General features: G+C 52.3%; 54 protein-coding genes (1 of these 54 only partly in view). 38 read left to right on the top strand and 16 right to left on the bottom strand.

Annotated elements, in window-relative coordinates; all coding sequences use genetic code 11:
* Positions 1-77 precede the first annotated feature (77 nt).
* A complete protein-coding gene (locus ACT3RQ_RS08215; protein WP_444621866.1) occupies positions 78-1199 on the bottom strand; it encodes a L,D-transpeptidase family protein in 1122 nt (373 codons plus the stop codon).
* An 82-nt stretch (positions 1200-1281) separates the two neighbouring features.
* Positions 1282-4731 carry a transcription-repair coupling factor gene (mfd, locus tag ACT3RQ_RS08210; RefSeq protein ID WP_444621867.1) on the bottom strand — a complete coding sequence of 1150 codons (3450 nt, stop codon included), beginning with the start codon at positions 4729-4731 and terminating at the stop codon, positions 1282-1284.
* A gap of 239 nt (positions 4732-4970) precedes the next feature.
* Here mfd and ACT3RQ_RS08205 point away from each other — a divergent pair, with 239 nt between their 5' ends.
* From ACT3RQ_RS08205 to sthA, 9 genes are all read left to right on the top strand, one after another.
* On the top strand, positions 4971-6431 hold the full coding sequence (locus ACT3RQ_RS08205) for a glyceraldehyde-3-phosphate dehydrogenase (protein ID WP_444621868.1): 1461 nt from the start codon (positions 4971-4973) through the stop codon (positions 6429-6431).
* Positions 6432-6742: 311 nt separating this feature from the next.
* Positions 6743-8092, top strand: coding sequence for a Na(+)-translocating NADH-quinone reductase subunit A (locus tag ACT3RQ_RS08200; RefSeq protein WP_444621869.1), 1350 nt, complete (start codon positions 6743-6745; stop codon positions 8090-8092).
* Positions 8093-8094: 2 nt separating this feature from the next.
* The gene (locus ACT3RQ_RS08195; protein ID WP_193053120.1) at positions 8095-9318 is read left to right on the top strand and encodes an NADH:ubiquinone reductase (Na(+)-transporting) subunit B; all 1224 of its coding nucleotides are present in this window, start codon (positions 8095-8097) and stop codon (positions 9316-9318) included.
* The gene (locus tag ACT3RQ_RS08190; protein ID WP_441679454.1) at positions 9318-10139 is read left to right on the top strand and encodes a Na(+)-translocating NADH-quinone reductase subunit C; all 822 of its coding nucleotides are present in this window, start codon (positions 9318-9320) and stop codon (positions 10137-10139) included. The genes ACT3RQ_RS08195 and ACT3RQ_RS08190 overlap by 1 nt, the downstream gene beginning before the upstream one ends.
* 2 nt (positions 10140-10141) lie before the next feature.
* Positions 10142-10810 (top strand): NADH:ubiquinone reductase (Na(+)-transporting) subunit D, encoded by a 669-nt coding sequence (locus tag ACT3RQ_RS08185; RefSeq protein WP_087107502.1) that lies wholly within the window; start codon positions 10142-10144, stop codon positions 10808-10810.
* A 1-nt stretch (position 10811) separates the two neighbouring features.
* Positions 10812-11429 carry an NADH:ubiquinone reductase (Na(+)-transporting) subunit E gene (gene nqrE / locus ACT3RQ_RS08180; protein ID WP_087107500.1) on the top strand — a complete coding sequence of 206 codons (618 nt, stop codon included), beginning with the start codon at positions 10812-10814 and terminating at the stop codon, positions 11427-11429.
* 71 nt (positions 11430-11500) lie between these two features.
* Entirely contained in the window at positions 11501-12733 is a 1233-nt protein-coding gene (nqrF, locus tag ACT3RQ_RS08175; RefSeq protein ID WP_193053118.1) for an NADH:ubiquinone reductase (Na(+)-transporting) subunit F, read from the top strand.
* A 267-nt stretch (positions 12734-13000) separates the two neighbouring features.
* Entirely contained in the window at positions 13001-13255 is a 255-nt protein-coding gene (gene nqrM / locus ACT3RQ_RS08170) for a (Na+)-NQR maturation NqrM (RefSeq protein ID WP_087107496.1), read from the top strand.
* A gap of 96 nt (positions 13256-13351) precedes the next feature.
* Positions 13352-14743: a Si-specific NAD(P)(+) transhydrogenase gene (gene sthA, locus ACT3RQ_RS08165; RefSeq protein WP_172118387.1), complete on the top strand. Its 1392-nt coding sequence runs from the start codon at positions 13352-13354 to the stop codon at positions 14741-14743.
* 90 nt (positions 14744-14833) lie between these two features.
* On the opposite strand, the gene ACT3RQ_RS08160 is transcribed toward sthA, so the two are convergent.
* The 5 genes from ACT3RQ_RS08160 to leuS all read right to left on the bottom strand — a co-directional run bounded on the left by ACT3RQ_RS08160 (position 14834) and on the right by leuS (position 20422).
* Positions 14834-15763 (bottom strand): PA2778 family cysteine peptidase, encoded by a 930-nt coding sequence (locus ACT3RQ_RS08160; RefSeq protein ID WP_444621870.1) that lies wholly within the window; start codon positions 15761-15763, stop codon positions 14834-14836.
* 10 nt (positions 15764-15773) lie between these two features.
* Positions 15774-16178: a PA2779 family protein gene (locus ACT3RQ_RS08155; RefSeq protein ID WP_087107490.1), complete on the bottom strand. Its 405-nt coding sequence runs from the start codon at positions 16176-16178 to the stop codon at positions 15774-15776.
* Positions 16179-16281: 103 nt separating this feature from the next.
* A complete protein-coding gene (gene holA / locus ACT3RQ_RS08150) occupies positions 16282-17349 on the bottom strand; it encodes a DNA polymerase III subunit delta (RefSeq protein ID WP_172118388.1) in 1068 nt (355 codons plus the stop codon).
* Positions 17346-17840 (bottom strand): LPS-assembly lipoprotein LptE, encoded by a 495-nt coding sequence (locus ACT3RQ_RS08145; protein ID WP_444621871.1) that lies wholly within the window; start codon positions 17838-17840, stop codon positions 17346-17348. The genes holA and ACT3RQ_RS08145 overlap by 4 nt, the downstream gene beginning before the upstream one ends.
* Positions 17837-20422, bottom strand: coding sequence for a leucine--tRNA ligase (leuS, locus tag ACT3RQ_RS08140; protein WP_172118390.1), 2586 nt, complete (start codon positions 20420-20422; stop codon positions 17837-17839). Before leuS ends, ACT3RQ_RS08145 begins: the two co-directional genes overlap by 4 nt.
* 160 nt (positions 20423-20582) lie before the next feature.
* Here leuS and ACT3RQ_RS08135 point away from each other — a divergent pair, with 160 nt between their 5' ends.
* Complete coding sequence (locus ACT3RQ_RS08135) at positions 20583-21104, top strand: zinc ribbon-containing protein (RefSeq protein ID WP_172118391.1); 522 nt, start codon at positions 20583-20585, stop codon at positions 21102-21104.
* 118 nt (positions 21105-21222) lie between these two features.
* Here ACT3RQ_RS08135 and ACT3RQ_RS08130 read toward each other — a convergent pair whose 3' ends face one another.
* Complete coding sequence (locus ACT3RQ_RS08130) at positions 21223-22539, bottom strand: hypothetical protein (RefSeq protein ID WP_444680276.1); 1317 nt, start codon at positions 22537-22539, stop codon at positions 21223-21225.
* A 93-nt stretch (positions 22540-22632) separates the two neighbouring features.
* Here ACT3RQ_RS08130 and ACT3RQ_RS08125 point away from each other — a divergent pair, with 93 nt between their 5' ends.
* The 3 genes from ACT3RQ_RS08125 to ACT3RQ_RS08115 all read left to right on the top strand — a co-directional run bounded on the left by ACT3RQ_RS08125 (position 22633) and on the right by ACT3RQ_RS08115 (position 24279).
* Positions 22633-23106, top strand: coding sequence for a GNAT family N-acetyltransferase (locus ACT3RQ_RS08125; protein WP_444621873.1), 474 nt, complete (start codon positions 22633-22635; stop codon positions 23104-23106).
* A gap of 13 nt (positions 23107-23119) precedes the next feature.
* Positions 23120-23626 (top strand): GNAT family N-acetyltransferase, encoded by a 507-nt coding sequence (locus ACT3RQ_RS08120; protein ID WP_172118394.1) that lies wholly within the window; start codon positions 23120-23122, stop codon positions 23624-23626.
* Positions 23627-23787: 161 nt separating this feature from the next.
* Positions 23788-24279 (top strand): nucleotidyltransferase family protein, encoded by a 492-nt coding sequence (locus tag ACT3RQ_RS08115; RefSeq protein ID WP_253927053.1) that lies wholly within the window; start codon positions 23788-23790, stop codon positions 24277-24279.
* Positions 24280-24330: 51 nt separating this feature from the next.
* Here ACT3RQ_RS08115 and ACT3RQ_RS08110 read toward each other — a convergent pair whose 3' ends face one another.
* The gene (locus ACT3RQ_RS08110; protein WP_172118396.1) at positions 24331-25233 is read right to left on the bottom strand and encodes a LysR family transcriptional regulator; all 903 of its coding nucleotides are present in this window, start codon (positions 25231-25233) and stop codon (positions 24331-24333) included.
* A 174-nt stretch (positions 25234-25407) separates the two neighbouring features.
* On the opposite strand from ACT3RQ_RS08110, the gene leuC reads away from it, so the two are divergent.
* The 15 genes from leuC to ACT3RQ_RS08035 all read left to right on the top strand — a co-directional run bounded on the left by leuC (position 25408) and on the right by ACT3RQ_RS08035 (position 42092).
* Positions 25408-26859 carry a 3-isopropylmalate dehydratase large subunit gene (gene leuC / locus ACT3RQ_RS08105; protein WP_444621874.1) on the top strand — a complete coding sequence of 484 codons (1452 nt, stop codon included), beginning with the start codon at positions 25408-25410 and terminating at the stop codon, positions 26857-26859.
* 3 nt (positions 26860-26862) lie between these two features.
* Positions 26863-27510: a 3-isopropylmalate dehydratase small subunit gene (gene leuD, locus ACT3RQ_RS08100; RefSeq protein WP_172118398.1), complete on the top strand. Its 648-nt coding sequence runs from the start codon at positions 26863-26865 to the stop codon at positions 27508-27510.
* Between the two features lie 116 nt (positions 27511-27626).
* Positions 27627-28706, top strand: coding sequence for a 3-isopropylmalate dehydrogenase (leuB, locus tag ACT3RQ_RS08095; protein ID WP_172118399.1), 1080 nt, complete (start codon positions 27627-27629; stop codon positions 28704-28706).
* A 127-nt stretch (positions 28707-28833) separates the two neighbouring features.
* The gene (gene asd / locus ACT3RQ_RS08090) at positions 28834-29946 is read left to right on the top strand and encodes an aspartate-semialdehyde dehydrogenase (protein ID WP_193054628.1); all 1113 of its coding nucleotides are present in this window, start codon (positions 28834-28836) and stop codon (positions 29944-29946) included.
* A 224-nt stretch (positions 29947-30170) separates the two neighbouring features.
* Positions 30171-31670 (top strand): type IV pilus assembly protein FimV, encoded by a 1500-nt coding sequence (locus ACT3RQ_RS08085; RefSeq protein ID WP_444621875.1) that lies wholly within the window; start codon positions 30171-30173, stop codon positions 31668-31670.
* 26 nt (positions 31671-31696) lie between these two features.
* Positions 31697-32644, top strand: coding sequence for a tRNA pseudouridine(38-40) synthase TruA (gene truA / locus ACT3RQ_RS08080; RefSeq protein WP_441679943.1), 948 nt, complete (start codon positions 31697-31699; stop codon positions 32642-32644).
* Positions 32631-33269 (top strand): phosphoribosylanthranilate isomerase, encoded by a 639-nt coding sequence (locus tag ACT3RQ_RS08075; protein ID WP_441679944.1) that lies wholly within the window; start codon positions 32631-32633, stop codon positions 33267-33269. The genes truA and ACT3RQ_RS08075 overlap by 14 nt, the downstream gene beginning before the upstream one ends.
* 180 nt (positions 33270-33449) lie before the next feature.
* Complete coding sequence (trpB, locus tag ACT3RQ_RS08070) at positions 33450-34637, top strand: tryptophan synthase subunit beta (protein WP_444621906.1); 1188 nt, start codon at positions 33450-33452, stop codon at positions 34635-34637.
* A 34-nt stretch (positions 34638-34671) separates the two neighbouring features.
* Positions 34672-35475 carry a tryptophan synthase subunit alpha gene (gene trpA, locus ACT3RQ_RS08065; protein WP_444621876.1) on the top strand — a complete coding sequence of 268 codons (804 nt, stop codon included), beginning with the start codon at positions 34672-34674 and terminating at the stop codon, positions 35473-35475.
* Between the two features lie 93 nt (positions 35476-35568).
* Positions 35569-36573 carry an acetyl-CoA carboxylase, carboxyltransferase subunit beta gene (accD, locus tag ACT3RQ_RS08060; RefSeq protein WP_193054633.1) on the top strand — a complete coding sequence of 335 codons (1005 nt, stop codon included), beginning with the start codon at positions 35569-35571 and terminating at the stop codon, positions 36571-36573.
* Positions 36566-37852, top strand: coding sequence for a bifunctional tetrahydrofolate synthase/dihydrofolate synthase (folC, locus tag ACT3RQ_RS08055; protein ID WP_444680275.1), 1287 nt, complete (start codon positions 36566-36568; stop codon positions 37850-37852). Before accD ends, folC begins: the two co-directional genes overlap by 8 nt.
* 27 nt (positions 37853-37879) lie before the next feature.
* Complete coding sequence (locus tag ACT3RQ_RS08050) at positions 37880-38617, top strand: SPOR domain-containing protein (RefSeq protein WP_444621878.1); 738 nt, start codon at positions 37880-37882, stop codon at positions 38615-38617.
* 3 nt (positions 38618-38620) lie between these two features.
* On the top strand, positions 38621-39193 hold the full coding sequence (locus tag ACT3RQ_RS08045) for a CvpA family protein (RefSeq protein WP_172118408.1): 573 nt from the start codon (positions 38621-38623) through the stop codon (positions 39191-39193).
* Positions 39194-39324: 131 nt separating this feature from the next.
* Positions 39325-40845, top strand: coding sequence for an amidophosphoribosyltransferase (gene purF / locus ACT3RQ_RS08040; RefSeq protein ID WP_444621879.1), 1521 nt, complete (start codon positions 39325-39327; stop codon positions 40843-40845).
* A gap of 41 nt (positions 40846-40886) precedes the next feature.
* Entirely contained in the window at positions 40887-42092 is a 1206-nt protein-coding gene (locus tag ACT3RQ_RS08035; protein WP_444621880.1) for an O-succinylhomoserine sulfhydrylase, read from the top strand.
* Between the two features lie 112 nt (positions 42093-42204).
* Here the strand turns inward: ACT3RQ_RS08035 and ACT3RQ_RS08030 are convergent, their stop codons facing one another.
* Positions 42205-42492: a hypothetical protein gene (locus ACT3RQ_RS08030; protein ID WP_172118411.1), complete on the bottom strand. Its 288-nt coding sequence runs from the start codon at positions 42490-42492 to the stop codon at positions 42205-42207.
* 619 nt (positions 42493-43111) lie between these two features.
* Between ACT3RQ_RS08030 and ACT3RQ_RS08025 the strand changes: the two genes are divergently transcribed.
* The 3 genes from ACT3RQ_RS08025 to ACT3RQ_RS08015 all read left to right on the top strand — a co-directional run bounded on the left by ACT3RQ_RS08025 (position 43112) and on the right by ACT3RQ_RS08015 (position 45846).
* Positions 43112-43669, top strand: coding sequence for a cytochrome b (locus tag ACT3RQ_RS08025; protein WP_444621881.1), 558 nt, complete (start codon positions 43112-43114; stop codon positions 43667-43669).
* A 162-nt stretch (positions 43670-43831) separates the two neighbouring features.
* The gene (locus ACT3RQ_RS08020) at positions 43832-44416 is read left to right on the top strand and encodes a YceI family protein (RefSeq protein ID WP_172118475.1); all 585 of its coding nucleotides are present in this window, start codon (positions 43832-43834) and stop codon (positions 44414-44416) included.
* A gap of 143 nt (positions 44417-44559) precedes the next feature.
* Positions 44560-45846 carry an MATE family efflux transporter gene (locus ACT3RQ_RS08015; protein ID WP_406565433.1) on the top strand — a complete coding sequence of 429 codons (1287 nt, stop codon included), beginning with the start codon at positions 44560-44562 and terminating at the stop codon, positions 45844-45846.
* 36 nt (positions 45847-45882) lie between these two features.
* Here ACT3RQ_RS08015 and ACT3RQ_RS08010 read toward each other — a convergent pair whose 3' ends face one another.
* The 3 genes from ACT3RQ_RS08010 to ACT3RQ_RS08000 form a co-directional block, all read right to left on the bottom strand.
* Complete coding sequence (locus tag ACT3RQ_RS08010) at positions 45883-47367, bottom strand: NCS2 family permease (RefSeq protein WP_444621882.1); 1485 nt, start codon at positions 47365-47367, stop codon at positions 45883-45885.
* A gap of 221 nt (positions 47368-47588) precedes the next feature.
* Positions 47589-48779: an amino acid aminotransferase gene (locus ACT3RQ_RS08005; RefSeq protein ID WP_172118415.1), complete on the bottom strand. Its 1191-nt coding sequence runs from the start codon at positions 48777-48779 to the stop codon at positions 47589-47591.
* Positions 48780-49118, bottom strand: coding sequence for a 4a-hydroxytetrahydrobiopterin dehydratase (locus ACT3RQ_RS08000; RefSeq protein WP_444621883.1), 339 nt, complete (start codon positions 49116-49118; stop codon positions 48780-48782).
* Between the two features lie 126 nt (positions 49119-49244).
* Here ACT3RQ_RS08000 and cobA point away from each other — a divergent pair, with 126 nt between their 5' ends.
* The 4 genes from cobA to dcd all read left to right on the top strand — a co-directional run bounded on the left by cobA (position 49245) and on the right by dcd (position 52806).
* Positions 49245-50024, top strand: a complete 780-nt coding sequence (gene cobA / locus ACT3RQ_RS07995; RefSeq protein WP_444621884.1) for a uroporphyrinogen-III C-methyltransferase — start codon at positions 49245-49247, stop codon at positions 50022-50024.
* Positions 50025-50166: 142 nt separating this feature from the next.
* On the top strand, positions 50167-51276 hold the full coding sequence (locus ACT3RQ_RS07990) for a kinesin (RefSeq protein WP_444621885.1): 1110 nt from the start codon (positions 50167-50169) through the stop codon (positions 51274-51276).
* 151 nt (positions 51277-51427) lie between these two features.
* Positions 51428-52228: an iron-sulfur cluster carrier protein ApbC gene (gene apbC, locus ACT3RQ_RS07985; RefSeq protein ID WP_172118419.1), complete on the top strand. Its 801-nt coding sequence runs from the start codon at positions 51428-51430 to the stop codon at positions 52226-52228.
* A gap of 11 nt (positions 52229-52239) precedes the next feature.
* Positions 52240-52806: a dCTP deaminase gene (dcd, locus tag ACT3RQ_RS07980; RefSeq protein WP_172118420.1), complete on the top strand. Its 567-nt coding sequence runs from the start codon at positions 52240-52242 to the stop codon at positions 52804-52806.
* A gap of 111 nt (positions 52807-52917) precedes the next feature.
* Here dcd and purN read toward each other — a convergent pair whose 3' ends face one another.
* Positions 52918-53670, bottom strand: coding sequence for a phosphoribosylglycinamide formyltransferase (gene purN, locus ACT3RQ_RS07975; protein ID WP_441679129.1), 753 nt, complete (start codon positions 53668-53670; stop codon positions 52918-52920).
* The gene (gene purM, locus ACT3RQ_RS07970; RefSeq protein ID WP_087107413.1) at positions 53667-54734 is read right to left on the bottom strand and encodes a phosphoribosylformylglycinamidine cyclo-ligase; all 1068 of its coding nucleotides are present in this window, start codon (positions 54732-54734) and stop codon (positions 53667-53669) included. The genes purN and purM overlap by 4 nt, the downstream gene beginning before the upstream one ends.
* Positions 54735-54933: 199 nt before the next feature.
* On the opposite strand from purM, the gene ACT3RQ_RS07965 reads away from it, so the two are divergent.
* The gene (locus tag ACT3RQ_RS07965; protein ID WP_441679131.1) at positions 54934-56046 is read left to right on the top strand and encodes an AI-2E family transporter; all 1113 of its coding nucleotides are present in this window, start codon (positions 54934-54936) and stop codon (positions 56044-56046) included.
* Positions 56043-56747: a DnaA regulatory inactivator Hda gene (hda, locus tag ACT3RQ_RS07960; RefSeq protein ID WP_172118424.1), complete on the top strand. Its 705-nt coding sequence runs from the start codon at positions 56043-56045 to the stop codon at positions 56745-56747. Before ACT3RQ_RS07965 ends, hda begins: the two co-directional genes overlap by 4 nt.
* 60 nt (positions 56748-56807) lie before the next feature.
* Here the strand turns inward: hda and ACT3RQ_RS07955 are convergent, their stop codons facing one another.
* A complete protein-coding gene (locus ACT3RQ_RS07955) occupies positions 56808-57182 on the bottom strand; it encodes a phasin family protein (RefSeq protein WP_444621907.1) in 375 nt (124 codons plus the stop codon).
* A gap of 239 nt (positions 57183-57421) precedes the next feature.
* Between ACT3RQ_RS07955 and ACT3RQ_RS07950 the strand changes: the two genes are divergently transcribed.
* Positions 57422-57671, top strand: partial view of a class II fumarate hydratase gene (locus tag ACT3RQ_RS07950; RefSeq protein WP_441679132.1) — the beginning only. The gene runs 1127 nt beyond the window's last position; 250 of the gene's 1377 nt are visible here — the first part of the coding sequence; it begins with the start codon at positions 57422-57424; its stop codon lies off the right edge, out of view.

Raw genomic sequence — 57671 nt, 5'->3', positions numbered from 1 at the left:
TGTTTGACTCAGCGGTTGCTGAAGATGTAAAAAAACCCCGCCTCGGCGGGGTTTTTTTATTGCTTGTCTATTTTAGGTTAAGCATCTCCTTCAGCCGCTCGTAGGTGGCTAAGTTCTATCTCCTCCAGCAGGCTGTTACGGCTGGCAGGCTCCTCTTCTACGGTTGGCTGTGCCTGAGGACCATAAAGAGCTACAAAACGGCCGTCAGGTGATTCTACGGCGCTTTTTACTTTGGCATAGTCGACAGCTACCTGGTCCTCCGTTAGCGCATCAACGCGATCAATGGCATCCAGGAGCGGTTCAAAGTCACCCACGTTCTCTTCAAGCTGCGGGTAGGACTGCACGAATAGCGTGCCATCCGCTGCCCAGCCAGCTTTAAAAGGCGCATCCATCAGGTTTACTTGGGTGCCGCTTGGCAGGCGCTCGTAGAGTGACTTAATGTCTTCAGGGTACATGCGAATGCAACCGCGGCTGGCGCGCATGCCAACGCCATCAGGGCGGTTGGTGCCATGAATCAAGTAGCTCGGCATGGCAAGCAGGATGGCATGCTCGCCCAAAGGGTTGTTCGGCCCTGCAGGCACTACGGAGGGTGCTGGCTCGCCGCGAGCGGCCGCTTCACGACGCATGGAGGCAGGAGGGGCCCACGCCGGGTCTTTTACTTTAATGGTCGTGCGTGTAATGCCAACGGGGGTTGCAAACTCTTCACGGCCCACACTCACCGGATACGTTTCAACGATGCCCGGGTTGTCGGCAGGGTAGTAATACAGGCGTAGCTCGGAAAGGTTAACAACAACCCCTTCACGTGGTGCAGGCGGTAAAATATATTGGGCGGGAATAACGATTTCCGTTCCTTCGCCAGGCACCCACATGCTGACGCCGGGGTTGGCCATGCGAATTTCTTCGTAGCCGATATTATGACGACGAGCGATATCAATGAGAGTCTCAGCGGGGTCGTCAACCGTGATGGTATACGACTCACCGATAATGTCGCCTTGGTCTGGGAGTCGGAAATGCCCGCGGGGGAGTTCACGCGTGTCGGCAACCTGCTCAGCGCTTGCCACGGATTCATCGGCGATCGCAGGTGTGTTTTCCGCTTGTTCAGATGCGGTTTGCGCATAAGCAGGGCCAGTAAGGGAGGCTGCCAACAACACTGCCAGGCTAGTAGGACCCCAAAGGTTGAATTTGTGACGAATGTTCATGATCTTTCCTAATAAGTTAGTGCACTGCTAGTACGCGTAAACGGGCAAACAATGGTTGCTTGCCGTCAGTTTGCCCCAAGGTTCACGCCGCCGCTACTTTTTGATTAAGGGTCGTTATAAGTGCTTCAACTTGCTCGAAACGCTGATCACTGTTTTCCATGGTAAATTCAAACCGCAAGGTGTCTGAACCATCCAGGCGATAGTGCTTGGGCGATGTTTGGATCAACGTAACCAGGGTGAGTGGGTCGACCTTCGTTGTGCCATCAAACAGCACCCGGCCACGGCTTTCGCCTGCTTCAATACGGCTAATACCCAGCTGCTCTGCGCGTTGGCGTAGCTTTGTTTGACGTATCAGGTTCTTCAACGGCTGTGGCAGGAGGCCGAAGCGGTCAATGAGCTCGACCTGTAGTTCTTTAAGCTCACTATCGCTTTGTGTATTGGCAATGCGCTTATACATAACAAGCCGCTGCTGTACATCATGAATATAGTCATCTGGAATCAGTGCTGGCAGGTTCAGGCTAATTTCTACGCCAGTATTGAAGGGCGCCTCAATATTAGGTGTTTTGCCAGCACGGATTGCTTTAACTGCTCGATCCAGCATTTCCATATAAAGAGTATAGCCAATAGTTTCCATTTGGCCGCTTTGTTCATCTCCTAGTAGTTCACCTGCGCCACGAATTTCCATGTCGTGGCTTGCCAGAGTAAACCCAGCGCCAAGGTCATCAGAGGCGCTTATAGCCTCAAGGCGTTTAACCGCATCGCGCGTGATGGCCTTGGGGGGAGGCGTAAGCAGGTAAGCATAGGCCTGGTGGTGGCTGCGGCCTACGCGCCCTCGTAGTTGGTGCAGCTGCGCCAGGCCAAACTTATCGGCTCGTTCTATGAGAATGGTATTGGCGCTGGGTACGTCAATGCCGGTTTCAATGATCGTTGAACATACCAAGACATTAAAACGGCGATGGTAAAAGTCCGACATTACGCGTTCAAGGCTGCGTTCAGGGAGCTGGCCATGCGCCACGGCTACGCGAGCTTCTGGCACCAGCTCGCGGATCTGTTGAGCCGCGTTTTCAATCGTCTTTACTTCGTTGTGAAGGAAGTAGACCTGGCCGCCGCGAAGTATTTCACGTAGTAGGGCTTCTTTGATAATGCTGTTATCACGCTGCTGTACAAATGTTTTAACTGACAGGCGGCGAGCGGGCGGTGTCGCAATAATAGAAAGATCCCGAATGCCGCTCATCGCCATATTGAGTGTACGCGGGATGGGGGTGGCAGTGAGGGTTAGGATATCAATCTCTGCACGCAGGGTTTTGAGCTTTTCTTTCTGCGCGACGCCAAAGCGGTGCTCTTCGTCGATAATTAGCAGACCCATTTGAGGTAGCTCAACACTTTTGGAGAGCAGCTTATGGGTGCCAATCACGATATCGGTTTGACCGTTTTTGATACTTTCGAGCGTCTGGGTCATCTCTTTGCCCGCCGTAAAGCGCGAGATCAAACGGATGTTGACGGCCGTATCGGCAAAGCGGTCACGGAAGTTTTCAAAGTGCTGGCGGGCGAGCAGTGTGGTCGGCACGAGAACGACGACCTGGCGACCTGACTGCACGGCCAGAAACGCGGCACGCATGGCCACTTCGGTTTTGCCAAACCCAACATCACCACATACCACGCGGTCCATGGGCTGCGGAGAAACCATGTCCTCAATGACGGCTTCAATGGCCGCTTGTTGATCAGGTGTTTCTTCAAACGGAAAGCTGGCGGAAAAGCGCACGTACTCATCGTTTGGCGCTTCATAGACAACCCCTTGCTGGGCTTCTCGTCTTGCGTAAACATCCAGCAATTCAGCGGCAGTATCGCGAATCTTTTCGGCCGCTTTACGGCGCGCCTTTTCCCACTGATCAGAACCCAGCTTATGCAGCGGTGCCAGCTCATCATCAGCGCCGCTGTAGCGTGAAATAAGGTGAAGGCTGTCAACGGGTACATAAAGCTTGGCGCCATCGGCGTAAGAGAGGGCTAAAAATTCGTTGGCTTGCCCGCCGGCCGCGAGGGTTTCTAGCCCCAGGTAACGTCCTACCCCATGCGCCTGATGAACAACGGGTGCCCCTTCGCGTAGTTCCGAAAGGTGGCGAACCGCCAATTCATTATCATCTGTGACTTTTTCACGCCGTCGACTTTGGCGAACGACTTCGCCGAACAGTTCCGTTTCGCTAATAATGGCAAGGCTAGGGTCAGTAAGCCATAAGCCGCTATCTACCAGGCTTTCCGTGATCGCGAAGGGGTGTTGGCTTTTAAGAAATGACTGAAAGCTATCAACATAAGGCAGTGACAGGGTGAGCGGTGCAAGCACTTCCTCTAATGCTTCGCGACGCCCGCGTGACTCAGCGACAAACAGGACCCGCGTATCAGGTTCGTTATTTAAAAAACCTTCCAATTCGCTCAGCGGCTGTTTGGCGCGTGCATTGATGGCCAGCGGCGGAAGCGCTTTTGCTTCCGGCATTAAGGCATGGCGATGCGCTTCGTCTTCAGTGAGTTCAATGCGAGGGCGTGATTTGATCGCTGAAAAGACATCGTTAACCGGGAAAAATGCCCGGCCAGGCGGCAGTAGTGGGCGGGTAGGGTCAACGCCCAGGTTGATGTAGCGTGCCTCAATGGATTGCCAGTGTTGTTCGGCGGCCTGAAAAACGCCGGGTAGCAGTGCCACCCGCGTATCATCGGTTACGTGATCAAATAAAGACGCCGTTTCGTCAAAAAATAGCGGCAAATAGTGCTCGAGCCCAGGCGAGGGGATGGCTTTAAGAGCGTCGTTATAGAGCGGGCACTGGCGAGGGTCGACATCGAACAGGGTTTCAAATTGCTCGCGAAAGCAGGCGATTGCGCTGCGGCTAAGCGAGTACTCATGGGCAGGAAGTAGTTCCAACGTGTCTATCTTGCCCGTGGAGCGTTGACTGCCAGGGTCGAAATGACGAAGTGTGTCGATCTCATCATCAAATAAGTCGATACGAATTGGCTCATCCATTCCCATCGCAAAAAGATCGATTAGTGCGCCGCGTATGGCGTATTCGCCAGGCTCGTACACGGTTTCAACGGCGCGATATCCTGCCCGGGTAAGCGACTCCCTAAAGGTATCCCGATTAAGCTTGGCGCCCGCGTTCAGCGTCATCACGCGTCCCGCGATATACGAGACGGGGGGAAGGCGCTGCATTAATGTATTAATAGGCACCAATACAATGCCGCGTACACCGTCTTGTAGCTGGCGTAATGTGCGCAAGCGTGCTGAGACGATATCCTGATGCGGAGAAAAACTGTCGTAGGGGAGGGTTTCCCAATCAGGGAATGGCAGTACAGGGACATCGCTGTAGAACGCAAGGTCTTGTTCCAAGCGTTGAGCGCTGGCCGTGTTGGGGGTAATTACCAGCAGCGGAGCGCTAGAAGCTACCTGGGCTAACGCCAGTGCAGACGCACTACCCGGGGGCGCGGTCCAGAAAAGCGTGTCGCGGGCCCCGTGTGGCTGAGGCGGTTCGAGCAGAGAGAATGAGGGCATAGTCAGGTCATTTTGCGCTGAAACGGATATTGGATCATACACGATCGCCTCTTTCAGTTAGAGGGCCAAAACATTACTGTTACTGTGAGAGCCTATTTTGTGTTTGTAGTCAAACCTCTATTTCTGTAATACCCCTACAACGTGTGCGACCATCCTTCCATTGCGAGTAGCTAATAAGGCCGGGATAATGCGCCTGAAACCTTTTATCACTACCTTATCATTACCCAATGAGGCCGCATGTGAGTCAGCAAGCTCTCGAAAACGTTTTTGAGGAATGGCAGAACAACCAGGCTCTGGCCGAACAGATGATCCCGCTTGTTGGGCGCCTTTATCGGCATAACAATGTTGTGGCTACCATGTTTGGGCGCTCACTGATCAATCAGTCCGTTATTCGTATCCTGAAAGATCATCGGTTTGTGCGCAAAATTGAAGGGACAGAATTGTCGGTTGAGGACACCTTCCCCATCGTTGAAGCGATGAGCGCGCTTAATCTGGGGCCTGCTCATGTTGATGTGGGTAAGCTGGCGGTCATGCTTAAAAAGCAGGGCGGTGGTGATGTAAACGCATTCTTGCATAACGAACTGCAGGATATTATTGGCGGTTATCAGCCGGGAGCCAGTAAAGGCGAGCCGCAGGATGTTGTGCTTTACGGTTTTGGGCGCATTGGTCGTCTGTTGGCGCGCGTACTGGTTGAAAAAGCCGGTGGCGGAAACCTGTTGCGTTTGCGCGCGATTGTGGTGCGTGGGCGTGGCGATGTGGGTAAAGACCTTGAGAAGCGTGCCAGCTTACTGCGTCGTGACTCGGTGCATGGCCCGTTTGAAGGCACTATTTCTGTTGATGCCGAAGCGCGTACGCTTACTGTAAATGGCAATGTGGTTCAGGTTATTTACGCTGACTCACCCAGCGAAATCGATTACACCACTTATGGCATCAAAAACGCGGTCATTGTTGATAATACCGGTATTTGGCGCGATGAGGCTGGCTTGGGTCAGCACTTGGAGTGTAAAGGCGTGGCCAAGGCGCTACTAACGGCGCCAGGTAAGGGCGATATTAAAAATATCGTTTACGGTGTTAACCACGCGACCATTGGTGAGAATGACCGTATTGTATCGGCGGCTTCCTGTACCACCAATGCCATTGTGCCCGTTCTAAAGGTGCTCAATGATCAGTACGGGGTCGCCACCGGTCATGTGGAAACTGTTCATGCTTACACTAACGACCAGAACCTGATTGATAACTATCATAAGGGTGATCGTCGTGGCCGCAGTGCGGCGCTTAACATGGTGTTAACCGAAACGGGTGCAGCCAAAGCCGCAGCAAAAGCGCTACCTGAATTGGAAGGCAAGCTAACGGGCAATGCGATTCGCGTGCCGACGCCGAACGTTTCGATGGCCATTTTGAATCTGACGTTAGATAAGCCAACCGATGCTGCCGCGCTGAATGACTATTTGCGCCGTATGTCCATTGATTCGTCTTATCAGAAGCAGATTGATTACGTGGACTCTGCTGAAGTGGTTTCATCGGACTTCGTTGGCAACCGCCATGCTGGCATCGTGGACGCAAAAGCAACGATTGCTAACGGTAATCACGTGGTTGTGTACGTGTGGTACGACAATGAGTTTGGTTACAGCTGCCAGGTTATTCGTATCCTGCAGCAAATGTCGAACGTACAGTTTTTAAAACTGCCACGCCACGCATAGTGCCTCTATGCCGGTGAATTAGCTGCGGAATAGCTTTTTCCATCGCGTCTGGATTGCTTAACGCCACCTTCGGGTGGCGTTTTTAATTGTAAAATCAAGTGTCATGGATGGCATGTAACACTTTATGTGGGCATCAGGGATGTGGTCATTGTCCGCGCTTATCTTTATAATGTTGTAGATTTTTCGGGGTGGTTCAAGCGTGCTTGGGCCTGACTGGTAACGATCTGACAGAAAACAACAATTCACTGAACAGAAAATAAGCATTCGAACCCCTTACCTTCGTATATCCGATCCATCAACTGGGCGAGACTATGATCGAAGTCAAAAAAGGCCTGGATCTCCCCATCACGGGAGCGCCCGAGCAGCGTATTGAAGATGCGCAGCCTGTGCGTTACGTGGCAATCCTGGGCACTGACTACGTTGGCATGAAGCCAACCATGGAAGTTCAGGAAGGGGATAAGGTCAAACTGGGCCAGCTGCTCTTTACCGATAAAAAAATTGAGGGTGTCCGTTTTACGGCACCTGCAAGCGGTGAAGTAGTATCCATTAACCGTGGCGAAAAGCGTCGCCTGCTATCTGTCGTTATTAAAGTTGACGAGAATGAAGAAGCGATGGCATTTGCTTCTCATGATCGCGCTTCTTTAGCGCAGCTTGACCGACAGTTGGTCGTTGACCAGCTCGTTGAGTCGGGGCTTTGGACAGCGTTACGCACACGTCCTTTCTCTCGCACGCCAGCTATTGATAGCATTCCTGCTGATATCTTTGTAACGGCCGTGGATACCCACCCGTTAAGCGCTGATCCAGCAATTGTCATCAATGAAGAAACCCAGGCATTTGAAGACGGCCTCAAGGTGCTAACACGCCTGACCGAGGGCAACGTTTTTCTGTGCACGGGGGCTGATGCCAATATCCCTGGCGGGGATATTGACGGTGTGAAAACCGAAAGTTTTGCCGGTCCGCATCCTGCGGGTCTGGTCGGTACGCATATCCATTATCTTTCGCCAGTCGCGCTGCACAAACAAGTCTGGCATATCGGTTATCAGGATGTGATCGCGTTTGGTAAGCTCTTTGCCGAAGGCAAACTGCATACAACTCGTGTTGTCGCTGTTGGCGGCCCACGCGCTGAAAAACCTCGTCTTCTGCGGACCCGCTTGGGAGCAAGTACCCAAGAGTTTTTAGCAGATGAAGTCATCAAACCCGATGACACCCGAGTAATTTCCGGTTCGGTTTTTTCGGGTTTCTCGGCGGAAGGTCACCTGACCTACCTGGGGCGTTTCAGCAACCAGATTAGCTTGCTTGAAGAGGGCAACAAGCGTGCCTTGTTAGGCTGGCTTTCTCTTGGGGCCGATCGTCACTCGATTCTGGGTATTTACCTCTCGCGTATTAAAGGCCTGCGTAACTACGCGCCTACCACGTCGACCAATGGCTCTGAACGTGCCATGGTGCCGATTGGTACTTACGAGACGGTAATGCCGCTGGATATCATGCCGACTCAGCTGCTGCGCTCGCTGATCGTGGGCGACATTGAAGTTGCCATGCAACTTGGGTGTCTGGAGCTAGACGAAGAGGATCTGGCGCTGTGCACATACGTTTGCCCCGGCAAATATGAGTATGGCCCTATCCTGCGTGACAACCTCGCCATGATCGAGAAAGAGGCCTAATAATGGGTATTCGACAAACACTCGATAATCTCGAGCCGCATTTCCATAAAGGCGGTAAGTACGAAAAGTTCTACCCGCTTTATGAAGCCGTAGATACGATTTTCTACTCACCCCCAAGCGTTGCCAAAACAACGTCGTTCGTGCGCGATGGTATCGACCTGAAGCGCATTATGATCACCGTTTGGCTGTGTACTTTCCCGGCAATGTTCTTTGGTATGTGGAACGCGGGTTGGCAAGCCAACGTGGCTATTGATGCAGGCTATGCCTCCATGGGTGGCTGGCGTGAAGCGATCCTGATGACCTTGGCTGGCGGGCATGATGCGGGTAGCTTGTGGTCCAACTTTGTTCTTGGCGCCACGTACTTCCTGCCTATCTACCTGGTCACTTTTGCCATTGGTGGTTTCTGGGAAGTACTGTTTGCGATCAAGCGTGGCCATGAAGTTAATGAAGGTTTCTTCGTTACTTCGGTGCTCTTTGCGCTGATTCTTCCGGCAACTATTCCGCTTTGGCAGGTAGCGCTGGGTATCACCTTTGGTGTCGTGATCGGTAAGGAAATTTTTGGCGGTACGGGCAAAAACTTCCTGAACCCGGCGCTTACTGGTCGTGCCTTCCTCTACTTCGCCTATCCTGCGCAAATTTCCGGCGATGCCATTTGGGTGCCCGCTGATGGTTATACGGGTGCAACGGTACTTTCGATGGCGTTCCAGGACGGCATGGGTGCAGTCACTAATGCGTTTAGCTGGTGGGATGCCTTCATTGGCTTTATTCCAGGCTCAGTAGGTGAGGTGTCGACGCTTGCGATCCTTGTCGGCGCATTGGTGCTGCTCTACACGCGTATTGCCTCGTGGCGAATAATGCTTGGCGTGTTCCTTGGAATGGTAGCCACCAGTACGTTGTTTAATCTGATTGGCTCCGATACCAACCCCATGTTTGCCATGCCGTGGTATTGGCACTTCGTGATAGGTGGGTTTGCATTCGGTATGGTCTTTATGGCTACTGACCCCGTCTCTGCTTCCATGACGACCCAGGGCCGTTTGATATTTGGTGCGCTCATTGGTGTACTGACGGTACTGATTCGCGTGGTTAACCCTGCCTTCCCCGAAGGCATCATGTTGGCAATTCTCTTTGCTAACCTGTTTGCACCATTGATTGACCACTTCTTCGTCCAGGCCAATATAAAACGCCGTATCAAGCGTACTGGCGTTCCGGCCGAGGAGACTGCCTAATGGCACAAGGTAATAACTCAATCAAGAAGATCCTGATTGTCGCGTTTTCATTGTGTATCGTGTGTTCGGTAATCGTTTCGACGGCCGCCGTGGCACTACGTCCTGCGCAGCAGCTCAATCAGGAATTAGATCGTAAAACCAACATCCTTAACGTGGCGCGTTTATACGAGCCGGGAATGGATGTAGAGGAAGCGTTCCGGACCCAAATTACAGCGCGTGTGGTTGAGCTTGAAACCGGTGAGTATACCGATGAGTTTGACCCCGAAACGTTTGATGGGTTTGAAGCATCACGTGATCCGGCAACCGGCCGCACGCTGTCCGGAGACCGCGATATCGCCGGGCTTTCTCGGGTTGAAAATTACGCGACTGTTTATTTGGTCGGTAATGCAGACGACCCAGACCAAATCGTATTGCCGATTCGTGGGCAAGGCCTGTGGGGCCGGATGATGGGCTTTTTGTCGATCGAAGGTGACGGTAATACTATCATCAGTATTACCTACTATGACCACAGTGAAACGCCGGGTTTGGGTGCTGAAGTGAACAACCCGCGTTGGCAAGCGCAGTGGGAAGGCAAAGAAATTTACGCTGAAGAAGGTTCTCTTTCGCCAGCCATCCACTTAACCAAAGGCGGCGCGAGTAACGAAAATGAAGTTGACGCGTTATCCGGTGCTACCCTCACCAGTAATGGTGTGACCAATATGCTGCAATTTTGGTTAAGCGAAGAAGGGTTTGGTCCGTACCTTGCGACATTCCGCAGTGGTGCTGATCCGGAAGATGCCGACAACACCGATACCGACTTCGAAGACGGTGAGGGGGCTTAATCATGGCGGACGTAAATGCAAAAAGCGTTTTAATAGCGCCTATTTTTCAGAACAACCCCATTGCACTTCAGATATTGGGGATCTGTTCTGCGCTGGCAGTAACGACCAGCATGAGCGTGTCGTTGGTAATGGCGTTAGCTGTTATTTTCGTAACATCGCTCTCAAGCTTTTTCGTATCATTGATTCGGAATCATATTCCTTCTTCGATCCGTATTATTGTGCAGATGACGATTATTGCTTCATTGGTAATCGTGGTTGACCAGATCCTCAAAGCCTATGCTTATGAAATGTCCAAGCAGCTGTCGGTATTTGTGGGTCTGATCATCACCAACTGCATTGTAATGGGTCGTGCGGAAGGCTTTGCCATGTCCAACACTCCCGGCATGTCTTTCCTGGACGGCATCGGGAATGGCTTGGGCTATGGGTTCGTGTTGCTGGTGGTTGGCTTCTTCCGTGAGCTGTTGGGTGCGGGTAGTGTGTTCGGTTTTACTATCCTGCCTACCGTTCAAGATGGTGGCTGGTATGTGCCTAACGGCCTGCTGCTGTTGCCTCCGTCCGCTTTCTTTATTATCGGCCTGATGATTTGGGTTATGCGCTCAATCGATCCAGGGCAGGTAGAAGAGACTGAGTTCAAGATGAAGGAAAACTCCAAGCCACAGGAGGCTGTGTAAAATGGAACACTATTTAAGCCTTTTCGTCGCTTCGGTTTTTGTTGAAAACCTGGCCTTGGCATTCTTTCTGGGGATGTGTACTTTTCTCGCGGTCTCCAAGAAGGTTTCCTCCGCGTTTGGCCTGGGCATTGCGGTTATTGTCGTCCTGACTATTTCAGTGCCTGTTAATAACCTGGTATTCAACCTTCTGCTTGCGCAAGGTGCACTTTCCTGGACCGGTATTAGCGGTGCTGAGAACATTGATCTCTCATTCCTTGGGTTATTGAGCTATATCGGCGTCATTGCAGCACTAGTGCAAATCCTTGAAATGTTCTTGGATAAGTACGTGCCTGCACTGTATAACGCGCTTGGCGTATTCCTGCCGCTTATTACCGTCAACTGTGCCATCCTGGGTGGCGTGCTGTTCATGGTTGAGCGTAACTACAACTTCGGTGAATCCCTCGTTTATGGTTTTGGATCCGGTGTTGGTTGGGCGTTGGCTATTACGGCCTTGGCAGGTATCCGTGAAAGGCTGAAATACAGCGATGTGCCTGGTGGCTTGCAAGGGCTGGGTATTACTTTCATCACCGTAGGTCTGATGTCGTTGGGCTTTATGTCCTTCTCGGGCATTCAGCTCTAAACGGAGCCGGTTTTTCCCGGCGGCGTTCTGCGCTGCCGGGTTACAGGAAACCTCAGCAATAGGAAACCGACATGGTTGATACATCTGTCATCTTGCTCGGTGTTGTCATGTTCACGATCATCGTTATTAGCTTAACGGCGATCATTCTGGCAGCGCGCAGCAAGCTTGTGAGTAGCGGGGACGTGACGATTGAAGTTAATCACGACCCTGAGCACACCTTGACGACTCAGGCCGGTGGTAAGCTTTTAAACACCTTGGCGGCAAATGGTATTTTCCTCTCCTCGGCATGTGGTGGCGGTGGTTCTTGCGCCCAATGTAAATGCCGTGTGGAAGAGGGTGGTGGTTCCATTCTGCCGACTGAAGAGTCGCATTTCACCATGCGTGAAAAGAAAGAGGGCTGGCGGCTCTCTTGCCAGGTGCCCGTTAAGCAAGACATGAAGATCGAAGTACCTGAGGAAGTGTTCGGCGTTAAAAAGTGGGAAACCGAAGTTATCGCTAACCCTAACGTCGCGACCTTCATCAAGGAACTGAACCTAAAACTGCCTGAAGGCGAAGAAGTTGCCTTCCGCGCAGGTGGTTATGTTCAGCTGGTTGCACCGCCTTACGATATTAAATTCTCCGATTTTGATATCGAGGAAGAGTATCGCGGCGATTGGGACAAGTTTGGAATTTTCAAGGTTGCCCATAAGAGCAATGAGGAAGTGATTCGCGCCTACTCTATGGCGAACTACCCGGAAGAGAAGGGTATCCTCAAGTTCAACATTCGTATTGCTACACCGCCCCCAGGCAGCAGTCATCCGCCGGGCCTAATGTCTACCTACGTCTTCAACTTGAAACCTGGTGACAAGGTGACCGTAATGGGTCCGTTTGGTGAGTTCTTCGCCAAGGATACCGACGCCGAAATGATCTTTATCGGTGGTGGTGCGGGTATGGCGCCGATGCGTAGCCATATCTTCGATCAGCTTAAGCGTCTTAAGTCTAAGCGTAAAATGTCTTTCTGGTACGGTGCTCGCTCTTGGCGTGAAACCTTCTACAACGAAGAGTACGATCAGTTGGCAGAAGAGTTCCCGAATTTTGAATGGCATCTGGCGCTTTCTGATCCGCAGCCTGAAGATAATTGGGAAGGGCCGACGGGCTTTATCCATAATGTACTGTATGAAAACTATCTGAAGGACCATCCGGCGCCTGAGGATTGTGAATACTACATGTGTGGGCCGCCCATGATGAATGCTTCCGTGATTAAGTTGCTGCTTGATCTCGGGGTTGAGCCTGAAAATATCATGCTGGATGACTTCGGCGGGTAAGCGCTCAGGTAATCGAAAGTAGCCTTCGGGCACATTTGGGGCTGGCCGTAAGGTTGGCCCCATTTGTTTTGAATAGACTCAAGCCTACGCTACCTTCGCTAATAGGTGCTGAGCGGTGAATAAGTGCTTGGCAGTTATAAGTACATGGCAGCTAATAAGTATGTGTCAGCTAAGGTACAATTAAGGTATAGCGAGTATCTGGAAGGCACTAATTGCCTAAGCTGTTGTCGGTAGGTGGTGCATCCATAGCAATGCAGGGAGGTTAACATGGCGATTTGGCTACTGGTATTTGGCTTTATGGCGTTGATAATGTGCGCAATGGCGGTTGGCGTTTTAATGGGTCGTAAGCCTATCGCAGGTTCATGTGGCGGTTTAAACCAGATTGGTATGAAAGACGGCTGCGATATTTGTGGCGGTAAAGATGACGTATGTGAAGAGGAGAACCGCAAGCGAGGAAATGTGCGTCGCCGCAGTGATGAAAGCCGCGGAGCGGACTTGGGCTACGACGCTACACGGCGCTAGCACAATCCGTAACCGTATCGGAAAGAGAAAGAGTGCAGGGCGCAGCCGAGAGATCAGCTGCGCCTTATTATTGGGGAACGAGGAGACGCAGAGAGTATGGCGGTTCACAATTACGATGTCGTGGTTATTGGTACAGGCCCTGCAGGTGAAAGCGCGGCTATTAACGCCGCCAAGCACGGTAAGCGTGTAGCGATTATCGAAAAGCAGGCACAGGTAGGCGGTAACTGTACCCATTGGGGCACTATTCCCTCCAAAGCGTTGCGCCACCAGGTTAAGCAAATCATGGCGTTTAACACCAACCGAATGTTTCGCGATATTGGTGAGCCGCGCTGGTTTTCTTTCCCTAAAGTGATGGAGCGTTCGCGCGGCACGATTGATAAACAGGTAGAAATGCGTACTACCTTTTATGCCCGCAATCGAATCGACTTGTTTCATGGTATTGCGCGCTTTAAAGATGCGCATACCGTGGTTGTGCGCGACCAGCATGAAGGAATGGAAGAGCTGGTCGCCAAAAAAATTGTGATTGCTACCGGCTCACGGCCCTATCGGCCCGCGGACATCAACTTCCGCCACCCACGTATCTACTGCTCTGACACTATTCTAAGCCTTTCTCATACACCGCGTACGTTAGTGATTTTTGGTGCAGGCGTTATCGGCTGTGAATATGCGTCAATTTTCTCAGGATTAGGCCTCAAGGTAGATCTCATCAACAACCGTGACAGCCTGCTTTCATTTCTTGATGATGAAATCAGTGATGCGCTCTCTTACCACCTGCGTAAACATGGCGTATTGATCCGTCATAACGAGGAATACGCGAGTGTAGAAGGCGATGAGTCTGGCGTTGTCGTACATCTTAAGTCGGGCAAGAAGATCCGCGCTGATGCGTTCTTATGGGCCAATGGTCGCACGGGCAATACCGATAGCCTGGGGCTTGAGAATATTGGATTAGAAGCCAATGGGCGCGGCCAGCTCAGCGTTGATGAACACTACCGTACGACAATTCCGCATATTTATGCCGCCGGTGACGTGATCGGTTGGCCAAGCCTTGCCAGTGCCGCGTATGACCAGGGGCTAAACCTTTGCAACGAGCTGCTCGATAAAGAGTATCGCTTCGTCAACGATGTACCTACCGGCATTTACACTATTCCTGAAATTAGTTCGTTTGGACCTAACGAGCGCGAGTTGACTGAAGCCAAAGTGCCCTATGAAGTCGGAAAAGCGTTCTTTAAAGATACCGCGCGTGCGCAAATAACCGGCGATGTCGTGGGTATGCTGAAGATTCTCTTCCATCAGGATACGTTGGAAATCCTGGGGATCCACTGTTTTGGTGACCAGGCCTCCGAGATTCTACATATCGGCCAGGCCATTATGCAGCAGCCGGGCGAAGCCAATACGCTTAAGTACTTTGTGAACACAACCTTTAACTATCCAACGATGGCAGAAGCGTACCGAGTGGCAGCACAAAATGGCTTGAACAGAGTGTTTTAACGCGTTTTGGGTAGTGTAAAGCGCAGGTGTAGTGTCATACATCGCTGTGTGAAAGGGGCCACCAGAAATTGCGTGGCCCCTTTTGCATACTTAATATTCATCCAGTAACTGCTGCGCGCGTGCCTGCCAACTGCCGTCTATTGATGCTGCCTGCATCAAGGCGTTGCGTGCTTCGTCGGGCTTATCCTGTTGCAGCAGCAAAATACCCAGGTTGAGCCAAGCGGCCCCCATGTGTGCATCGTGCTGGGTCGCTGCATCAAAGGCTGTCATCGCTTCCTTGGGCTGGCTGTCGGCGTACAGCGCGTTGCCCAGCGCAAACTGCGCCAGTGGGTCAGTTGGGTAGCGGTTAACCAGAGCTTGCCAACTGCTTAGAGCTTCTTTGGGGCCGTGAGCTTCTTCGTAAGCGCTAATAGCCTCCAGTGCATTGCGGGCACTAATGCCTTCCGGCAGAGTGCCGGGGTTGGCCACAATAAATCCCCAGCGACCACTGCGCGCCCAGGTCGCACCAAAGCGGCTAAACGACAACGTATGTCGCTCACGTTCACCACTGCGCAGGATGAGCGTTTCATCAGGCAAATCAAATCCGATAGCCACCGCGTAGTGCCACATGGGATAAATAGGCAGTGACAGGTTCTGCATCACCACGACTGGGTCGCCGTTAGCCAAATGATTTAACAGTGCATCCATGGTACCGCGAATGGGGTAGGCAAGCTGTTGGTGGCGGCGAACGGTGGACAGCATTTCAGGTTGAACGCTACCGTCACGCCCTGGCAAGAATACTTGCGGAATCAGCTGGTCAACGCCCACCTCAACGCCTTGGTAGTTCAACACCATGGCAAGCGTTGCCGGGCCACACTGGTACTCGCTTTGGGCAAAAAACGGCACGGCACGATTTTCTACCTGAGGGGTCAAGGCTTCGTAGGTGCTGTCGAGTAAAATGGGGCTGCGGGCACAGGCAGAAAGCAGTAGGGCGAGCATAAAAACGCCCGCAAAGCGGGCGTAGGGTAACAATGTTTTCATAGTGACTGGCTTAGCGGGTAAACGGATAAACGTCGGTTAAACCGAGAATATCAGTAATCAGCAAAATGATGAAAACGGCAAACAGGGCACCGATAACACCGCCGCCTGCACCGGCAGGCAACTGATCAAGCTGCTGAGCCATTTGCTGTGCTTCGGCATCGCTCAGAGCGGCAACGCGGGCGTCTACCTCATCAAGATCCACACCCTGCTTTAGCAGTTGGTCCTGTACATCGGCACGGGCCAGAATTTCGTTTATCCGCTCACGGTCAGCGCCGACACGATCACCTGCTAAAACAGACTGAGTTGAAACTAAATCCATGGATTGGGGGGCGGCAGGCGCAGCAGCGACGGGCAGGCTGGTGATCACTAGCGCCGCGATCAAGAGGGTAGAGAGGTAAGCGCGCAATGTTTTCATCGTCTTCTTCCTTAGAGACTGGTCAGGGGTGTCGAGCATTGTGCTGCTCTAATCACTAGTATAGGAATAAAGAGGACAGGCTTTAAGTCTATTGTCCAATATGCTAATTATTTGCACTAATGCGATAGGTCCAGGCTGTTTCAGCAAGAATACCTTTTCCGCCTGCCATGGTCATCGCCAAGTCATGAAGGCCTGGCCATAAGGGCACGTTAGCGGCCCCTTTAACGGCTAAGTCCAGCCGTTGGGCCATCAAAAGCAGCTTGTGCAAACGCTTCATGGGAAGACGCTTTATGGCCTTTTGATAAGCGGGGCGGCGCTTGTCAAAAATCATTGGCTTTTGGGTTTTGCAGGCGTGCTCAAAACTTTGGCCTTGATCCAGGTGCTGATGCAAAGAGAGTAGCGTGCGCAACTCACGGCTTAATGCCCATAGCACAATGGGTGCTTCGACCCCTTCACTACGCAGCCCCTGCACTATGCGTGAGGCACGGCTAACCTCACCTTTTAAGCAGGCATCCGCCAGGTTGAACACATCAAAGCGCGAGCTATCCTCTACGCCCTGGGCGATGCTCTCAACGTTTAAGCGGGTACCTTGCGGATGAATCAGCGAGAGTTTTTGAAGCTCCTGATCAGCGGCCAGCAGGTTACCCTCAGTGCGTTCACCCAGTAGGCGCGCAGCCTCAAGGTCAATCTGCAAGCCATGCATTGATGCTCGATCACGTAGCCAGTAGCCCAGGCGAGCATTATCTACGGGCCATACGGGGACAAACAGGCCGTGCTTATCAAGGGCTTTAAACCAGGCACTTTTCTGCTGTTTGCCATCCAGCTTACCCATGCTGAGTAGCAGTAGGTCGTCGCTGTTTGCGATGGTTTCAGCGTACTGCGCTAGTGCTTTGCTGCCTTCCTGGCCCAGTTTATGGGTGCCCAAGCGAACTTCCATCAACTTGCTGGTTGCAAATAATGAAAGGTTGCTGGCGGCCTCCAGTAAGCGGCCCCAGGCAAAGTTGGCATCTACGTCCAGTACTTCGCGCTCTTCAATACCGGCCTGGCGTGCGGCGGCACGTACCGCATCACAGGCATCGCGGTGCTGGAGCGGCTCATCGCCCGCTACGATGACGACCTTAGGCAGCGCTTTACTTAAGGCACCCGGCAATTGGTCGGCAAAAACCTTCACTCAACACCCTTAATGTTAACCAAGCGCTCCACAATACGTTGTGCTAGCTCCCGGGTAAGCGATCGCTCTGCTTCGTTGAACAAGGTTTCACGATTGAGCAAATCATCATCGTTAACACGGATGGTTCTGCTGACAGATACGTTACTGCTGTTAAGCGCATAGGCATTGGTCTGACGCTGCTGTACCGAGAGCGTTGTGCTCAGCACCAGCTCGTGTTCACGGCTGGCGCGACTATCGCTACCAATACGTCGCTCCAGTAAGGAAGGGGTGCCTAACGTGACGCGCCAAGGCGCGTCAGGTCTAATCTCGGTTCCTAACTGTGTCAGGCGTGCACGTAGTTGCTGGGCCGTGGTGCTATTAATGTCTCCTTCCAGCGTCAGTGCGGGCAGGCTGGGCATAGCGCTATGGCCGCGCAGATGAAAGCCACAACCGCTGAGTAGCACCGCCGCTGAAGCGGCGATGCTGGTTGTCAAAAATGTGCGTCGATTCATCCGCTTACCACAATGTTTACCAGCTTGCCTGGCACGACGATCACTTTACGGACCGTTTTGTCTTCCAGGTGGCGCTGGACGTTTTCGTTTTCCATCGCCAGTTTCTCGATGGCTGCTTTATCTGCACTAGCCGGTGCTTCCAGGCGTGCACGCAACTTACCGTTTACTTGCACGACAAGTTCAATGCTATCGCGAGTAAGCGCTGCTTCATCAAGCACTGGCCACTGCACTTCAATAGCGGGTTCTGCATGCCCCAGGTTCTGCCACAACTGATGGCACACGTGCGGAGTGATTGGGGAAAGCAGCAAGATACATGCTTCCAGCGTTTCACGGCTTACCGCTAAACCAAGCTCAGAGGTGTCATCAAACTTGCCAAGCGCGTTGGAAAGCTCCATGACTGCCGCGATAGCGGTATTAAAGGTGGTGCGGCGGCCAATATCGTCGCTGGCTTTCTTGATGGTTTCATGCGTTTTCCGACGCAGTGCTTTTTGGTCATCATTAAGCGCATCAACCTTCAGCTCACCCGGTGTGCCGGCTTCAAGATGCTCGCTCACCTGGCGCCAAATGCGCTTGATGAAGCGGTGCGCACCTTCAACACCTGAGTCAGACCATTCCAGCGACTGCTCGGGCGGGGCTGCAAACATCATGAACAAGCGGACAGTATCAGCACCGAACTTGTCGATCATCGACTGCGGATCAACGCCGTTATTTTTCGATTTGGACATTTTTTCGATGCCGCCCATCTCAACCGGCTGGCCATCACTTATCAGGATAGCGCTTAGCGGACGGCCTTTCTCATCACGCTGAACGTCGACATCGTCCGGGTTGAACCACTGTTTACCGCCGTTATCGGTATGGCGATAGTAGGTTTCCGCGATGACCATGCCTTGGGTAAGCAACTGCTGGAAGGGCTCATCAGAATCCACCAGGCCAAAGTCGCGCATCAGCTTATGGAAGAAACGTGCGTATAGCAGGTGCAAAATGGCGTGCTCGATACCGCCGATATAAAGATCAACCGGTAACCAGTAGTTGGCGCGATCATCCAGCATGGCGTCATGGTTATCGGCGCAGCAGAAGCGCGCAAAGTACCAAGAGGATTCCATAAAGGTGTCAAACGTATCGGTTTCACGTACCCAGCCATCGCCCAGGTCGGAAAACTCAGGCATTTTCTTGAGCGGTGAGCCGGAGGCGTCAACCGTCACTTCCATGGGCAGTGATACCGGGAGCTCTTCATCGGTCAGCGGAACGGTCTGGCCTTCCGGGCCGTATTTAACCGGAATAGGCGCCCCCCAATACCGCTGGCGGGCAACCCCCCAATCGCGCAGGCGATAGTTGGTTTTAACCTCGCCACGGCCCATTTCGGCAAGTTTTGCGGCAATCGCGTCAAAGGCCTGCTCAAACTCCAAGCCATCGAACTCACCGGAGTTGATCAGCGCGCCATGCTCAATATACGCGGCTTCGGAAAGGTCGGGCGTATTGCCGTTTTCATCGGCAATAACAGGTTTAATATCGACACCGTACTTGGTGGCGAACTCCCAGTCGCGCTGGTCGTGGGCAGGTACTGCCATGACAGCGCCGGTGCCGAACTCCATAAGTACAAAGTTGGCCACAAACACCGGGACTTTAGCGCCGCTAAGCGGGTGAATGGCGACATGACCGGTGGCCATGCCAAGTTTCTCTTTAGTGGCCATTTCAGCTTCTGAGGTGCCGCCTTTGGCGCACTCTTCACAGAAGGCTGCCAGCTCTGTGTTTTGTTCTGCCGCCTGTTTGGCAAGTGGGTGGCCAGCGGCTACCGCGACGTAGGTAACCCCTGACAGCGTATCCGGGCGAGTGGTGTAAACGGCTAGTGGTTCAGCCGCGCTACCGTCTGCCGCTTCGATATCAAACGTCAGCTCAACACCACGCGATTTACCAATCCAGTTGCGCTGCATGGTTTTGACCTGCTCAGGCCATTCTACTTTGTCCAGGTCGGTCAAAAGCTCATCGGCGTAGTCGGTGATCTTCAAGAACCACAGCGGAATTTCCTTACGCTCAACCAGCGCACCTGAGCGCCAGCCGCGGCCGTCAATGACCTGCTCATTGGCAAGTACGGTCTGGTCAACCGGGTCCCAGTTCACTGTGGACATCTTCTTGTAAACCAGGCCTTTCTCGACCAATTTGGTAAAGAACCACTGCTCCCAGCGATAGTAGCTGGTATCGCAGGTGGCGAATTCGCGGCTCCAGTCGTAGGCAAAGCCTAGCGCCTTCAACTGGTTGCGCATGTAATCAATGTTTTGGTACGTCCATTCCGCAGGCGGCACCTGGTTTTGGATCGCTGCGTTTTCCGCAGGCATGCCAAACGCGTCCCAGCCCATGGGCTGCATCACATTTTTACCCTGCATGCGCTGGAAACGTGAAACGACGTCACCGATAGTATAGTTACGCACATGGCCCATATGCAGCTTGCCGCTGGGGTAGGGGAACATGGATAGGCAGTAAAACTTCTCGCGGTTCGCGTCTTCTACTGCTTTGAAGCACTGATGTTTGTCCCAGTACTGCTGGGCGTCACGTTCAATTTCACGAGGGCTATAGTGTGCGTCCATCGGTTTTTTTAATGCCTTGGCGTATTCGCCCAATAGGGCGCAAAGTGAATGGTAGATGACGACTGTCAGATAAGTAGTGTCGATTGTATCCTATGAAGGGGTATCCTTGAACGGCAAGCTGATGATAGGAAACACCTGCGTCGACAAAAGGAGAGGCATCATGAGTGAACAACACAATGACCACCGCTTGCGCGAAGGCTATGAGCGCTTGCTGGAGCGCATGCAGCATGGCGCAAATGACTTAACCTGGGACAACCTGCAAAAGGATTTAGACGACGCAGTCGCTTTTGAAGCGGAGCTTGAAGAGTACACGAAAGATGAGCTGGCCCTGCTGCGAGCTTGGGTTGAGCGCGACTTAAAAGATATGCGCCACTACCTGGCAGATACCGGGATGCAGGTCGCTACCTGGTTGGGTGTCGATATCAGTGGGCTTTCACGTCGCGTTGCGGAGTCACTACTTTCCATCGCCGATCGAAGCATTGTAGAGCGTGAGCGCTTTGATGACGATCTTGAGGCGGCTCGGGCAGATTACTGCGAAGGTGAAATGGCAGCACCAGGTTTGATGGCCTGTGTCCACTGTGATGCCCAGGTAATGCTGCCCCATGTGGCGCGCCTTGAGCCTTGCCATCAATGTGGTCACCGCTACTTTTATCGGTTTCCCAGTAAGATTATCGAAACCTGAGCATCTCTCTAACCGCTAACAAACGGTGTGGGCAGCGAGGGCGGTTCAGAGCAGGGGCTCGCCGAAGGGGGCTGCCCCTGTTGTGTTGGTAATTCCGTGTGATGCAATAGGCGAGGAGCTACGTCACCAGATAGCTCATCGCCGTGATTGAGGCTAGCGAAAGTAGACTCATCACCGCTGCATAAAGAAGATTGTTTTTCATCATGTGGTAACCGTTGATCCCGTAGCGGCCCTGAAGGCTCAGGTTAATCCCTGATAAAGGCCCGACGCTGGTGCCCACGGCCCATGAACATAAACAGACAAACGCAAACAGAGTGTGCTCTCCACCGTGCAAACTTACGATAGAGGCCAGCACCGATACCCCAATAATTGGGTGGAGCCCCACCAGCGCACTCAGCACAATGCTGAGAAAACTGATCATGCCTTGCTGCGCGCCAAAGGTTTCGAATAGCGTCCAACCATTGCCCGCTACGGCAGCCACAAGCGCTGAAAGCCCCAGCGTAAAAAGCCCCGCCGCTAAAAACAGCGAGACTTCTCCTCGCATGGCCGGGAGCCGTGTGGTGGTGTGCTGGCGAACACGCCACAACGTATAGCCGATGCCTTCGCGCAGGTTATAGATCAAGGCAACGGCCGGGATCAAAAAAGTAATAATGCCAACGATTGAGAGCCTGGGCGTTAGCCAGAAATGAAACACCATGACCAACAAGGCCATGATCACGGGCATTAGCAGGCTACGCGGTGCCAGAGAAAAGCCATACACCTCACGTAAATCAAATCGACGGCCAAGTTCAAGCGTCGTTAGCAACCCGGAAATCATTGCTAATGGGAATCCAAAGAGTGCCACGTAGGAGTACTGCATCTGCGGTGCGAGTGCGATCACTATTCCCATGGAAGCAAAAAACGGTGACCATAGCGCGGCACTTGAAAGCCCTCGATTCAATGCCAGGTACTGTGGAATCGTTAAAGGAGCCGTTCGTGCCAATCGGTCACCGACCATAATAACGGTTGATATATTCAAAATCGTGCCCAGAAAATGCACGCCAAGCCAGGTACGTAATACGCCGCCACTGCCCGTTAAGCGTTTGCCTGGCGCTTTTTTTCGCCCTTGCTGTTTACCTACCAGGGAAATAAAGCTGACGCCTACCAGCATGGCCACTACAAAGGCATTGCCCTGCAGCATAGCGGGCCAATCTACGTGGTTATGGTAATAAAAACGCGCCACCAGCAGCATTAATATGCCCAAAACCATCAACACGCCGGCCTGAAAACGTGAGCGCTTGGGAATGTCCTTCCACAGCAATATCACGGCGAGCCACAACACATAGCTCACTGCGTGCGCCGTGTTTATCAGACCGGTAAACCCAAGAATCTGTGCGATCAACCCAAGCAGAATCAGCACACCCGCCAAGCGCTGCCGAAAAGTCGTTTCTTGCATGCTAAACCCTTAAAGTGAATTAGCAGGCTAATAGGGTTGGCACTGAAAGGCTAGTCGCAGCCGATATGCTTCAATAAATCGATGAGGTTTTTAATGAAAATAAGGTCAATGAACAGCGCTGATTTGGATGAAGCTGCAAACGTTCATTCACTGGCATTCCCTCGCCAAACGCATTCGTATGAATGGTTGGAATGCAGTCTCAGTGCCTCTCCTCGATTTCTTTGCTTTGTCGTAGAGGAGGAGTGTAGCGTTATTGGATATATTGTTTGGATGCAAAAGAGCGGCTTCCGTCCGGAAGCGGTTCTGGAGTTAGAGCAATTGGCAGTATTGCCAAATCGTCAAGGTAAAGGTGTTGGGGAACAATTAATCGAAAATTCACTCCCTTTGGTTAAAGAGCAGCTGGCAAAACAGGGTTCCACGTTAAAGCACGTATTGGTCACCACTAGAGCGGATAACGTTGCTCAACGGTTATATAGATCCACATTAGGTGCTGAGGTTGAAGCCACTATTAGTAATTTATATTCATCGGACGAGGTGTTGATGATTGCGCGTATGGGTAGAGTATAAGGGCCACTATTAAATGCAGTTAATACGTCCAAACGTAGAGTATGAGCAAAGCTATCGAACGTATATTCAAGAGCTTGGCGATGAGGAGCGATATCCTTTTCCTCTGGATTTTGATCACACTGATTTTAAGGGGCTGTTAGCCAAGCTGGAAACATTCAGAAACGGCACTGATCTTCCAGAGGGAGTTGTGCCGTCTAGCACCTACTGGTTGGTAGGTAAAAAAGAGCTCTTGGGAGTGTCTAACCTCCGACATCATCTTAATGACCGAATACGGCATGTCGGTGGCCATGTTGGGCTTGGTATAAGGCCTTCCCAACGAGGAGGCGGGCTTGGGAATCAGCTTCTTGCGCTTACGTTGAGTAAGGCTTTTGAGCGAGGCATTCATCCCGTGCATATCCACTGTTATAAACACAACGTGGCTTCTTCAAAAATAATCATTGCAAATGGTGGCTGTTTGGAATCGGAAATTAACGACGGTGGAAAGGTTGTTCAACGATACGCAGCCAATACCCCTTGGTAGTCGCTATCACGTTAATCAGTGGTACTTGATATTGCTTCGTGGTGCCGCGGTTTGGCAGGAAAAAGCACGCGCACACCTACTAAATGCTTATTCGGAAAGTTACTTAAGTAATGGGCTATCACACACAGCTTAAACAATGGATCGTTCAGGATAAAAAGCGTATGGAGGCGCTATTCGCGGCGGCTCAATTGAGGCTGCCTGACGGATGTCTCGCTGCGGGTTTTGTGCGTAATCTTGCTTGGGACAAAATGCATGAATATTCGCGTCCTACCGTGCTTAACGATATTGATTTGATTTATTTTGATGAAAGCGATATTTCTGAAACAAAAGATCACGATATTGAACAACAGCTTAAAAGCGTTTCAGATTTCCCATGGTCGGTAAAAAATCAGGCAAGAATGCATATGCGAAACCTGGATCCGCCCTACACCTCAACGGCGGATGCCATGAGCTACTGGGTGGAGATTCAAACCGCCGTGGGCGCACAACTTGATGGTGACGTGATGATTATCGCACCGTTGGGTATTGAGTCTTTATTTGATTTTACGATCACCCTAAATGCTAAAAGACCTAAACCAGCCGATTTTAGGCAGCGTGTTGCTGAAAAACGCTGGCTGGAAATTTGGCCCCGACTGATAGTCAACAGCGATTAATCACAGGTAACACAAGGTTTATTAGTGTTTGCTAAAAACTGATTGCCCAGATTATACAGTGAATGTTTTAGTTAATGTGGATACTGTTTTCGTCGCCTCCAGTGCCTCAATCATTTTTATCGCGGCGTTGGAAAGTGTCCGATTGGTATGCACCAAATAGCCGAGCGGCCTATAGATGGGCGGTGTATCTATTTTTAACTCGACCAGCTCACTATTAATCATCCCCTCAGGCAGTAGGCTCCACCCAAGCCCAACACTGCACATCATCTTTAATGTTTCCAAATAGTTGGTAGCCATACTGATCTGTAGAGACAGGCCCGCTTTGGCAAAACGTTGCTCAATCAATGTACGGGTAAATGTTTTGGCGCTAGGTAGAACACATTTATAGTGACAAAGTGCTTCAAGGCTAAGGATAGCGGCTTGAGCTAGCGGGTGGTCGGGCGCGCAAACAAAACATAGCCGGTCATGCCAAAGGTTCACCACGTTTAATTGCTCAACAGGGTGGGGGGCGAGCGTCACCACGGCCATTTCCAGGGTGCCATCCTGCACGCCCTGGTAGGCAAACTCTGAATCCAGAAAATGCAGATCCAATTCTACTTCTGGATGGCGCTGGGTGTAGTTTTTTAACACAGGTGGCAGGCGGTGTAAGCCAATGTGATGGCTGGTAGCCAGCGTTAATTGGCCACCCACCTGGCCAGAAAGATTCGCGAGTGCTCGGCGGCTATCTTCTACCGCTAACAGAATTCGCTTGGCTTGTGGCAGTAATAAATGGCCTGCCTCGGTAAGTGAAATACGCCTGCCAATACGGTCAAACAGCCGCGTGCCCACCAGCGACTCCAGCGTGGCAATGCGTTTGCTAACCGCTGGCTGAGTGAGATAAAGCTGCTCGGCGGCGCGCGAGAAGCTTTGTGTTTCAGCAACGGCTAAAAACGCTTGTAGGCTCTGGGTGTCCACGTGGTGCTCACTATTGTGTGGTTAGTATTGGTGTATTCCAGTATGGAATCATACCTATAAATAACATGAATTGCTTTTATGGTCGCTACGCGTAACACTGGCTGCATCGTCACATTAAGCAGCACGTAGAGGCTGCGATACCGAACTAGCAGGGCGCTTGCCCAGGAGAGCCGCATGTCAGGTCAAACCCTTTACGACAAACTCTGGAACCAGCACTTGGTGAAGCAGCGCGATGACGGCACGGCGCTGATCTACATTGACCGCCAACTGCTTCACGAAGTGACCTCTCCGCAAGCGTTTGAAGGGTTGCGCTTGGCCAAACGTATGCCGTGGCGCCTGGATGCAAACCTGGCAACGCCGGATCATAACGTCCCAACGACGACGAAAGAGCGCGCCGAAGGTAATAGCGGCATTAAAGACCCGGTGTCGTTGATTCAGGTTCAGACGCTTGACGACAACTGCGTTGAGTACGGAATTGAAGAGTTTAAAATTAACGACCCCCGCCAGGGAATCGTGCACGTGGTTGGGCCAGAGCAGGGCGCCACGTTGCCCGGTATGACCGTCGTTTGCGGTGACTCCCATACGGCCACTCACGGTGCTTTTGGCGCGCTGGCTCACGGTATCGGCACGTCTGAAGTTGAGCACGTATTGGCGACGCAATGCCTGTTGGCACAAAAAATGAAGAACATGCAGGTGCGCGTTGAGGGGGAGCTTGGCCTCGGCGTGACCGCCAAAGATGTGGTACTGGCCATTATCGGCAAGATCGGCACAGCAGGTGGTACGGGCTACGCTATCGAATTTGCGGGCAGCGCTATCGGATCGCTCTCCATGGAAGGCCGTATGACCGTGTGTAATATGGCGATTGAAGCGGGTGCCCGGGTCGGGTTGATTGCGGTGGACAACACGACGATTGATTACCTGGCCAAGCGCCCCTTTGCGCCGACCGCTGAGCAGTGGGAAGCCGCAGTGGCTGACTGGCGTCAACTGGTATCAGATGACGATGCCGCGTTCGACAAAGTAGTGACCCTGAAGGCCGAAGATATCGAGCCGCAGGTCAGTTGGGGAACCAGCCCCGAGATGGTGACAGGTATTTCCGGGCACGTGCCAGACCCGCAAGCCTCCCAGGATGAAACCGTGCAGCGCAGCCATGCTCGCGCGCTTGAATATATGGGCTTGCACGCTAACCAAAAAATTACCGATATCAAGCTCGATAAAGTGTTTATTGGTTCGTGTACTAACTCGCGTATCGAGGATTTGCGTGAGGCTGCCAAAGTGGCTCAAGGCAATAAAGTGGCAGGTTCCATTAAGCTTGCCATGGTGGTGCCGGGTTCTGGCCTTGTGAAACGCCAGGCAGAAGAGGAAGGGCTGGATAAAATCTTCATCGACGCTGGTTTCGAGTGGCGCGAGCCGGGCTGCTCCATGTGTCTGGCCATGAATGCTGATAAATTGGGCGCAGGCGAGCACTGCGCATCGACCTCCAACCGCAACTTCGAAGGACGCCAAGGGTACGGTGGTCGTACGCACCTGGTGAGCCCGGCCATGGCGGCAGCGGCTGCGGTTGCTGGCCACTTTGTTGATGTACGCAGTTTATCCGCCAACGATGCTACCCACGCCCAGGAGGCTTAAACCATGAAAAAGTTTACTCGTTTTGAAGGCGTGGTTGCCCCGCTTGATCGCGCTAACGTCGATACCGATTTAATTATTCCCAAGCAGTTCTTGAAATCGATCAAGCGGACCGGCTTCGGTGTGAATCTGTTTGATGAATTGCGCTATTTGGATGAAGGGCAGCCGGGGCAGGATTGTTCCAGTCGCCCGCTGAACCCTGATTTCGTGCTCAACCAGCCGCGTTTTAAGGGGGCTGAGGTGTTGCTGGCTCGGCGCAACTTTGGCTGTGGAAGCTCGCGGGAACACGCGCCGTGGGCACTGGAAGATTTTGGTTTTAAAGTAGTGATTGCGCCAAGCTTTGCAGATATTTTTTACAATAACGCGTTTAAAAATGGCATCTTGCTGATCACGTTAAGCGAAGAAGAAGTGGATCGCTTGTTTACAGGCGTTGATGCTAATGAAGGCTATCAGCTGGATATCGACTTGGAGAACCAGCGGGTCATCACGCCGAGCGGCGAAATTCTTGAGTTTGAAGTGGACGCGTTCCGCAAGCACTGTCTGCTCAATGGACTGGACGATATCGGCATCACGCTGCAGGACGAAGATGCGATCCGTGCCTTTGAGCAAAAACACAAAGATGCTCGGCCCTGGTTGTTCCGTCAGCCAGCCTGATACAGCCGTATAAGCGTCATTCAGAAAAGTTAAAAAGACACACATAGCGCAGTGCAATGCCATTGCACTGCGCTAAGCGGCGGTAAGCCGTGCTGACTCTCTATTAAGGATTTAACATGACCCATAAGGTGCTTCTATTACCCGGCGACGGTATTGGCCCAGAGATTGCTGCTCAAGCTGCGCGTTTGCTAAAAGCGTGCCAGGAAGCGGGTTTGGATATTGACGTTGAAGAAGCACTGGTCGGCGGCTCGGCTTACGACGTGCATGGCGACCCACTGCCTGCTGAAACGCTTGAAAAAGCCAAGGCGGCCAGTGCGATTCTGCTCGCTGCGGTGGGTGGCCCCAAATGGGACAAAATCGAAGACCTTTCCAAGCGCCCTGAAAAAGGTTTGTTGGGCCTGCGCAAGAACCTAGGACTGTTTGGCAACCTGCGCCCGGCCATGCTTTACCCGCAGCTGGCCAGCGCCTCCAGCCTGAAGCCTGAATTGGTGGCAGGCCTGGATATCATGATTGTGCGTGAATTGACCGGCGGCATTTACTTCGGCCAGCCGCGAGGTATTGAGGAGCGTAACGGGGAGCGTGTGGGCTATAACACCTACATTTATTCCGAAAGTGAGATTGAGCGCATCGGCCGCGTCGCGTTTGAAATGGCCCAAAAGCGTGGCAAAAAACTCTGCTCGGTAGATAAGGCTAACGTGCTGGAAGTTACCATTTTGTGGCGTGAAGTGATGGAGCGTTTGGCGCCAGAGTACCCGGACGTCGAGCTTTCGCATATGTACGTAGATAACGCCGCGATGCAGCTGGTACGTGCCCCGAAACAGTTTGATGTCGTTGTGACTGGCAATATGTTTGGCGATATTTTGTCTGACGCCGCCGCCATGCTTACCGGCTCCATCGGTATGCTGCCTTCGGCCTCGCTGAACGAAAGCGGCCAAGGCATGTATGAGCCTTGCCACGGAAGTGCGCCGGATATCGCTGGGCAAAACATTGCCAACCCGCTCGCCATGATGCTGTCGGTGGCCATGATGCTGCGCTACTCGCTGAATGAAACGGCCATGGCCGAACGCATTGAAACCGCGGTGGGTAGCGTTCTGGATAACGGCCTGCGCACGGCGGATATCGCCGCAGAAGGAACTCGCCGTGTTTCGACGGTCGAAATGGGCGATGCGGTACTGGCGGCCTTTGCAAAAAGTTAAATGCGCTATAAAGCGTGCTAACTATTTGATATGAAAAGTGTGATGCCTCGGCCACTCAAAGAGTGGCCGACGTTATTTATCAGATTTGTGTATAATATATGTCTCATTCTTTGCTGGAGGACTTCGCATGTTGAAAGTCGGTTTCGTAGGATGGCGTGGCATGGTGGGTTCTGTGCTGATGCAGCGCATGCAGGAAGATGGTGATTTTAACGGCATTGAACCGGTCTTTTTCACCACCTCCCAAGTAGGCCAGCCTGGTCCCGACATCGGCGTAGACGTACCTGCGTTAAAAGATGCGTTTGCTCTTGAAGAATTGAAAGCGTTGGATGTTGTTATTACCTGCCAAGGCGGTGACTACACCAAGCAAGTTTATGGTGACCTGCGTAAAAATGGCTGGCAGGGTTACTGGATTGATGCCGCCAGCACGCTGCGCATGGAGGATGAAGCTACCATCGTGCTTGACCCGGTTAACCGTAAGGTCATTGATGCGCAGCTTGCCAAAGGTGCCAAGACCTTTGTCGGCGGTAACTGCACCGTTAGCCTCATGCTGATGGGCTTGGGCGGCCTGTTTGAAGCCGATATGGTTGAGTGGATGACCTCCATGACCTATCAGGCGGCTTCCGGTTCTGGCGCCAAGCACATGCGCGAACTGCTCAATCAAATGGGTCAACTGCGCGACAGCGTTAGTAGCGAACTGGCTGACCCCTCCAGCGCGATTTTGGAAATTGACCGTAAGGTAACGGCGGCCATGCGTGGTGGCGACTTCCTGACCGATAACTTCGGCGCCCCCCTTGCCGGTAGCCTACTGCCGTGGATTGACACCAAGCTTGAAAACGGCCAGAGCCGTGAAGAGTGGAAAGGCTTTGTTGAGACCAATAAAATTCTGGGTCTTGGTGATAATCCTGTGCCGATTGATGGTCTTTGCGTGCGTATTGGTGCCATGCGCTCTCACAGCCAAGCGTTCACCATCAAGCTGAAACATGATGTGCCGCTGGATGAGATTGAAGAGCGGATCGCTCAGCATAATGAGTGGGTCAAGCTGATCCCCAACGAGAAAGAGGCCACCATTGCAGGTTTAACGCCTGCCGCCGCTACCGGCACATTGGATATTCCGGTGGGGCGCTTGCGTAAGCTGAACATGGGCGGTGAATACCTTTCGGCATTTAGCGTTGGCGACCAGCTGTTGTGGGGCGCGGCCGAGCCGCTTAAGCGCATGCTCAAAATTTTGCGCGAACAGTAAAACAACGCAGCACGTCAGCCAAAACCGGGGCGCTTTTAGCGCACCGGTTTTTTTTGTAAGTGTTTTAACTTAAATTAAGTAACCCGCCTCCATGCGTTACCTGCGTATTTGTGCTAATTATAATTTGCGTTCTGTGTTGGCATGTACCGCACTTGCTAGCGCGGTTTCTATAAAAAAACGGATTGGGTAACGTGGCGAAAAAATATTCAAATTATCGCGTTTTCTTGAAAACGACCGCACTACTGCTGTCGATTGCTGGGGTGCCGTCTTTTGCGCAGGCAATTGAAGCCGGACCTGCCGAGGTGGAATCCTGGCTGGAAGCCCCGCTAAATGCTTCGTTACCGTTGCTTGACTCAAACGTCTACGCGCTAGACGAGCTAAGCGTACAGGTTGCTGATGAACCATCATTTATCGCCTCTGGGCTTGAGTGGATGCCTTTGGCTCGTCAGGTGCATGCCGAGATTCAAGAGCAAGCGGACAGTCGGCGCATTATCCTGCGCTCATCACAGGCGGTAACAACGCCCTGGTTGGATTTGCTACTGGTCATTGATTCGCCGGAAGGGCAGCAACAGCACGCGGTCACGTTGCTTTTTGACCCGGCTGACTACGCTAATTATCCATTGAACCAGGCGGAAGCTGACGGCGTCGTGTCAGGCTCAGGCTCGGAAATGACAGAGCCTCTTCCACGTACCGAGGTAAGGGTGCAAGAGGGCGATACGTTGTGGCGTATTGCCTCGCGTAGTAAACCTGAGCGCGCGAGCGTTCAGCAGATGATGCTGGCACTGGTAGCGGCGAATCCTGAGTTCTTTCCTGAAGGCAATATTAATAGTTTGCGGACGGGCCAGGCACTGCGCTTGCCCGCAGAAGGGCAGGCGCAGCTACGTTCAGCCGATGAGGCGGCTCACGCTGTCCAGGTCATGGTGGCAGGCGAGCAGCGCGCCAATACAGCAGTGCCTCAGAGTATTCCAGTGGACGTTGAGGTTGAGGCGCCACCTGCGCCTGAGCTGGCTACTGCCCAGATAGAAGCCGAGCTGACTCGTGCCATGGCCCGGTTTACAGAGCAGCTGGAGCAAAGCCAGGCAAGCTTACTTGCGGCGAATGAAGAGCGCGAGCAGCTTCGTCTTGAACTCAGCGAACTGCGTCATAATCTCAGTCAATTCATCGAGAATAGCGTGTTGGTAGAAGCGTCTCCTCCGATGCCATTAATGGCTGAGGCGAATGCTGCGGCACAGCCAATCGCTGACGTACACGATGCACCATCAAGTGGTGTTTTGAGTAGTATTGAGCGTTATCAATGGCCACTCATTGCCCTTGGGCTGGTACTGCTGTTGACGGGATTAATATGGCGCAGAAAGCGGCGCGAGGCTGAAGAGCCGGTTGCTCAAACGCATTTGAGGAGCGCGTCGCTTGCTGAGCCTCAGGTGTTCAAACCATCGCCACCCGTTAGTAGTGACCTGCAAGCCTCTACACGTAAACCCGAGAGAGGCGATGCTTTTGGCGCTAGCTATGCTAAAAGTCAGGCAGCAGGTTTGGCAGGCCATGGCAGCCGACGGTATCCGCAAGAAGATGCGCTGTTATTAAAGGGCATGGACTTTAAGCGGGTTGAAGCGCCCGAGCTGACACCGTCTGAAACGCTGAAAAAAGTAAGCACGGCTCGCCCGATAGGCGCAGAGTGGGAAATTGAAGAGGTAGCATTCAAGCCGCCGGGTCGGGATAATGGCTAACCTTTCAAACTTTATGACGTGGCTTGATGACCCAGTTTTACCACTTTGATGAAACCCGGCCGCTGAAAGGCCGTTTGGCAATAGGCATTGAATATGATGGCACGCGTTTTTGCGGCTTTCAGCGTTTAAAGCATGCTGCTTCTGTTCAAGGCGCCGTAGAGGATGCCTTGGCAAAAGTGGCCGGTGCCCCCGTTCAGATACATGCCAGCGGACGTACGGACTCAGGCGTTCACGCCACGCGTCAAATAGCGCACTTTGACCCACCGACTGAGCGGACTGAGAAAGCCTGGATTTTTGGTGCCAACACCAACTTGCCACGCGATGTCGCCGTACGCTGGGTGAAGCCAGTCTCGGATGATTTTCATTCCCGGTTGGGGGCGCTTGGCAGGCGTTACCGTTATTTACTGCTCAATCAAATCAGTCGCCCTGTGCTTGAACGCACGAACGTAACGTGGTGCCGCGATCCTCTGGATGCAGATGCCATGCATCGCGCTGCGCAGGCTCTGATTGGCGAGCATGACTTTTCAAGTTTTCGTGCTGCAGGCTGCCAATCCAAAACACCATGGCGGCAAATGCATTTTGTCGAGGTGAAGCGGTTTGGTCCGCTGGTGGTCATTGATATTCAGGGCAATGCGTTTTTACATCACATGATTCGCAATATCGCTGGGGCCCTTGTAAGCGTAGGTCGTGGGGCGCAGGACGAAGGTTATATTGAACGATTGCTGGCGCTAAGGAATCGTAAGAAAGGTGATGTAACCGCTCCCGCGTGTGGGCTGCATTTTGTTGATTCAATTTACGACGAGCGGTTTGATTTGCCCATGGAGCCGGTAGGGCCTAACCTGCTCGCTTTTACCGGGGAGTGGACAGGCGAACGAGAACTGCCAGACACACCCAGAATAGCGGCGCGGCGTAAACTGACATTTGCTAAAACAACGTCTGACCCCGCTCAGGAGGCGCTAGATGAAGACGCTTAGCCCTATGCGGACGCGGGTCAAGTTCTGTGGGCTTACCCGCAGTGATGATATTAAAAGAGCCGTAATGCTGGGGGCAGATGCGCTGGGTTTTGTCATGTGGCCGAAAAGCGCGCGCAGCATTACGCTTGAGCAACTTGAAACGCTTTCGGGTGAAGTACCTGCTTTTGTTACCCGGGTAGGGTTGTTTGTTGATCAATCCGTTGACGTGATTCAGCAGTGCTTACCGTACCTGGACATGATTCAGTTTCACGGTGATGAGTCTCCTGCGTTTTGCGCACAGTTTGGGCGCCCCTGGATTAAAGCGCTGCGAATGCGTGACGATATCGATTTATCTCAGGCAGCTGCTGACTATCATCAGGCACAGGCGCTGCTGTTGGACGCCTACCGGCCGGGCACGCCAGGTGGCACAGGAGAGGTCTTTGATTGGTCGAGAATCCCCGCAAAACTGGCAAAACCTGTTATCCTCGCAGGCGGGTTAACGGTTGATAATATTGCCTCTGCCGTTCACCAAGTGGCGCCTTATGCCGTTGATGTGTCGGGTGGGATTGAAGCAGCGCATGGTCGTAAAGACGTTGAAAAAATGACACTGTTTATTCAGCAAGTCGCGTTAGCCGACGCCCGTTAAACACGCCGCGCAGTCTGTTTTTTTATGACGCTGCGCTCTATGTCCGCTTATTCAATTGTTGCCTGTTCTGGCAATCTTGTGAGGTATCCTGTGACTGTCTCAGCAACTGGTGGCGCTAATACTGTTTCTGAAACCGTTCCTGACACGGCTTCCAAGACCAGATTCAGCGACCTGACCCGAATGCCGGATGCCCGCGGTCATTTTGGCCCTTATGGTGGCCGGTTTGTATCCGAAACATTGAGCTACGCCCTGGAAGATCTTGAGAAAATTTACGTAAGCCTGTGTGATGATCCTGCTTTTCAGGCCGAGTTTGATAGTGATCTTGCCCACTACGTAGGGCGCCCGTCGCCGCTTTATCATGCCAAGCGTTGGTCCGAGATGCTCGGTGGTGCGCAAATATGGTTAAAGCGCGAAGATTTAAATCATACCGGCGCGCATAAGGTAAACAACACCATCGGTCAGGCACTGCTTGCCAAAAAAACCGGCAAACCACGGGTCATCGCTGAAACCGGTGCCGGGCAGCACGGCGTGGCGACGGCAACGGTTGCCGCGCGCCTGGGTCTTGAGTGCGATGTGTATATGGGCGCTGAAGACGTGCAGCGGCAAAAGTTGAATGTCTATCGTATGCGTTTATTGGGCGCACGAGTGATTCCGGTAGAGTCGGGCACACGCACCCTTAAAGATGCCATGAATGAAGCGCTGCGCGACTGGGTAACGAACGTTGATAACACGTTTTACATTATCGGCACGGTAGCAGGGCCACACCCATACCCTGAGCTTGTGCGCGACTTTAATGCGGTAGTGGGGCGTGAAGCACGCCGCCAATCGCTGGAACAAATCGGCCGCTTGCCGGATGCGTTGGTCGCATGTGTCGGTGGTGGGTCCAACGCGATTGGGCTATTTTATCCGTTTGTTGAAGACGATGCCGTCGCGATGTATGGGGTTGAGGCCGGAGGTGATGGTGTTGAGACGGGCCGCCATGCCGCTCCGCTTTCATCGAATGCTCCGCGCGGTGTGCTGCACGGAAACCGTACTTACTTGATGTCTGATGAAGCGGGGCAGGTCGCCGATACACACTCCATTTCAGCCGGGCTTGATTATCCGGGCGTTGGCCCTGAGCACGCGCTTTGGAAAGATGTTGGTCGTGTTAGCTATGTCACCGCTAATGACAGCGCTGTGCTGGAAGCGTTTCGAGAACTGACGCAGATGGAGGGTATAATGCCTGCCTTGGAGTCAGCCCACGCGCTGGCGCATGCCAAGGTGCTGGCGCCTACCATGCGCCCTGACCAGCATATCGTCGTTAATCTTTCAGGCCGTGGTGATAAAGATATTATGACCGTAGCCAACATTGACGGTATCGAATTTTAAGGCCCGCTTTTAAGGCCCGCTTTTAAGGACAAGCATGAACCGTATCGATCAGCGCTTTTCTGAACTCAAGCAGCAGGGCCGCAAGGCTCTGATACCTTATATTACGGCGGGCGACCCGGCGCCACAGTACACCGTTGGCTTTATGCATGCGCTGGTAGAAGCGGGTGCGGATGTCATTGAACTTGGTGTGCCGTTTTCTGATCCAATGGCGGACGGCCCGGTTATTCAAAAAGCCTGTGAACGCGCTTTAAAGCAGGGCACCCGCTTGGTCGACGTGCTGGATATGGTGGCTGAATTCCGTCAGGCCGATGCCACAACCCCGGTCGTGTTAATGGGGTATCTAAATCCTATTGAGCGTATTGGCTACGAGGCCTTCGCTGAGCAGGCTGAAAAAGTGGGCGTTGATGGTGTGCTAGTGGTCGATATGCCGACAGAAGAGGCCGATGAATTGGGTCCGCTGTTAAAAGCGCATAATTTAGCAGCAATTTTCCTTGTGGCGCCTACCACTTCACCTACGCGAGCCGCTACAATATGCGCCCAGGGTGAGGGGTACCTTTACTACGTTTCGCTAAAAGGCGTTACTGGTGCGGCAACCTTAAATGCAAGTGACGTCGCTGAACGCCTGGCACCGCTACGTGAAATGACCGACCTGCCGCTATGTGTTGGTTTCGGTATCCGCGATGGCGTAACGGCTGCTGAAGTGGCTAACGTAGCGGATGGAGTGATTGTCGGTAGTGCGTTAGTAAACCGTATTGCCGAAAATGTAGAAACGCCCGAAATTATCGCTGGTCAGCTTAGAAGCGTGCTAGCAGAGATGCGCACCGCAATGGACGTCTAACGCTGCCCCTCATCGTCTATACTTGAAGTTGATTGACGACACTCATCAAGCTTGGCGCTGCCAGGCATGACGTAAAACGGAAGCCTTTTTGATATGAGCTGGTTAGACAAGATAGTGCCCTCCATGGGGCGTATCCAGCGTAAAGACCGTCGTGCCAGTGTGCCCGACGGCCTCTGGCGTAAATGTCCCAAGTGTGAAGCCGTTCTCTATCTTCCTGAGTTAGAGAAACACCATAGTGTTTGTCCGAAATGTGACCATCACTTACGGCTGACTGCCCGGAAACGCTTGGACTGGTTCCTGGATAAAGAAGGTCGTGAAGAAGTCGCGGCAGAGCTTGAACCTGTTGATCGCCTGAAATTCCGCGACTCTAAAAAGTACAAGGACCGCTTGGCGGCTGCGCAAAAAGATACCGGCGAGAAAGATGCGCTGATTGCTATGCGTGGTACGTTGGACGGTTTGCCGGTCATTGCGGTTGCTTTCGAGTTCACCTTTATGGGCGGGTCGATGGGGGCCGTAGTGGGTGAGAAGTTTGCCCGAGCGGCGACTATCGCGCTTGACGAAGGTATTCCGCTGGTTTGCTTTGCGGCTTCCGGTGGTGCGCGTATGCAGGAGGCGCTTTTCTCACTGATGCAAATGGCCAAAACATCGGCGGCACTTGAGCGACTCAAGCAGGCCGGTGTGCCCTATATCTCGGTGCTTACCGATCCAGTGTTTGGGGGCGTATCCGCTTCGCTCGCCATGCTGGGCGACTTGAATATTGCTGAGCCCAATGCATTGATTGGTTTTGCTGGTCCGCGTGTTATTGAGCAGACCGTCCGCGAAACTCTGCCAGAAGGTTTCCAGCGCAGTGAGTTCCTGTTGGAGCATGGTACGGTCGATATGATTGTACATCGCCAGGAAATGCGTACCCGTGTGGGCGGCGTACTACGCAAGTTGACTCATCAGGAGGCGCTTTCGTTAGCCAGTGAATTGACGGATGATGAAGCCGTCGCTGAGCCGGTGGTTGATGAAGCACACATCGCCGATACTGACGTAACGGTTGACGAGACAGGTCCGGATTCTATTGACAAGAGCCATGAACCACACCGCAATGCCTAAGTCGTTAGCAGAGTGGCTTCAGCATCTGGAAACCCTGCACCCTGTCGGGATTGATTTAGGCTTGGAGCGTGTGTCACGTGTTGCTGAGCGTATGGGGCTATTTAAACGCCCCATTGCCAATCGCGTTGTCATTGTGGCGGGCACCAATGGTAAAGGCTCGACGGTTGCCATGGTTGACGCGGTGGCTCGCGCACATGGTTGGCATGTGGGTACGTACTCCTCGCCTCATCTATTGCGTTACAACGAGCGGGTGCGTATCAACGGCCAGGAAGCTGGCGACGCGTGCCTGGTCGAGGGGTTTGAACGTGTCGAACAGGCTCGCCTGGAAGCGCCGGAAATTAGCCTGACCTATTTTGAAGCAGGTACATTGTGCGCACTCTGGTGTTTGGCACAAGCTGAACTGGATCTTGCGGTACTTGAGGTGGGCTTGGGCGGTCGTTTGGATGCCGTCAATATCATTAATGCGGATGTTGCGGTTGTCACTACGATAGCCCAAGACCATGCGAGCTTTTTGGGAACCGATATTTCGCAAATCGGGCTTGAGAAAGCGGGTATATTTCGCCCGTTGCGGCCAGCGGTATTGGGCAGTGAGTCGCTTCCCGGTAGCGTGGCCGATGCGGCTATTGCCTTGGCGGCGCCGGTTTACCGGTTAGGATTAGCGTTTAACCACAGTGCCGAGGAAAACAGCCATTTACCCTGGTGCTGGAGTGGGTTGACGGCAACGGGGGAGACGCTTTCTCTGGATGCGCTGCCTGATCCTGGTCTGCCTGTCGATAATGCCGCAACTGCGCTACAAGCGCTGGCGCTTACGGGGCTGACGCTAACGCTAAAAGCCACGCAAAATGCATTAGCCAGTGTTAATCTGCTAGGCCGGATGCAGTGGATAGGGCAGTGGTGCCTGGATGTGGGGCATAATCCTCATGCGGCTACCTATGTTGCTCGCCATTTGCCAGTACCGCCTGATACAGGACGGCAGTGGGCAGTGATAGGTATGCTCAATGATAAAGACGTTGATGGTGTTATTGCGGCGTTAGCACCGCGTATTACTGACTGGGTCTGTGTAACGCTTGATGGCGAGCGCGGCCACACGGCCAATGAACTCGCTGAGCGTATTAAAGCCCATGGTGGCTGTGTGCGGCTTTGTGCAGACTCGCCTGAAGCCGGTGTTGATGCCATGGCTGAGATGCTCACTGACAAGGATCGCATTTTGGTAACGGGTTCCTTTTTTACCGTCGCCGCTCTGTTAGCTCGATCACTGCCACAAGCCAGCCGTTCTTAAGGCGTAGTCCCGCTAGAGGGAGATGATATGAAATATGGTAAAACAGAGCGCATTAGCGGTGTTGTGATTCTGCTTGCGCTACTCGCAATCGTTGTCCCTTGGCTGATGAGTGACCCGGCGCCGCGTGAAGAGCGACAGCAACCAACGTTCATTATTGAACAGCCCATAGAAACGGCGCGCCATGATGTAGATGCTCCCCAAATGCCCTCTACCATTAACCCTCAGCCATCTTCAAATGTGGCAAGCAATGACGGGGTTAACGCACCGATAGATGCATCTCCGAGATTACCTGATACTTCTCAAATTGATGCGCCCAGTGAAACGGAAACCGTCGCACAAGCGCCTACGTCATCTTCAAACACTGACGCTCCCCAAAATGACCCCATTGCCGACCTGGTAGCCTCGAATAGCACGTCGACATCCAGCAGCCAAAGCGCTGCAGGTTCTTCAAGTGCTAGTTCTTCAAGTGCAGGTTCTTCAAGTTCAGGTTCATCAGGGGCGGGTTCATCGAGTGCTGGACCAGCGTCTACACAGCAAGGTGGGTGGGCAGTTCAGGTGGGTAGTTTTGGCGATGCTGCGAATGCTCAGCGACTAGGTAGCCAGCTTACAGGCGAAGGATTTAGTGTTTTCCAACGCCAGCGCGACAATAACTTGACCACAGTGCTCGTGGGGCCTTACGCATCATCAGAGGATGGCGAAGCGGCCATGGCCTTAATTAAACAGCGCGCAAACGTGCAAGGTCTGTTAGTGCGAGTAAGAGATTAAACGATGGCGCTAACGTGGATTGATGCTGTATTTCTTGCCGTGCTGGCGCTTTCGATGCTGGCCGGCTTTGTCCGTGGTTTTGTTAGAGAAGCGTTAGGGCTTGGGGCATGGGTGGTTGCGTTAATGGTCGCCCGCGTATTGGCAGAGCCGGTCGCTGAGTTAATGAGCGGGTTTATCGAAAGTTTTGACGCTCGACTTGTGTTGGCCTTTGCACTGGTTATTTTTGCGGTGATCTTGCTTTGCGGCATTGTTATTCGCTTGGTGCATGCGGCCATTGTATGGGTAGGCATGGGGCTTTTGAACCGTTTTGCGGGAGCTGTGTTTGGTATCGCGCGTGGCACGATCATCTTGCTGGTGGCCACGGTCGTTATTACGCTCACGCCGCTTGCCGAGCTTCAGGCATGGCAGCAAGCCTCGTTACGGCCCACCTTTATCGAGTTGCGCGATTGGGCGGTTAGCCAGTTGGATCAGTGGGAGCGTGAGCTGCCAGAAGCGCCCGCCTCTTTACGCGATATATCACTGCCTGAGATTCGCCCGCATGGCAGTTTTGCGCCGCAGCCCATGGATAGTCAATAACGCCTAACAGCGTGTTTTGCGCTTGCCTAACCGCTTGACGGGTACCGGTTAAACGCAAACGTATTAAAATGAGTTTTAAGAACGTACGGGCTTGTTTTGGCAAGCCATGGCACTAAAGCGAGGTAACTTGAATGTGCGGTATAGTGGGCCTTCTGGCCAAGCAGGCGGTAAATCAGGGAATCTACGATGCCCTGACCGTACTTCAGCATCGCGGCCAGGACGCTGCCGGTATGATGACCTGGAGCGAGGGACGCTTCTTACTGCGCAAGAGCAATGGGCTAGTGCGCGACGTCTTCCACACTCGCCATATGGCTCGCCTTAAGGGCAACCTGGGCATTGGTCACGTACGTTATCCTACCGCTGGTTCATCCAGCGAAGCGGAATCTCAGCCGTTTTATGTCAACTCGCCTTACGGTATTGCGTTGGCCCATAACGGTAACCTAACCAACTCTGAACAGTTGAAGCAGGAGCTTTTCTCAACCGATTTACGGCATATCAATACCAGCTCCGACTCTGAAGTGTTGCTTAACGTGTTTGCCCATGAGCTGGGTAAGCAAGGCCTGCATCTGGAAGCGGAAGATATTTTTGATGCGGTACGTAGAGTGCACCGGCGCTGCAAAGGCGGCTACGCGGCGGTCGCGATCATTAACGGTTTTGGTATGGTGGCATTTCGTGATCCTCACGGCATTCGTCCAGTGGTGTTTGGTACTCGCCAAACGGACGAAGGGCAGGATGTCATGATTGCGTCTGAGTCGGTCGCGCTAGACGTGGGCGGCTTTGAGCTTGAGCGTGACCTGTCACCCGGCGAAGCGATATTTGTGGATATGCAGGGTCAGTGTCATACGCAAGTATGTGCTGACCGCCCGGAACTGCGCTCGTGTATTTTCGAGCATGTATATCTGGCACGCCCTGACTCCATTCTGGACGGTGCCTACGTCTATGGCACGCGCATGCAAATGGGGCGCAAGCTGGGCGACCGAATCCTGAACGAATGGCCTGATCACGATATTGATGTTGTGATTCCCATTCCGGATACGTCCCGTACCTCCGCGCTGGAAATGGCCCAGCACCTTGGGGTGACGTATCGCGAAGGCTTTATGAAGAACCGCTATATTGGCCGTACGTTTATCATGCCTGGCCAAACGCAGCGTAAGAAATCGGTACGCCAAAAACTCAACGCCATCGACATTGAGTTCAAAGGCAAGAACGTGCTGCTGGTGGATGACTCGATTGTACGTGGTACGACCTGTAAGCAGATTATTCAGATGGCCCGAGATGCGGGTGCGCGTAAGGTTTACTTTGCCTCCGCTGCGCCGCCTGTGCGCTACCCTAATGTGTACGGTATCGACATGCCTGCGGCGGTGGAGTTAATTGCCCATGGCCGCACTGAAGATGAAGTAGGCGAGCTGATTGGCGCTGACCGAATTTTCTACCAGGATCTGGAAGACCTGAAAGATGCCTGCCGTGAAGTAAACCCGGAAATGGAAGCCTTCGACTGCTCGGTCTTTGATGGCAAGTATGTTACGGGGGATATCGATGACGCGTATCTGGCCGTGCTTGAAGCCAGCCGGAACGATGCCGCGAAAGATCAAAGTGCGGGTGATCATGCGCTGGTCGATATGCACAATCAGGATGATGACCTCGACGACTAACGACAGGTCACTGATGCTTACTGAAAATAAGGGGGACGTCCATGCATAATGACAGCCAACAGGATGAGTGGTCGTTAGAGACGCTGGCGATCCGTGCAGGCCATCATCGCACCTTCGAGCAAGAGCATGCGGAGCCTATTTTTCCGACCTCTAGCTTTGTCTATGAAAGCGCTGCGGAAGCAGCGCGTAAGTTTGGTGGGCAAGAGCCTGGTAACGTTTATTCGCGTTTTACGAACCCCACTGTACATACTTTCGAGCGCCGCTTGGCAGCACTTGAAGGTGGGGAACGCTGTGTGGCAACGAGCTCGGGTATGTCGGCCATTTTATCGACGGCGCTTGCGTTATTGTCTGCCGGCGATGAAATCGTGGCATCGCGTTCGCTCTTTGGCTCGACCGTCAGCCTGTTCGATAAATACCTCGGCAAGTTTGGCATCACCACCCGCTATGTTGAACTCTCTAATGTAGAAGCGTGGGAAGCGGCTATTACGCCCAAAACGCGGCTCCTGTTTGCAGAAACGCCCTCAAACCCGCTTTCCGAGATTGCCGATATCCCGGCGCTTGCTGCCATAGCAAAACGTAATAATGCCCTTTTGGCCATTGATAACTGCTTTTTGACACCTGCGCTGCAGCAGCCTCTTGCGTTGGGTGCCGACCTCGTCATCCACTCCGCGACCAAGTACCTGGACGGTCAAGGGCGGGCCATCGGTGGTGCTGTCGTGGGTAAGCATGATGCACTGGAAGAAGTCTTCGGTGTGGTTCGTACCTGCGGCCCTTGTCTCAGTCCCTTTAATGCCTGGATATTTACCAAAGGGCTAGAAACACTCTCACTACGAATGAAAGCTCATTGTGAAAATGCGCTCACGCTGGCGCGCTGGCTGGAACAACATCCTGCAGTAAGCAACGTGCATTACAGCGGTTTGGAAGCGCATCCGCAGCATATGCTCGCCAAGCAGCAACAGAAGGGCTTTGGCGCTGTGCTTGGGTTTGAGGTTGTTAATGGGCAGGAGGGCGCTTGGCAGGTGATTGATGCGACTCGTCTATTATCCATCACCGGTAACCTGGGGGATGTAAAAACGACGATCACTCATCCCGCGACGACCACGCATGGACGCTTATCCGATGCGCAAAAAGAGGCAGCGGGCATTGTTCCTGGGTTGATTCGTGTGGCGGTGGGACTGGAAAGCCAGCAGGACATTCAGCGTGATTTAGCGCGTGGCCTCGATGCGCTAGCAGCGGAACAAGGCTGACAATATAAGCTCTGTTTTATCGTTAGGCTTGCTTTATTGGCATAAAAAACCCCACGTGCGTGGGGTTTTTTGCGACAGATCTGCTTTCTAGAAGCTGTCAGTATTGCCTGCCTTACGAGTTAAGGCTGTGCAGGTCATTACCTTTAATTGTCCGGTCTGCTACTGTTTGCTGGCTTTCGTCGAAAGAGGCATCAAGTACCTTGTTTTGAGCCTGGCCGCCATTGATCGCAGGTAAGTCCGATGGGGACATAGTGAGGTCTTCCTGGCTGTAATGGGCAGTCGATGTTGGAATCATCACGGTGTTCAGTTTCTCTGAACCACGCTCAGCCAGTGCAGCTGCTGAAAAGGTAGTGGCAGATAAAGCGACGGCAATAGCGGCGACAGTAGTAAATTTTTTCATGATATAAACCTCATTAGTGTGTGGTTGTTCTCCCATGCATGGTGTGCTTTTTGCCAAGTCACTCGAGAACATGACGAGATTGTAAGCCTGCAAACTAGATAATAAAATTGATTAAAAGTACGCGAAACATTCTAAAAAATTGAATTAATTTCAATAACATTACCGGGAGTGTTTTTTTCTTGTTTTTTTCAATGCTCCTTGCCTCTGTTTTTTAAATTCTCCATACCTATCAGTAGGAACCGCTTACTGGTTGCTGATTGTGCGGTCCATGAAAGCTGTTAGCATGTTAATCAATGGTTTTTACGAATGCTGTATTCTGCTTTTTTCAGCAGTCTTTTAAAGCGCCAGCCGGTATGCTCCTGATATTCATAGCGGTAGCCGCGCAAGAGTCGCTCTTTCGGCGGCTTGAGAAACCGAAGGTCGTTTTGATATTTGATGATAGTGTTCAGCTGAGTGCTTTGATGGGGGCTCTGCTGTGATTAACGGGCGCTCTCGCACTGTCTTGACTTCGATAAGAGCAGGCCTGCGATAGCCATGAGCGAAATGCCAACACTTGGGCATGTTTGACAGGAAGTCGAGTCAGCATAGCGTTTGTTTGGTAGTAACGAGGAAGAAAATAATGTGGCGGAACACGCAGCGCACTTGGGGTCTCGTGAGTATTCTGTTTCATTGGCTTAGCGCCATAGCAATTATTGGCCTGTTTATATTGGGCTGGTGGATGACGGGGCTTGGCTACTACGATAGCTGGTACAATCAGGGGCCATGGGTGCATCGCTCGATTGGCATGCTACTGTTGATAGCCACGGTTGCACGCATAGCGTGGCGCTTGCTGCAGCCGACGCCGGCAGGTGAAGGCAGCCGCTTCGAAGTCCTGGCAGCCCATCTGGGCCATATCACGCTCTACATCGTTTTGCTTCTTGTCATGCTTAGCGGTTATATGATTTCTACGGCTAATGGCCGGGGTATTAGCGTTTTCGGTTGGTTTGATGTGCCTGCATTACTGCATGGCCTTCCTAATCAAGCCAGCATCGCCGGTGATATTCATTGGTACAGCGCATTAACATTGGTAGTTTTGGCTGCAGGACATGCGTTAGCCGCATTTAAACATCACTGGATTGATCGACACGCTACACTGGTGCGTATGGTTAATCCGGCGCACCGATCTGAGCATTTATAAGCGATAAATGCTAATACATAAGTGCTAATTAAAAAGTACGAATTAAAAAAGTCCTTCGAGCTTGGTGAGCGAGCTCGTAAATACTGACTGGAATCGCGTTTTCGAGCATGGAGTAAATAAAAATTCTCTGTGTCTATTAAGGAAAGAGAGGAGATAACCATGATGTTGAAGAAAAGTGTCGTTGCATCTGCTATTGCCGCGGCTGCATTAGTGCCATTAAGCCAGGCTCAGGCAGCTGATTATAACGTTGACACCGAAGGCCAGCACGCTTTCGTACAGTTTAAAATTAACCATCTTGGCATGTCTTATATTCTGGGTAGTTTTGAAGAATTTGATGGCCAGCTCTCTTACGATGAAGATGATGTAGACGCTTCTGCTGTTGAGTTCGAGGTTCAGGTGAATAGCTTGAACTCTAACCACGCTGAGCGTGACCGTCACATTCTGAGCAGTGATTTCCTGAATGCAAGCGAATATCCAACCGCTTCATTTGTCTCGACCGGCTTTGAATCAACAGGCGACAACGAAGGTGTTGTGACGGGTGATTTAACGTTACACGGCGAGACGCAAGAAATTGAAATGCCCGTGACGTTAATCGGTCAAGGTGAGGACCCATGGGGTAATTACCGTGCCGGTTTTGAAGGCAGCACAATGCTTAACTTGGGCGATTTTGGCATCGATATGAGCGACTTCCCCGAGCCCATGCACGAGCTAGAGCTTTATGTGACGTTTGAAGGTATCCGTCAGTAAGTTATCCGTGTTAAAAAGCGCCACCGCCCCAAGGGGCGGTGGCGCTTTTGGTTATAAACATTGCAAATTAAGGAGTTACCGGTTTGAGCACTATATTGAGTCAGCGCAAGTTGGCAATAACTCTATGGCGCCAAACCTGGCCGATGGCCATCGGGGTACTGGCGTTATTGGGTTTTCAACTTGTTGATAGTGCTTTTGTCGCTCGCCTTGGCACTGCTCCTTTGGCAGCGCAATCGTTCACCTTCCCACTCTCTTTCTTAATTATTGGGATCCAAGTGGGTATGGGCATTGCCATTGCAGCGCTTATTTCGCGGGCCTTGGGAGCTGATGAGCATGCGAGAGCAAAGCGCTTAACCAGCCTGGTACTGCTTGCTGGGGGGGCCGTGATTGGTGTGCTGGGTATAGGCTTATGGCTTTTCCATGAGCCTGTTTTTCGTCTGTTAGGCGCAGATAACACGGCACTTTCTTACATCCGTATTTATTGGGGGCCGCAACTTTTTTCAGCATGGCTGGGTGCGGTGCTTTATTTTATCTATAGCGTATTTCGTGCCCACGGCAATACCAAGCTACCGGGTAAAATGATGGTGCTTAGTAGTGTAGCCAACCTGGTGCTCGATCCACTGCTGATCTTTGGTGTTGGCTCCTGGGAGGGCTTGGGGTTGCCAGGGGCTGCCTGGGCAACGTGTATCGCATTCGCTTTGGGGTTAGTGATTACGTGCCAGGCGCTGATACGTAAGCAATGGGTGTCTAACGTTGGACTCTTGGATGAGGCCAAACACTCCTGGCGCCCTTATGTAGGCATTGCCGCTCCCGCGATGGTGAGCCAATTGATGCCACCTCTTGCCAGCATGTTAACCATTGCCGTTGTCGCTGGGCTTGGCGATACCCAAGTAGCAGCGTGGGGGCTGGCAAGCCGCCTGGAAACGCTTTCGCTGATGGTCATACTGGCGATGACCATGTCACTTCCGCCTTGGTTGGGACGCTGTTATGGGGCTGGGGATTGGGGGCAAATTCAGCAGTTAATACGCTTGGCGCTTAAAGTGGCTGTTATATGGCAGCTGGGTCTTGGCGTGATACTTGCCTTGGGTGCGCCTTGGCTCGCGATGGTTCTGGCGGGAACGCCTAATGTGCAAAGCGAGCTGACACTACTGATTCGCTTCTTGCTGCCAAGTTATGCTGCGCTAGGGGTATGTATGTTGGTGGTATCGGCGGGAAATGCGTTGGGCTGGCCGCTGCGCGCCATGCTGCTTTCCAGTGCGCGCCTCTTTGTCTGCTACTTGCCTTGCCTGTGGGTAGGCTCTCTGCTCTTTGGCTGGTGGGGCTTGGCGGCAGGGGCAGCGATAGGAAATTTGTTATCGGGTTTAACTGCGTGGGTCGTATTGGTACGTATATTATCCCGCCCGCAACGGCAGGCGGGATACAACGCCTAAAGTAATTAATAAATGGGGTAATTAACACATAGTCAATTAACGCTTGTGTGGCGCTTGCTGGAATGAGAAATAGGCAAATAGCAGCGCCATTGCCAAGTAGCCGAGCACAAATTGTGGCGCGGCGTTCAATGCAAGTTGAGGCGCGTGCATTAAACCGACAAATGAAAAGCCTGCTGCAATCAAGGCAAATACGGCAGCGCGCCGAAACTGATGATCAATCACCGACACCGTCATGGCGCCCAACAAAATAGCCATAAACATGGCGCCTTGGCCCATTACCACAATGGCACTGGAAATATCGCTCACCACTTCGCCTGCGCCACGGCTAAAGCGCGTCATTATATAGTTAGCAAAGTAGGGCAGCATGGCGAGTGCGACGGCGGGATAATAGCGCGTATCGTTGGCCTGGAATGCCGTGGCAATCATCGACATGCCCACAAAGACTAATATGGGCGCTACCACGGAGACGGGAATAATGGCTGCCAGGGCGGCAATTAATCCTGTCATGGTGGCCAGCGCATAAACAGCACCGTTCAATAAGCTGTAACCGCGCCCGGCGCCCATCCACTTTGCGCCTACCGTGGCGATATACACGGTAGTAGGAAAAACGCCGCCAAACAGTGCGCCGATCATGGTACCTACGCCGTCAACCGCCTGACATTCGCGGACGTCGTATTTGTCGCCAGCTGCCTCCATCGCTTCAACATTATTCATGGTCTCAATGGCGTTATAAAGCGTAATAGGAAGAACAACGGTTAGCACAGCGAGCATACCGGTAAATAGTAAACCTAAACCTTCAAACCAGGCCAAATTGGGAAGCAGCGGGTAAAAGCCCAGGTGCGTAAATGCATCGCTGAAGCGCTCACTGCCAGCATCACCAATCAAGTAAGCCATCGCCGTGCCGACGATAATCGCGAACAGCGAGGTAGGCAGTTTAAAGGGCATGCTGACCCGGGCTACCAAGCCAACGATAATAATAGCCAGCACGAGAAGGCCAATAACCGGTACTTCCAGTGTTTTAAACAGCATCTCACCGGCAATAAACGTAAGTGCTACCCCCGCGACAGCCCCCAGCATGGCAGCCCGTGGCAGATGATACTGCACCCATCGGCCAATCAGGCTAATTGCCGCTTCAATAGTGCCACTAATAAAGCAGGCAGCCACCGCAACCTTCCAGGCCAGCTCGGTATCACCGGTCAGTTGCTTGGCGGGTAACAGTACGCCAAATAAAAATACAAACATAACCGGAGTAGAAATGCCGTATGAAAGGGCGGTAACGTCGGTACGGTTCTCTTTCCTGGCTAAGCGTGCAGCGCTCCAGGCGTAATAGAAGTTGCCGACCATAACGGCAACGGCCGCTCCTGGCAGCACCTGACCATAGACGATCGAGGCTGGGAAGCCCATGCCCAGCATGGTAATCGCGATAACGATAAAGTTGGCGATATTATTTTGGAAGAGAGCAAAGAAGGCATCGGTGTCTTCTTTTTTATACCAAGGGTAGTGTGTGCTGGCTGCCGCCATGGAAAGCCTCGTTAATAAAAGAGTTTAACAGTGCAAACCGTTAGGCAGATAGACCCAGGTGGGGTTGACTGATCGGTCAGGTTGGCGCTGAACAGGACGCCGCACGGGCGGCCTTGGCTCTGGCGGCAAGCACGCAATTGTACACAACAATACAACCATTCCCAAGATACAAAAACGCCCAGGCAAAGCCTGGGCGCCGAGTAAAGCATTAGGCAACGCGGTTAGTCGTTAACCGCTGCAATTGCTTTGGCAAGGTAAGGGAGATTTTCATGTGAGAAGCCCGCAACGTTGGCGCGTCCAGAGCGGACCATGTAAATGCCAAACTCATCGCGTAAGCGATCTACCTGGTCAGGCGTTAGCCCGGTGTAGGAGAACATGCCGCGCTGTTCAGCAACACAAGCATATTTCTGATCCAGGCCGTAGGGTTTCAGGGCTTCCACAAAATCGCGGCGCAGCGTATTAATACGGTCACGCATTTCGGTGAGTTCTTCACGCCACATGGTGGTCAGTTCGGCATCGTTTAAAATTTCGCTTACGATGGCGCCGCCGTGAGCAGGCGGGTTGGAGTAGTTTTCCCGGGCCACAATGGCCACCTGAGAACGCACATTCTCCATCTGCTCCGCGTCTTTAGCGACCATGATAAGGCAGCCAGTGCGCTCGCAGTAGATACCGAAATTCTTCGAGCAGGAGCTGGTGATAATCACTTCGTCCAGCTGTTCGGCTAGTAGGCGTACGCCGTAGGCATCTTCATCAAGCCCTTCACCAAACCCTTGGTAGGCGAAGTCAACGAGCGGTAGGAGCTTACGTTCACGTAGAACGACCAGCACTTCCTGCCACTGCTCTTGGGATAGATCAAAACCGGTCGGGTTATGGCAGCACGCATGCAGCACCACGACGTCGCCTTCAGGAATTTTTTTCAGCGCGGCCAGCATGCCTGAAAAATCGAGGCGGTTATCAGCATCTACATACGGATATTTATGCAGCGCTATGCCCGCAGACGTAAAAATACCGTGGTGATTGGGCCACGTCGGGTCGCTTACCCAAATACCTTTATGGGGTAGCTGAGTCGCAATAAAGTCAGCCGCTAAGCGTAACGCACCGGTACCGCCGGGGGATTGAGTAGCGCTGGCGCGTTTGGCTTCCAGTACGGGGGAGTCGCTACCCAGCACCATGGGCAATACGACATTGCTGTAGGCGGGCGCCCCGTGCGAACCGATATAGGTTTTGGTGGCTTCATTCTTGAGCAGGCGAGCTTCAGCTTCTTTGACTGCGCGCATTACCGGTGTAGTACCCTTTGAATCGCGGTAAACCCCTACGCCCAAATCAACCTTTTGCGGATTGGTATCTTTTTTGAAAGCTTCGATCAGCCCGAGAATGGCATCTCCAGGGACTCGCTCAATATGCTCAAACATTTACTCAGCTACCTCGTCGGTTCTGGCGGCAAGAATGAAATCATTAAGATGCAGGCCATTAATACGATGTGTCCACCACATTACGGTGGTTTTACCCCATTCGGTGATTAACATGGGGTGGTGTCCGGCCTGCTCTGCTATTTCGCCAACACGCTGGGTAAATGTCAGCGCCTTGGCAAAGTCATAAAACGAAAAGCTTCGTGACAGCTTTATGATGCCATCGTGCTCGACAATCCGCCACTCCGGTAATTGCTCAAGATAAGCCTGACACTCGCTTTTATCTAGCGGCGGGGTACCTTTCGAGCAGGGCTCACAGATAGTTTGTGCAAGCCTGAGCATATACATTCCCTCATAAAATCGGCATAACACTGGTCATGAAAGCAGACAAACGCAAACACGGCCAATTATCATTGGAATGATTACGCGTAAGCAGCAATATAGGTATGAATTTTGTCAGGAGGTGAAATGAGTGGTTTTGTTAGCTTGGTGGGCGCAGGTCCTGGCGATGCAGAGTTATTAACCTTAAAAGCCTACAAGCGCCTCCAGCAAGCAGATGTCGTGCTTTACGACCGCTTGGTTAGTAGCGCTATTTTGGCGTTACTGCCGAGCAATACGCAGCGCTTCTATGTTGGAAAGGTCCGGTCGCAGCATAGCGTTCCTCAACAGGAGATTAATCAACTCTTGGTCGACTGGGCCATTGAGGGCAAAAGCGTCGTAAGGCTTAAAGGCGGTGACCCGTTCATCTTTGGTCGCGGCGGTGAAGAGTTGGAGGCGCTAATCACTCATGGGGTAGCGGTGGAGGTTATTCCCGGTATCACCGCCGCCTCAGGATGCTCCGCTTATGCTGGCATTCCGCTTACCCACCGTGATCATGCACAGGCTGTCCATTTTGTGACGGGGCATTGGGCGGATGATGAGCAGGCAGTGGAGTGGGAAGCGTTAGCAAAGCCAAACCAAACACTGGTTTTCTATATGGGGCTAAACAGCGTTGGTGTGATTAGCCAAAAGTTGATGGCGTATGGGATGTCGCGTGATACGCCTCTGGCGTTGATTGAGCAAGGGACGATGGCTGAACAGCAAATCCATACGGGAACATTGGCCTCGCTGCCTGAGGCCTTGACGACAGGTGGTATTCAATCACCGGCGCTTTTAATTATTGGTAGTGTGGTTTCACTGCATACAAAGCTTGCGTGGTTCAAAAATGCTCATCCAGGCGAAGCTCCTGTTCATAATGATCTACAGTAGAAGGTGGGCTTGGCTAATGCATTGAATCTGCTAGTGGACTGGCTAGATGCCATTTGCTGTGTATGCTTGTAATGGAAGATATGCGCTAAACGCATCTTTAACGCTGCTGATATCGGTAGCCTGGTAGAGAGAGGGACGCAGAATGTCAGAAGAAAACCATTCGGATCATCAGACGCCTGCGAGCAGGCTGGATGCCAAAACACTATTTAAAGATAACCGAGTCAGGGCTATCGCGGGTATCGCCGCCATTGCCGTTATTTGGGCGATCATGGCGCAGTCCAACGCAGGCACTCATAAAGAGCGTGTTGAAGCGCTTGAAGGGCAACTGGCAAGTGCTGAACAGGACAACCGTCGTTATAGCCGCCGTATCCAGGAAATAGATCAGGCAGAAACCAATTTAGCGGACATGCAGGAAGAGGTGGCGCAGCTTGAAGAGCAGCGTAATGAAGCCAGTTCTGCGTTGGAAAGCGCACAGAATGACGTGGCTACTATCCAGACGCGCCTTGAAGCATTAGAAGCTCAACGAGATGAACTTCAAAATGAAGTGAATGCTTTAAACCAGGAGCTGGAAAACGCCCAGGGTGATATGCAGTCACTGCGCGATGAGCGCGATGAAATCACAACAACCCGTGATAATGCTGAAGCGACACTTCAGCAGATAGAAGAAGCCCAGCAGAGCGCTGATGAAGCGCGGCAAGAGGCTGAAACCGCACGCCAACAGGCTGAAGAGCAGCGCCAGCAAGCGGTTGAAGCACTAAGTAGCGCTGAAGATGATTTTGCTGAACTTGAAGAGCAGAGCCGTCAAGCGAATGAAGCGCTCTCTGGCCTTGAGAAACAGGTGGCTTCGGCACAAAGTGAGCTGGATGAGTTGGAAAATACCCGTGACTCCCTCACCTCTGAGCGTGATGAGCTTCAAAGCGAAGTCGATTCATTGGTTGAGCTTCGTGAAGAGGAGTCGCAGAGCCTGGAGCAGGTGCGTGGCGAAATGGAAGACTTGATGGTTGCGCTTGATCTTGGTCGTAATGAAGTTGCTAACATTAATAGCGATATTGAAGCGCGTGAAGAAACCTTATCTCAACTGGAGTCTCAGCTAAGTAGTTGGCGAGATGAGCTTTCTTCCCTTGATCAGCGTTTAGGTAGCGTCGATGATGCAGCAAATGACGCCTCATCCGAGGGTGGCGCAACGGATCAGGCACCTGCAAACGAAAGCGATAACAACCAATCACAGAGCCAACAGCAAAGCAATAATTAAGCGTATTCGTCTGAATCAACCAGACGAATTGACAGGCGGATGCTGGTAGCCCCAGCATCCGTTTTTGTTTGTTGGTTTATGAATACGTGGTCACAGAGTATCATTTGGCACAACGTGAATAGTTTTTGCCTGGATTATAGGAGCGCGACTAATGGACGGCGTTAAACATATTGTCGCAGTGGCCTCGGGAAAAGGTGGGGTTGGTAAATCGACCGTCACCGTTAACCTGGCGCTGGCACTGTCTGCTCAGGGTTATCGTGTGGGCGTACTGGATGCGGATATTTATGGTCCAAGCCAGGCGCAAATGCTTGGTGTGAAGGAGGGTGTCCGCCCCGAAGCGACTGACAACAACCAGTTTTTACCGTTGAATGCCCATGGCCTTCAAGCCATGTCGATGGCCTTTTTGGTCAATACGCGTGAAGCGATGGTCTGGCGGGGGCCAATGGTGGTGGGGGCTTTTCAGCAAATGCTCACACAAACACAGTGGGATAATCTTGATTTCCTACTGATTGACATGCCCCCAGGCACCGGCGATATACAGCTGACACTGGCGCAAAAAGTGCCAGTAACGGGAGCGGTTATTGTGACCACCCCGCAAGATATCGCGCTGTTGGATGCGCGTAAAGGTATCGAAATGTTCCGCAAGGTGAATGTTCCGGTGCTTGGTGTGGTTGAAAACATGAGCCTTTACCACTGTGAAAACTGTGGTCATGAGGCCGCAATTTTTGGTACAGGAGGAGGGGATAGCATTGCCGAAGAGTACCAGACAACCGTGCTGGGACGGCTGCCATTGACGTTGTCCATTCGAGAGCTAGCAGACTCGGGTACTCCAAGCGTTATCTCAGAGCCTGATAGCTCGGTAAGCCAAGCGTTTGCAGAGATTGCCAGGCAAGTTGCCCAGTCAGTAAATGGCAGCGAAAGCGATGGGCCCACTATTTCTTTTAGCGAGTGATGAAGTAACACATGAGTATCAAATCAGATAAGTGGATTCGTCGCATGGCACAAAGTGATGCCATGATTGAACCGTTTGAAGCAGAGCAGGTTCGCTATGTTAATGATCAGCGAGTGATCTCTTACGGCACATCCAGCTATGGCTACGATGTCCGCTGTGCCGATGAATTTAAGGTGTTTACCAACATTCACTCGGCCATCGTTGATCCTAAAGCGTTTGACGAAAAAAGCTTTGTGGACGTAAAAGGTGATGTTTGCATTATTCCGCCTAACTCGTTTGCGTTAGCTAGAACGGTTGAGTATTTTCGTATTCCGCGCAGCGTGCTGACTATTTGCCTGGGCAAATCAACGTATGCGCGTTGCGGTATTATCGTGAACGTCACGCCGCTTGAGCCGGAATGGGAAGGGCACGTAACGCTTGAGTTCTCTAACACGACCAATTTGCCAGCCAAGATTTATGCTCACGAAGGTGTGGCGCAAATGCTGTTTTTAGAGTCCGACGAGGAGTGCGAAACGTCGTATAAAGATCGAGGCGGGAAATACATGGGACAGCGTGGTGTTACGTTGCCGCGCACGTAATCGATACGCCTGTTAAGTAGCCCTAAAAGTAAGGCCTTACGGTTTCCCGTAAGGCCTTACTTTCTATTTACTGTGCGCGTTTCTGCGAACAGTAACCGACAGGTCGATCAACTACACGTCGCTGTCTTCATCCAACTCTTCATCAAGCTCTTCAGCGGCATCGGCATGAGAAAGACGCATACCATGTTCAGGCAGAAGATGACCGTCCATTTTGGCGCCTTCTGCGCTGTACTGTAGCCGCCCCTCTAAAAACCACTGTACGGCGATTGGGTAAATCAGGTGCTCGCGGGCGTGGACCTTCTCTTTAAGCGTCTCTGCGTTATCCTCAGGAGTAACCGCTAATTCTGCTTGCAGAACTACGGGGCCGCCATCCAGCTCTTCGGTAACAAAATGCACGCTGCAACCGTGGCTGGTTACTTTGTCGGCCAGTGCCCGTGCATGGGTATTTAACCCTTGGTACTCGGGCAGCAGTGAGGGGTGAATATTCAGCATCCGACCCAAAAAGCGTTGTACAAAGCGCGGCGTTAAAATACGCATAAAGCCAGCCAGCACAATCACGTCGGGTTCATGACGCTCAATCACCTTAATCAGCGCGCCGTCGTAAGCCTCGCGGTTGTCATATTCACGATGAGGCAGGGCGACGGCCTCGATGCCGGCCTCGTGGGCGCGCTTCAAACCATAAGCGTCAGCCACGTTGGAGATCACCGCCACAATCTCGCCGCCTAAACGGTCATGCGACTGCGCATCAATCAACGCTTGAAGATTACTGCCACTGCCTGAAATCAGCACAACGACCCGCCGTGGCCCGGTAGGTTCTGGTGTCATGTCGGTAATCGTGTCGCTGGGATATTCGGTACCGCTCATGCTGACAGGTTCTCCAGCACCACCGCCTCTTCCTGACGTTGGGTAATATGCCCGATACGATAAACCGTTTCACCTTGAGCTTGAAGATGAGCCATGGCCTGGTCAGCTTCAGCCGCAGGAATCACCAGTACCATACCGATGCCGCAGTTAAGCACGCGGTGCATTTCGACTTCGTTAACATTGCCTTGGGCCTGAAGCCAATCGAAAACCGCGGGGCGCTGCCACGTATTAATATCAATATGTGCTGCTAGCGTATCAGGCAGTACGCGCGGAATGTTTTCCAGCAGGCCGCCGCCGGTAATATGGGAAAGCGCATGAACCGGAATAGAGGTGCCGCGCATTAGTGAAAGCAATGATTTGACGTAGATACGAGTCGGCGCCATTAATGCATCACCCAGTGGGGCATTATCTACCTGGGTGTCGAGAGAGGCATTGCTGACGTCAAGGATCTTACGAATCAGTGAGTAGCCATTGGAGTGAGGGCCTGAGGAGGCAAGCCCAAGAAGAACATCGCCTTCTGCCACTTTACTACCATCAAGAATTTCGGATTTTTCCACCACTCCAACGCAAAAACCGGCTAGATCATAGTCACTGCCTTCGTACATGCCCGGCATTTCGGCGGTTTCACCACCCACCAGAGCGCAGCCTGCCAGTTCACACCCCGCACCAATACCCGTTACAACATCTGCCGCGATATCCACATCCAACTTGCCCGTGGCATAGTAGTCAAGGAATAACAGCGGCTCAGCACCTGCAACAATCAAATCATTAACGCACATGGCCACCAGGTCGATGCCGATAGTGTCATGTTTGCCAAGGTCCATGGCGAGACGTAGCTTGGTGCCTACGCCATCGGTGCCAGACACCAGTACAGGCTGCTTGTAACCTGCTGGCAGCTCGCATAGTGCGCCAAAGCCGCCTAACCCGCCCATTACTTCGGGGCGTGTGGTACGTTTGGCAACGTGTTTAATGCGGTCAACTAGGGCATTTCCGGCATCAATATCGACACCTGCATCTTTATAGCTGAGTGAAGGAGTAGCCGGAGAAGTGGAAGTCTCGGTCATGACAGTTCCTGTGAAGCCTATAGCAGTACGGGGTAGTGCTGGCGAAATGGCCAGTGCTGGGCAATAACTGCAGAAGATTGTAACACCCAGCGGCGTGGGTCGCATCGCCGGTATACATGTTGGGTCAGTGTTCCTCCAACTTTTGTTATTATTAAGCGTACAAAGCGCTATTGATGGATCCAGGAAGGAGAGTCATGTAATGCGAAATTCATGGTTAGGGGTTGGCCTGCTCGCGATTTTCATTGGGCTGGTGTATGTACTTAATTCGGTGTTGATGCCCTTTATTGCCAGCATGGTATTGGCCTATTTAGCTGACCCGCTGACTAACTACTTTCAGCGGCTGGGAATGAAACGACCTTTCGCCGTGAGCCTGGTATTTCTGGTGCTGCTTATTGTATTAACGGCGAGTCTATTGATTTTTATTCCGCTGGTGATTCAACAAATCAAGCAGCTAGGGGAAGTGATGCCTGACATGTTCATGTGGATTGAGAATGTGCTGGCGCCACAGGTTCAGGAGTGGACGGGCTACGATTTGCGTGCCGAGTTAATCAATGTGCGTGAAGTATTGGTGGAAAACTGGCGTGATGCGGGAGGGTATTTGGCTCAAGCGCTAGGCCAAATTGGCCGCTCAGGTATGGCCTTTATGACATGGATTACTTATATCGCTTTGATTCCTGTCGTGACATTTTATTTACTCCTCGACTGGAAACGGATGCTGCGCAATCTTGCAAGCCTGGTGCCAAGGCAATGGGCTGATGATACGTTTCGCTTAGCGCGGCGTTGCGATGAAGTGCTGTCCTCTTTTTTACGCGGCCAGCTTTTGGTGATGTTGTGCCTGGGCGTTATTTACGCGACCGGTCTTACCGTGATGGGGCTTAACTTTGGTTTGTTGATAGGGTTTGTTGCCGGCCTGGTAAGTTTCGTACCCTTTTTGGGGTTTATTGTTGGCATTGCCGTCGCCTTAATTGTTGCATTATTTCAATTCGGTACGTGGTGGGCGGTGCTCGGTGTGATCGTGGTATTTAGTATCGGTCAAGCTGCAGAAAGTGTCATACTGCAGCCCAAACTATTGGGCGATAAAATTGGTTTGCATCCTGTCGCCGTTATTTTTGCTGTACTGGCGGGTGGAAATTTATTTGGGTTTACCGGTGTGCTGTTAGCGTTACCCGTTGCAGCTGTTTTTATGGTGCTGCTTAGAGAGCTTAACGATCGTTATAAACACAGCACCTTTTATAATGCAGAACAAGGCTCGCTAACGCCTTTACATCACCATAATGAGCTGGGGCGTCACGACGAAAGGGAGTCACCATGAGCCGAGTGCCGGCACAGCTGCCGTTAGGAGTAGGGTTGCGCGATGATGCAACCTTCAATAACTATTACGCTTCAGGCGCGAATGCTCCACTGGTTGAACATCTGACACAACAATTTCAACCGAATGCAGAGCCGTTTATCTATTTATGGGGTGCGCAAGGCAGCGGCAAAAGCCACCTGCTTCAGGCCGCCTGCCATGCGGCTTCCGATGCGGATATGCGGGCCTTGTATTTACCGTTAGCTGACCTGGGGCATTTTCCGCCCCTGATGCTTGAAGATATAGAGCGATTGGATCTAGTCGCGATTGATGATCTTGAGTATGTCGTTGGCCGAAAACGGTGGGAAGAAGCCCTGTTTCATGCGTTTAATCGCTTGCGCGATGCTGGCAAACAGCTTGTTATCGCCTCTAACACACCTCCGCGCCAGCTTGAGGTTGTGCTTCCGGACCTTGCTTCACGCCTTACCTGGGGAGTGACGTTTCATTTACACCCTTTGGATGACGAAAGCCGTTTGGCCGCGCTTAGGCTGCGCGCCAATGTCAGAGGAATGCAGCTACCCGATGACGTAGGGCGCTATATCTTGCACCGCGGACCTCGCGAATTAGGCGATTTATGTAAGGCGATTGAAACTCTGGATCAGGCTTCCTTGTCGGCTAAGCGTAAACTGACAATCCCGTTTGTTAAGTCTGCACTTGGCTGGTAAGCAAAAACCCGCTGAGTGGATCAGCGGGCATATAACGATTAATTGTTCAGAACTTAAAAATTAGGCAGTTTGACGCATCTTGCCAGCAGCAGCCTGTGCTTGTTTCACGTTTTCTTCGGTAAGCTTTTGGCTTTTCTTGAAATAATCTTGCTGAAGTGAAACCACTTTATCGGCATCGCCTTTCACGCGTTCTGCTAGCTGCTTAACAACCTGCTGTTGGCCTTCCATATAATTACGCAACCCTTGCGGATCTTTAACGCTGGTTAGCTGGCGCAATTGGTGAATGCCCGTATCAGCATAAGCCTGGCTTGCCTCCACCTGAGCGTTCAGCATCTTTTCGGCATAATCAATCGTTAGCGCAGCATAAGCGCGTGCAGGGGCCATAAAGACGTTATCAAACTGCTGGTTCATTTCATTTGTGTTGAATGTATTCATTATGAAACTCCTGCCTGAACAATAAAATGCCATTCGTTTAGCGTTTCTGCAGTGCAGCATAGCAGTCGTTTTTGTGCGCTGCAATATGGAGGGGCAGGCTTTATGTGAGCATGATGGGACATGACGGTTTACCTGCCCGGTTGGAGCGTCTAGTTTGAATAACGGCAGCGGTTGAGAAGGGATTTGCCCACGTGATCGCTTGTAGATAAGGTTGATTACCACTCAAAGGAGAGAATCATATGGATACTCGTATCGAGCGCGATAGCATGGGTGAACTTGAAGTGCCTTCTTCCGCGCTTTATGGCGCTCAAACGCAGCGGGCCATTAATAATTTTCCGGTGTCTCACACCCCTATGCCCCCCGCGTTTATCCATTCCGTAGCGCGGATAAAGCTGGCTGCAGCGCGGGCTAACCAGCAGTTGGGCCTGTTGGATGATGCTAGAGCCAAGGCTATTCAAAACGCAGCACAGGCTGTAATTAACGGGCAGC

The sequence above is a fragment of the Halomonas sp. AOP43-D1-4 genome (genome assembly GCF_052446175.1).
Lineage (GTDB): Bacteria > Pseudomonadota > Gammaproteobacteria > Pseudomonadales > Halomonadaceae > Vreelandella > Vreelandella citrativorans.
Note: the sequence above shows the minus strand (reverse complement) of the source record. Positions and strands in the feature narration are given on the sequence as shown.

Coding starts and splice junctions, on each gene's coding strand:
- mfd (WP_444621867.1), bottom strand. CDS start 4,731: ATGCCCTCATTCTCTCTGCTCGAACCGCCTCAGCCACACGGGGCCCGC.
- trpB (WP_444621906.1), top strand. CDS start 33,450: ATGCCGGATGCCCGCGGTCATTTTGGCCCTTATGGTGGCCGGTTTGTA.
- ACT3RQ_RS08145 (WP_444621871.1), bottom strand. CDS start 17,840: ATGAATCGACGCACATTTTTGACAACCAGCATCGCCGCTTCAGCGGCG.
- ACT3RQ_RS08200 (WP_444621869.1), top strand. CDS start 6,743: ATGATCGAAGTCAAAAAAGGCCTGGATCTCCCCATCACGGGAGCGCCC.
- dcd (WP_172118420.1), top strand. CDS start 52,240: ATGAGTATCAAATCAGATAAGTGGATTCGTCGCATGGCACAAAGTGAT.
- ACT3RQ_RS08015 (WP_406565433.1), top strand. CDS start 44,560: ATGGCCATCGGGGTACTGGCGTTATTGGGTTTTCAACTTGTTGATAGT.
- ACT3RQ_RS08115 (WP_253927053.1), top strand. CDS start 23,788: ATGGAGGCGCTATTCGCGGCGGCTCAATTGAGGCTGCCTGACGGATGT.
- ACT3RQ_RS08160 (WP_444621870.1), bottom strand. CDS start 15,763: ATGAAAACATTGTTACCCTACGCCCGCTTTGCGGGCGTTTTTATGCTC.
- ACT3RQ_RS08005 (WP_172118415.1), bottom strand. CDS start 48,779: ATGTTTGAGCATATTGAGCGAGTCCCTGGAGATGCCATTCTCGGGCTG.
- ACT3RQ_RS08135 (WP_172118391.1), top strand. CDS start 20,583: ATGAGTGAACAACACAATGACCACCGCTTGCGCGAAGGCTATGAGCGC.
- ACT3RQ_RS08155 (WP_087107490.1), bottom strand. CDS start 16,178: ATGAAAACATTGCGCGCTTACCTCTCTACCCTCTTGATCGCGGCGCTA.
- ACT3RQ_RS08195 (WP_193053120.1), top strand. CDS start 8,095: ATGGGTATTCGACAAACACTCGATAATCTCGAGCCGCATTTCCATAAA.
- ACT3RQ_RS08125 (WP_444621873.1), top strand. CDS start 22,633: ATGAAAATAAGGTCAATGAACAGCGCTGATTTGGATGAAGCTGCAAAC.
- purN (WP_441679129.1), bottom strand. CDS start 53,670: ATGAGCGGTACCGAATATCCCAGCGACACGATTACCGACATGACACCA.
- hda (WP_172118424.1), top strand. CDS start 56,043: ATGAGCCGAGTGCCGGCACAGCTGCCGTTAGGAGTAGGGTTGCGCGAT.
- ACT3RQ_RS08035 (WP_444621880.1), top strand. CDS start 40,887: ATGCATAATGACAGCCAACAGGATGAGTGGTCGTTAGAGACGCTGGCG.
- leuC (WP_444621874.1), top strand. CDS start 25,408: ATGTCAGGTCAAACCCTTTACGACAAACTCTGGAACCAGCACTTGGTG.
- nqrM (WP_087107496.1), top strand. CDS start 13,001: ATGGCGATTTGGCTACTGGTATTTGGCTTTATGGCGTTGATAATGTGC.
- ACT3RQ_RS08020 (WP_172118475.1), top strand. CDS start 43,832: ATGTTGAAGAAAAGTGTCGTTGCATCTGCTATTGCCGCGGCTGCATTA.
- leuB (WP_172118399.1), top strand. CDS start 27,627: ATGACCCATAAGGTGCTTCTATTACCCGGCGACGGTATTGGCCCAGAG.
- ACT3RQ_RS07955 (WP_444621907.1), bottom strand. CDS start 57,182: ATGAATACATTCAACACAAATGAAATGAACCAGCAGTTTGATAACGTC.
- asd (WP_193054628.1), top strand. CDS start 28,834: ATGTTGAAAGTCGGTTTCGTAGGATGGCGTGGCATGGTGGGTTCTGTG.
- ACT3RQ_RS08075 (WP_441679944.1), top strand. CDS start 32,631: ATGAAGACGCTTAGCCCTATGCGGACGCGGGTCAAGTTCTGTGGGCTT.
- cobA (WP_444621884.1), top strand. CDS start 49,245: ATGAGTGGTTTTGTTAGCTTGGTGGGCGCAGGTCCTGGCGATGCAGAG.
- truA (WP_441679943.1), top strand. CDS start 31,697: ATGACCCAGTTTTACCACTTTGATGAAACCCGGCCGCTGAAAGGCCGT.
- ACT3RQ_RS08130 (WP_444680276.1), bottom strand. CDS start 22,539: ATGCAAGAAACGACTTTTCGGCAGCGCTTGGCGGGTGTGCTGATTCTG.
- nqrE (WP_087107500.1), top strand. CDS start 10,812: ATGGAACACTATTTAAGCCTTTTCGTCGCTTCGGTTTTTGTTGAAAAC.
- sthA (WP_172118387.1), top strand. CDS start 13,352: ATGGCGGTTCACAATTACGATGTCGTGGTTATTGGTACAGGCCCTGCA.
- ACT3RQ_RS08045 (WP_172118408.1), top strand. CDS start 38,621: ATGGCGCTAACGTGGATTGATGCTGTATTTCTTGCCGTGCTGGCGCTT.
- ACT3RQ_RS08120 (WP_172118394.1), top strand. CDS start 23,120: ATGCAGTTAATACGTCCAAACGTAGAGTATGAGCAAAGCTATCGAACG.
- ACT3RQ_RS07965 (WP_441679131.1), top strand. CDS start 54,934: ATGCGAAATTCATGGTTAGGGGTTGGCCTGCTCGCGATTTTCATTGGG.
- ACT3RQ_RS08190 (WP_441679454.1), top strand. CDS start 9,318: ATGGCACAAGGTAATAACTCAATCAAGAAGATCCTGATTGTCGCGTTT.
- ACT3RQ_RS07990 (WP_444621885.1), top strand. CDS start 50,167: ATGTCAGAAGAAAACCATTCGGATCATCAGACGCCTGCGAGCAGGCTG.
- ACT3RQ_RS08025 (WP_444621881.1), top strand. CDS start 43,112: ATGTGGCGGAACACGCAGCGCACTTGGGGTCTCGTGAGTATTCTGTTT.
- purM (WP_087107413.1), bottom strand. CDS start 54,734: ATGACCGAGACTTCCACTTCTCCGGCTACTCCTTCACTCAGCTATAAA.
- apbC (WP_172118419.1), top strand. CDS start 51,428: ATGGACGGCGTTAAACATATTGTCGCAGTGGCCTCGGGAAAAGGTGGG.
- leuD (WP_172118398.1), top strand. CDS start 26,863: ATGAAAAAGTTTACTCGTTTTGAAGGCGTGGTTGCCCCGCTTGATCGC.
- trpA (WP_444621876.1), top strand. CDS start 34,672: ATGAACCGTATCGATCAGCGCTTTTCTGAACTCAAGCAGCAGGGCCGC.
- leuS (WP_172118390.1), bottom strand. CDS start 20,422: ATGGACGCACACTATAGCCCTCGTGAAATTGAACGTGACGCCCAGCAG.
- ACT3RQ_RS08050 (WP_444621878.1), top strand. CDS start 37,880: ATGAAATATGGTAAAACAGAGCGCATTAGCGGTGTTGTGATTCTGCTT.
- ACT3RQ_RS08185 (WP_087107502.1), top strand. CDS start 10,142: ATGGCGGACGTAAATGCAAAAAGCGTTTTAATAGCGCCTATTTTTCAG.
- nqrF (WP_193053118.1), top strand. CDS start 11,501: ATGGTTGATACATCTGTCATCTTGCTCGGTGTTGTCATGTTCACGATC.
- ACT3RQ_RS08000 (WP_444621883.1), bottom strand. CDS start 49,118: ATGCTCAGGCTTGCACAAACTATCTGTGAGCCCTGCTCGAAAGGTACC.
- ACT3RQ_RS08215 (WP_444621866.1), bottom strand. CDS start 1,199: ATGAACATTCGTCACAAATTCAACCTTTGGGGTCCTACTAGCCTGGCA.
- folC (WP_444680275.1), top strand. CDS start 36,566: ATGCCTAAGTCGTTAGCAGAGTGGCTTCAGCATCTGGAAACCCTGCAC.
- accD (WP_193054633.1), top strand. CDS start 35,569: ATGAGCTGGTTAGACAAGATAGTGCCCTCCATGGGGCGTATCCAGCGT.
- purF (WP_444621879.1), top strand. CDS start 39,325: ATGTGCGGTATAGTGGGCCTTCTGGCCAAGCAGGCGGTAAATCAGGGA.
- ACT3RQ_RS08010 (WP_444621882.1), bottom strand. CDS start 47,367: ATGGCGGCAGCCAGCACACACTACCCTTGGTATAAAAAAGAAGACACC.
- ACT3RQ_RS08030 (WP_172118411.1), bottom strand. CDS start 42,492: ATGAAAAAATTTACTACTGTCGCCGCTATTGCCGTCGCTTTATCTGCC.